Source organism: Cupriavidus phytohabitans (assembly GCF_017815025.1).
GTDB lineage: Bacteria > Pseudomonadota > Gammaproteobacteria > Burkholderiales > Burkholderiaceae > Cupriavidus.
In genome coordinates this window covers 115,025-172,695 of the sequence record NZ_JAGIQB010000008.1, presented here as the reverse complement: position 1 = coordinate 172,695, position 57,671 = coordinate 115,025, and the positions used below count along the sequence as shown (strand labels likewise).

The 57,671-nt window shown below is 66.1% G+C and carries 48 protein-coding genes (2 of these 48 running past the window's edge); 5 read left to right on the top strand and 43 right to left on the bottom strand.

From position 1 onward, the window contains the following. Together J8I34_RS07985 and J8I34_RS07980 are read left to right on the top strand one after the other, a co-directional pair. On the top strand, positions 1 to 477 hold the 3' portion of the coding sequence (locus J8I34_RS07985) for an alpha/beta hydrolase (RefSeq protein ID WP_156914346.1). The gene continues 357 nt to the left of window position 1, outside the view; the window shows 477 of its 834 coding nt (coding positions 358-834); the start codon falls outside the window, past its left edge; its stop codon occupies positions 475 to 477. A gap of 161 nt (positions 478 to 638) precedes the next feature. Continuing rightward, on the top strand, positions 639 to 1,130 hold the full coding sequence (locus J8I34_RS07980) for a glycine zipper family protein (protein WP_029046539.1): 492 nt from the start codon (positions 639 to 641) through the stop codon (positions 1,128 to 1,130). A gap of 57 nt (positions 1,131 to 1,187) precedes the next feature. On the opposite strand, the gene J8I34_RS07975 is transcribed toward J8I34_RS07980, so the two are convergent. The 24 genes from J8I34_RS07975 to J8I34_RS07860 form a co-directional block, all read right to left on the bottom strand. Next, positions 1,188 to 2,303: a YbdK family carboxylate-amine ligase gene (locus tag J8I34_RS07975; RefSeq protein WP_029046538.1), complete on the bottom strand. Its 1,116-nt coding sequence runs from the start codon at positions 2,301 to 2,303 to the stop codon at positions 1,188 to 1,190. Further along, positions 2,303 to 3,526 (bottom strand): cation:proton antiporter, encoded by a 1,224-nt coding sequence (locus J8I34_RS07970; RefSeq protein WP_029046537.1) that lies wholly within the window; start codon positions 3,524 to 3,526, stop codon positions 2,303 to 2,305. The genes J8I34_RS07975 and J8I34_RS07970 overlap by 1 nt, the downstream gene beginning before the upstream one ends. A 160-nt stretch (positions 3,527 to 3,686) precedes the next feature. Beyond that, positions 3,687 to 5,645, bottom strand: a complete 1,959-nt coding sequence (locus J8I34_RS07965; protein WP_209805769.1) for a tetratricopeptide repeat protein — start codon at positions 5,643 to 5,645, stop codon at positions 3,687 to 3,689. A 160-nt stretch (positions 5,646 to 5,805) separates the two neighbouring features. Beyond that, entirely contained in the window at positions 5,806 to 6,957 is a 1,152-nt protein-coding gene (locus tag J8I34_RS07960) for a branched-chain amino acid ABC transporter substrate-binding protein (protein WP_029046535.1), read from the bottom strand. A gap of 180 nt (positions 6,958 to 7,137) precedes the next feature. Next, the gene (gene putA, locus J8I34_RS07955; protein WP_209805768.1) at positions 7,138 to 11,127 is read right to left on the bottom strand and encodes a trifunctional transcriptional regulator/proline dehydrogenase/L-glutamate gamma-semialdehyde dehydrogenase; all 3,990 of its coding nucleotides are present in this window, start codon (positions 11,125 to 11,127) and stop codon (positions 7,138 to 7,140) included. Between the two features lie 194 nt (positions 11,128 to 11,321). Next, positions 11,322 to 13,619, bottom strand: coding sequence for a primosomal protein N' (locus tag J8I34_RS07950; RefSeq protein ID WP_209773752.1), 2,298 nt, complete (start codon positions 13,617 to 13,619; stop codon positions 11,322 to 11,324). 522 nt (positions 13,620 to 14,141) lie between these two features. Continuing rightward, positions 14,142 to 15,233 (bottom strand): uroporphyrinogen decarboxylase, encoded by a 1,092-nt coding sequence (gene hemE, locus J8I34_RS07945; RefSeq protein WP_064737438.1) that lies wholly within the window; start codon positions 15,231 to 15,233, stop codon positions 14,142 to 14,144. A gap of 97 nt (positions 15,234 to 15,330) precedes the next feature. Beyond that, positions 15,331 to 16,281 (bottom strand): alpha/beta hydrolase, encoded by a 951-nt coding sequence (locus J8I34_RS07940; RefSeq protein WP_209773755.1) that lies wholly within the window; start codon positions 16,279 to 16,281, stop codon positions 15,331 to 15,333. Between the two features lie 54 nt (positions 16,282 to 16,335). Beyond that, positions 16,336 to 16,776: a CoA-binding protein gene (locus J8I34_RS07935; protein ID WP_209773758.1), complete on the bottom strand. Its 441-nt coding sequence runs from the start codon at positions 16,774 to 16,776 to the stop codon at positions 16,336 to 16,338. Between the two features lie 759 nt (positions 16,777 to 17,535). Next, on the bottom strand, positions 17,536 to 17,952 hold the full coding sequence (locus J8I34_RS07930; RefSeq protein WP_029046528.1) for a F0F1 ATP synthase subunit epsilon: 417 nt from the start codon (positions 17,950 to 17,952) through the stop codon (positions 17,536 to 17,538). A gap of 96 nt (positions 17,953 to 18,048) precedes the next feature. Next, positions 18,049 to 19,452: a F0F1 ATP synthase subunit beta gene (atpD, locus tag J8I34_RS07925; protein WP_029046527.1), complete on the bottom strand. Its 1,404-nt coding sequence runs from the start codon at positions 19,450 to 19,452 to the stop codon at positions 18,049 to 18,051. 33 nt (positions 19,453 to 19,485) lie between these two features. Further along, positions 19,486 to 20,361 carry a F0F1 ATP synthase subunit gamma gene (gene atpG / locus J8I34_RS07920; protein ID WP_029046526.1) on the bottom strand — a complete coding sequence of 292 codons (876 nt, stop codon included), beginning with the start codon at positions 20,359 to 20,361 and terminating at the stop codon, positions 19,486 to 19,488. A gap of 76 nt (positions 20,362 to 20,437) precedes the next feature. Beyond that, entirely contained in the window at positions 20,438 to 21,979 is a 1,542-nt protein-coding gene (gene atpA, locus J8I34_RS07915; protein WP_029046525.1) for a F0F1 ATP synthase subunit alpha, read from the bottom strand. A 38-nt stretch (positions 21,980 to 22,017) separates the two neighbouring features. Continuing rightward, on the bottom strand, positions 22,018 to 22,563 hold the full coding sequence (locus J8I34_RS07910; RefSeq protein ID WP_029046524.1) for a F0F1 ATP synthase subunit delta: 546 nt from the start codon (positions 22,561 to 22,563) through the stop codon (positions 22,018 to 22,020). 2 nt (positions 22,564 to 22,565) lie between these two features. Continuing rightward, positions 22,566 to 23,036, bottom strand: coding sequence for a F0F1 ATP synthase subunit B (locus J8I34_RS07905; protein WP_029046523.1), 471 nt, complete (start codon positions 23,034 to 23,036; stop codon positions 22,566 to 22,568). A gap of 99 nt (positions 23,037 to 23,135) precedes the next feature. Then, positions 23,136 to 23,402, bottom strand: a complete 267-nt coding sequence (gene atpE, locus J8I34_RS07900) for a F0F1 ATP synthase subunit C (protein WP_011299478.1) — start codon at positions 23,400 to 23,402, stop codon at positions 23,136 to 23,138. Between the two features lie 88 nt (positions 23,403 to 23,490). Continuing rightward, positions 23,491 to 24,357, bottom strand: coding sequence for a F0F1 ATP synthase subunit A (gene atpB, locus J8I34_RS07895; RefSeq protein WP_029046522.1), 867 nt, complete (start codon positions 24,355 to 24,357; stop codon positions 23,491 to 23,493). A 243-nt stretch (positions 24,358 to 24,600) separates the two neighbouring features. Continuing rightward, positions 24,601 to 25,119: an ATP synthase subunit I gene (locus J8I34_RS07890; protein ID WP_209773761.1), complete on the bottom strand. Its 519-nt coding sequence runs from the start codon at positions 25,117 to 25,119 to the stop codon at positions 24,601 to 24,603. Between the two features lie 305 nt (positions 25,120 to 25,424). After that, positions 25,425 to 26,339 carry a ParB/RepB/Spo0J family partition protein gene (locus J8I34_RS07885; RefSeq protein ID WP_029046520.1) on the bottom strand — a complete coding sequence of 305 codons (915 nt, stop codon included), beginning with the start codon at positions 26,337 to 26,339 and terminating at the stop codon, positions 25,425 to 25,427. A gap of 20 nt (positions 26,340 to 26,359) precedes the next feature. Continuing rightward, positions 26,360 to 27,133, bottom strand: a complete 774-nt coding sequence (locus tag J8I34_RS07880; protein WP_209773764.1) for a ParA family protein — start codon at positions 27,131 to 27,133, stop codon at positions 26,360 to 26,362. Positions 27,134 to 27,218: 85 nt separating this feature from the next. Next, entirely contained in the window at positions 27,219 to 27,920 is a 702-nt protein-coding gene (gene rsmG, locus J8I34_RS07875) for a 16S rRNA (guanine(527)-N(7))-methyltransferase RsmG (protein WP_232232361.1), read from the bottom strand. Positions 27,921 to 27,941: 21 nt separating this feature from the next. Beyond that, complete coding sequence (gene mnmG, locus J8I34_RS07870) at positions 27,942 to 29,900, bottom strand: tRNA uridine-5-carboxymethylaminomethyl(34) synthesis enzyme MnmG (RefSeq protein WP_209805767.1); 1,959 nt, start codon at positions 29,898 to 29,900, stop codon at positions 27,942 to 27,944. Between the two features lie 221 nt (positions 29,901 to 30,121). Then, positions 30,122 to 30,991: an N-formylglutamate amidohydrolase gene (locus J8I34_RS07865; protein WP_209805766.1), complete on the bottom strand. Its 870-nt coding sequence runs from the start codon at positions 30,989 to 30,991 to the stop codon at positions 30,122 to 30,124. 3 nt (positions 30,992 to 30,994) lie between these two features. Further along, on the bottom strand, positions 30,995 to 31,987 hold the full coding sequence (locus J8I34_RS07860) for a Bug family tripartite tricarboxylate transporter substrate binding protein (protein ID WP_209773767.1): 993 nt from the start codon (positions 31,985 to 31,987) through the stop codon (positions 30,995 to 30,997). Between the two features lie 176 nt (positions 31,988 to 32,163). On the opposite strand from J8I34_RS07860, the gene J8I34_RS07855 reads away from it, so the two are divergent. Continuing rightward, on the top strand, positions 32,164 to 33,102 hold the full coding sequence (locus tag J8I34_RS07855; protein WP_209805765.1) for a LysR substrate-binding domain-containing protein: 939 nt from the start codon (positions 32,164 to 32,166) through the stop codon (positions 33,100 to 33,102). A gap of 255 nt (positions 33,103 to 33,357) precedes the next feature. Here the strand turns inward: J8I34_RS07855 and J8I34_RS07850 are convergent, their stop codons facing one another. The 13 genes from J8I34_RS07850 to J8I34_RS07790 form a co-directional block, all read right to left on the bottom strand. Beyond that, on the bottom strand, positions 33,358 to 34,101 hold the full coding sequence (locus tag J8I34_RS07850; RefSeq protein ID WP_029046513.1) for an ABC transporter ATP-binding protein: 744 nt from the start codon (positions 34,099 to 34,101) through the stop codon (positions 33,358 to 33,360). Between the two features lie 21 nt (positions 34,102 to 34,122). Next, positions 34,123 to 35,967, bottom strand: a complete 1,845-nt coding sequence (locus J8I34_RS07845; protein WP_051320419.1) for a branched-chain amino acid ABC transporter ATP-binding protein/permease — start codon at positions 35,965 to 35,967, stop codon at positions 34,123 to 34,125. Between the two features lie 3 nt (positions 35,968 to 35,970). Next, complete coding sequence (locus tag J8I34_RS07840; RefSeq protein ID WP_209805764.1) at positions 35,971 to 37,023, bottom strand: branched-chain amino acid ABC transporter permease; 1,053 nt, start codon at positions 37,021 to 37,023, stop codon at positions 35,971 to 35,973. Positions 37,024 to 37,239: 216 nt separating this feature from the next. Continuing rightward, positions 37,240 to 38,388 carry an ABC transporter substrate-binding protein gene (locus tag J8I34_RS07835; RefSeq protein ID WP_209773773.1) on the bottom strand — a complete coding sequence of 383 codons (1,149 nt, stop codon included), beginning with the start codon at positions 38,386 to 38,388 and terminating at the stop codon, positions 37,240 to 37,242. Positions 38,389 to 38,860: 472 nt separating this feature from the next. Then, on the bottom strand, positions 38,861 to 39,619 hold the full coding sequence (locus tag J8I34_RS07830; RefSeq protein WP_209773927.1) for a sulfite exporter TauE/SafE family protein: 759 nt from the start codon (positions 39,617 to 39,619) through the stop codon (positions 38,861 to 38,863). A 57-nt stretch (positions 39,620 to 39,676) separates the two neighbouring features. Continuing rightward, a complete protein-coding gene (locus tag J8I34_RS07825; protein ID WP_245175831.1) occupies positions 39,677 to 40,150 on the bottom strand; it encodes a hypothetical protein in 474 nt (157 codons plus the stop codon). Positions 40,151 to 40,570: 420 nt separating this feature from the next. Further along, on the bottom strand, positions 40,571 to 41,614 hold the full coding sequence (locus J8I34_RS07820; protein WP_029046507.1) for a branched-chain amino acid ABC transporter permease: 1,044 nt from the start codon (positions 41,612 to 41,614) through the stop codon (positions 40,571 to 40,573). After that, complete coding sequence (locus tag J8I34_RS07815; protein ID WP_029046506.1) at positions 41,614 to 42,498, bottom strand: branched-chain amino acid ABC transporter permease; 885 nt, start codon at positions 42,496 to 42,498, stop codon at positions 41,614 to 41,616. Before J8I34_RS07815 ends, J8I34_RS07820 begins: the two co-directional genes overlap by 1 nt. 225 nt (positions 42,499 to 42,723) lie before the next feature. Continuing rightward, positions 42,724 to 43,932, bottom strand: a complete 1,209-nt coding sequence (locus J8I34_RS07810; RefSeq protein ID WP_029046505.1) for an ABC transporter substrate-binding protein — start codon at positions 43,930 to 43,932, stop codon at positions 42,724 to 42,726. A gap of 84 nt (positions 43,933 to 44,016) precedes the next feature. Further along, a complete protein-coding gene (locus J8I34_RS07805) occupies positions 44,017 to 44,736 on the bottom strand; it encodes an ABC transporter ATP-binding protein (RefSeq protein WP_209773775.1) in 720 nt (239 codons plus the stop codon). Positions 44,737 to 44,751: 15 nt separating this feature from the next. Further along, positions 44,752 to 45,528, bottom strand: coding sequence for an ABC transporter ATP-binding protein (locus J8I34_RS07800; protein WP_029046503.1), 777 nt, complete (start codon positions 45,526 to 45,528; stop codon positions 44,752 to 44,754). A 366-nt stretch (positions 45,529 to 45,894) separates the two neighbouring features. Next, positions 45,895 to 47,559: a GMC family oxidoreductase gene (locus tag J8I34_RS07795; protein ID WP_209805779.1), complete on the bottom strand. Its 1,665-nt coding sequence runs from the start codon at positions 47,557 to 47,559 to the stop codon at positions 45,895 to 45,897. Between the two features lie 144 nt (positions 47,560 to 47,703). Continuing rightward, positions 47,704 to 49,275, bottom strand: coding sequence for a CoA-acylating methylmalonate-semialdehyde dehydrogenase (locus J8I34_RS07790; protein WP_245175830.1), 1,572 nt, complete (start codon positions 49,273 to 49,275; stop codon positions 47,704 to 47,706). 177 nt (positions 49,276 to 49,452) lie between these two features. Here J8I34_RS07790 and J8I34_RS07785 point away from each other — a divergent pair, with 177 nt between their 5' ends. Continuing rightward, positions 49,453 to 50,340, top strand: coding sequence for a LysR family transcriptional regulator (locus tag J8I34_RS07785; RefSeq protein WP_209773777.1), 888 nt, complete (start codon positions 49,453 to 49,455; stop codon positions 50,338 to 50,340). Here the strand turns inward: J8I34_RS07785 and J8I34_RS07780 are convergent. The 3 genes from J8I34_RS07780 to J8I34_RS07770 all read right to left on the bottom strand — a co-directional run bounded on the left by J8I34_RS07780 (position 50,337) and on the right by J8I34_RS07770 (position 54,300). Further along, complete coding sequence (locus J8I34_RS07780) at positions 50,337 to 51,308, bottom strand: alpha/beta hydrolase (RefSeq protein WP_209773779.1); 972 nt, start codon at positions 51,306 to 51,308, stop codon at positions 50,337 to 50,339. The two genes, J8I34_RS07785 and J8I34_RS07780, sit on opposite strands and share 4 nt — an antisense overlap. A gap of 65 nt (positions 51,309 to 51,373) precedes the next feature. Further along, positions 51,374 to 51,814, bottom strand: a complete 441-nt coding sequence (gene cueR, locus J8I34_RS07775) for a Cu(I)-responsive transcriptional regulator (protein WP_209773782.1) — start codon at positions 51,812 to 51,814, stop codon at positions 51,374 to 51,376. Then, positions 51,811 to 54,300, bottom strand: a complete 2,490-nt coding sequence (locus J8I34_RS07770; RefSeq protein WP_256441780.1) for a heavy metal translocating P-type ATPase — start codon at positions 54,298 to 54,300, stop codon at positions 51,811 to 51,813. The genes cueR and J8I34_RS07770 overlap by 4 nt, the downstream gene beginning before the upstream one ends. Before the next feature lie 188 nt (positions 54,301 to 54,488). Between J8I34_RS07770 and J8I34_RS07765 the strand changes: the two genes are divergently transcribed. Beyond that, the gene (locus tag J8I34_RS07765; RefSeq protein WP_029046497.1) at positions 54,489 to 54,689 is read left to right on the top strand and encodes a heavy-metal-associated domain-containing protein; all 201 of its coding nucleotides are present in this window, start codon (positions 54,489 to 54,491) and stop codon (positions 54,687 to 54,689) included. A 69-nt stretch (positions 54,690 to 54,758) separates the two neighbouring features. Here J8I34_RS07765 and J8I34_RS07760 read toward each other — a convergent pair whose 3' ends face one another. The 3 genes from J8I34_RS07760 to J8I34_RS07750 all read right to left on the bottom strand — a co-directional run. Further along, positions 54,759 to 55,487 (bottom strand): OmpW/AlkL family protein, encoded by a 729-nt coding sequence (locus J8I34_RS07760; RefSeq protein WP_209773784.1) that lies wholly within the window; start codon positions 55,485 to 55,487, stop codon positions 54,759 to 54,761. A gap of 249 nt (positions 55,488 to 55,736) precedes the next feature. Then, positions 55,737 to 56,690 (bottom strand): delta(1)-pyrroline-2-carboxylate reductase family protein, encoded by a 954-nt coding sequence (locus J8I34_RS07755; RefSeq protein ID WP_209805762.1) that lies wholly within the window; start codon positions 56,688 to 56,690, stop codon positions 55,737 to 55,739. 55 nt (positions 56,691 to 56,745) lie between these two features. Beyond that, positions 56,746 to 57,671, bottom strand: the 3' portion of a protein-coding gene (locus J8I34_RS07750; RefSeq protein ID WP_209805761.1) for an aldo/keto reductase. 91 nt of this gene lie beyond the right edge of the window; only the last 926 of its 1,017 coding nucleotides appear in the window; its start codon lies off the right edge, out of view — the gene reads right to left on this strand; it ends in the stop codon at positions 56,746 to 56,748.

Below are 57,671 nucleotides of genomic sequence, written 5' to 3'. Positions count from 1 at the left end.
GCGCTTGGCGAGCGCAGCTTCGTCGACGATGCCGGCCAGGCGATTGCGCTCGCCCGGCACCAGTTTGGCGGCCCCCTGCTGCTGGTCGGCGAATCGCTCGGCGCCGGTGTTGCCGCGGCCGCCGCAACGCGCCAGCGCGAGCATGTCGATGCCTTGCTGCTGATCACGCCGTGGGACAAGCTTGCCCACGTTGCCGCCCACCACTATGCATGGCTACCAACCGGATGGCTGCTGCGCGACCGTTACGACAGCGTGGCCAACCTGGCCGCCTTTGGCCGCCCGGTCATGGTGGTTGTGGCCGAACGCGACAACATCGTGCCGCCCCGGTTCGGCAAGGCGCTCTATGAAGCGCTGGACGAACCCCGCCGCCTGGCGGTCATCGACCATGCCGGGCACAACGACTGGACCGGGTACGTCGACGAGGCATGGTGGCGCAACGCGCTCGCGTTCCTGCTGTCGCCGCCCGCATCCCGCTGATCCGCGCGTGCTGCCGGGCACCTGCGGGCACGCCTTGGTACCCGCCACGCCCGGCGCTTTGAAAGGATGCATTGACTTAGCCTCGCTGGCTGCAATACTGGCCTTCACACACACGGCCGCTACCGCACACGGCGGCGGCTGCCAACGGCGGGGGATCGATCATGAAACGAAGGCAGAACCGCACGCTGTTCCGCGGCCTGGGCATGCTGGCGGCAGCGCTGGCGCTGGCCCCGGCCCCGGTGCTGGCGCAAGGCAAGCCCGTGGCCTATCCGGCCAAGGGCCAGAGCCAGCAGCAGCAGGCCAGTGACGACGGCGCCTGCTACAGCTGGGCCAAGCAGCAGTCCGGTGTCGACCCCGCGCAGGCTGCCGCGGCACCGCCACCGGCGCAAGCGCAAAGCGGGCAGCGCGTGCGCGGTGCCGCCGGCGGCGCGGCTGCCGGAGCAGTCGTTGGGGCAATCGCGGGCGATGCCGGCAAAGGCGCGGCGGTTGGCGCTGCAACGGGTACGGTGGCAGGCGGCGTGGCACACCGGCAGTCACGGCGCCAGGCCAACGCCGCCAACCAGCAGGCGCAGGCCAACACCAATCAGGCGATGGGGTCGTATTACCAGGCCTGGTCCGCGTGCATGCAAGGGCGCGGCTATAGCGTGAAGTGAGCCGCGTGCATTGAGTGACGTGCAGTGGCGGCGGGTAGCGGCGGGTAGCGGGCGGCGTTACACCGCCCAGCGCTCGCACGCCTTGCGCACGGTCTCGCGCTGGCTGCGCGCGTCGGCATCGGTCTGGCGCAGCCATTCGGCATCGCCGTCGCGGCGCTCGGCCAGCGCGCGGATATTGGCCAGTGCCGACAGCGAACCGAGCGCCTCGGCATGCGGCACCAGCGCATCGCAAATCGACAGGATATGGTCGGCGATCGGCATCCGGGTCAGCTCGTTGGGATGCACGTATTCACCGTCCAGCCCGAAGCGGCACGCCTGGAAGCGGTTGAAGGTGTACACCAGGTAATCGTCTTCCTGCGGCATGAACGGGCGCGACAGCAGCAGGTAGCGCGCCAGCATCTGGATATAGGCGGCGATATCGCAGGCGCGCTGCACCGTCAGCGGCGTGTCCATCACGCGGACCTCGATGGTGCCGAATTCCGGCTTCGGCCGGATATCCCAGTAGAAGTCCTTCATGCTCTCGATCACGCCGGTATTGCGCATTTTCTCGAAGTACGCGGTGAAGGCATCCCAGGTCAGCAGGAAGGGCGCGCGCCCGCTCATCGGGAAGGCCGCGACCGAATTCAGGCGCGCCGAGGCAAAGCCGGTATCGACACCCTGCACGTACGGCGACGACGCCGCCAGCGCAACGAAGTGCGGCACGTAGCGGCCGATGGCGTGCAGCAGGAACAGCGACTCGTCCGCGCTCGGGCAGCCGATATGCACGTGCTGGCCGAACACGGTGAACTGCTTGGCCAGGTAGCCATAGAGCTCGGAGATGTACTGGTAGCGCGGCGAATCCGAGATGGTGCGGTCGGCCCATTGCATGAACGGATGCGTGCCGCCGCCGGAAATACCCAGGTTGAGCGAGCGCGAGGCCGCCACCATCAGGTCGCGCATGGTGGTCAGCTCGTCCAGCGCCTGCTGGTAGCTGTGGCAGATGCCCGTGCTGATCTCGATCATCGACGGGCTGATCTCCGGCTTGATGTCGCCGGCGTGCTCGGCGCCCTTGAGCGCGCGCAGCAGGTCGGGCGCGAACGGCGCCAGGTCGTAGTCGTGGCGGTTGACCAGCTGCAACTCCAGCTCCACGCCGAAGGTCAGCGCCTCGGATTGCTTGAACGATTCGAGCGACATCAGCGCCCTCCTCCGTTGGCCCGGGATTCGCCGGCGAAGCGCAGCGCCCACGCTGCCATCACCGGGCCGAGCAGTTGTTCGATCGCCAGCGCGCACAGGATGATGGCGGCCAGCGGCTGTCCGGTCCCGGGGTAGATGCGCGCGACGTCACTCATCAGCAGGTAGGCCAGCCCCGACATCGGCGCCAGCGCCACCCCCAGGGCCATGCACTGGCGCATGCTCAGGCCCGAAAACGATCCCAGCGACACCACGCCGGCAAGCTTGGCGAGGTGGCGCAGCAGCACCAGCACGACGGCATATGCGCCACCCACGACCCAGTCATGCGCGGTCAGCGGCAGGCCCAGCGACACCACCATCACAATGATCAGCAGGCTGCCGGCGCTGCCGAAGTGCGGCGGCCAGACATGCGGCTGGCTGTCCTGGTGCTTGAACACCACGCCGGCCAGCAGCAATGTCAGCGGCATCGACAATTTTAGTACCCGGGTCAGCGCCAGCGTGAACAGCACCAGGCCCACCAGCACCAGGAAGCTGTAGTGGTCATCGGCCGACATGCGCTCATAGATCACATGGCCGACCTTCCCCACCACCCATGCCAGCAGGCACGAACCCACCAGCAGGTAGAGCGGGTGCAGCAGCGCGGCGCCCAGGTTGCCATATTCGGAATGCAGCCAGCCGGTGGTCAGCTGCACGATCGCGGCGGCATAGATGCTGTTCAGCGCTGCCATCGCCATCAGCCGCTCGGTGACCTGGCCTTCGGCGCGCAGTTCGTTCTTGAGCTGCAGCACGATGGTGGGCGAGGTGCTGACGGCAATGCCGCCGGCCAGGATCGCCACGCCGGGCGAGGCGCCGATCCATTGCAGCACCGCCGCGACCAGGCCCCAGGTCAGCAGGCTCTCGAAGGCGCTGGTCAGCAGCAGCCAGCGGTTGGCGCGCAGCCAGGTCAGCGACAGCCGGTGCCCGAGTTCGAACAGGGCCAGTGCCAGCGCCATATCGATCAGGATACGGGTCTGGTTGATCATGTTCTCGTCGACGATGCCGCGCCCGAGCATGCCGGCGAACAGCCCCACGACGGCGTAGCCCACGATGCGCGGGCAGCGCAGCCAGCGGCGGCTGACTTCCCCCGCGAGGCCCGCGCCTACCAGCGCGAGTCCGACCCAGAACAAGCCGCCTGGGGCGAGGGGGAGTGTTGGAAATAGTTGGCTCAGTCCGTTCATGGTCGACATGGTAATGTAAGCACATGACAATCCATGTCAGTGATTGTCCGACACCGCACCAAACGAGCGACTAACTTCGGTCAACTTCATGTAAAAAACGCCATCTCGCGGATGGCGTTTTTTACATTTTTGCGAGGACCCCGGCGCGGCCGGGTGTCCGTGCGGCGTTTCAGACGCCCCAGACTTTCCAGCGCGGGCGGGTTGACTTCAGCGCCGTCTCCACCTGCGCGTACAAAGTGCGCGTAGCGCCCTGCGCGGCACCGCGGGCGCGGGCCTTGTCGAAGTAGGCCAGCGCCGTCTCGCGCTGCTGCAGCCCGAGCGCCGACTCGACCACGCGCAGGCATACCTCGGCATCCCAGTCATCGCGCACGGCAAAGGCCGCGACGAAGTCTGCCATGGCCGCGTCGTGGCGCCGCGCGGCGTTGTGGACCAGTCCGCGCTGCACCCGTGGCCCGGCCTGGTCCTCGGGATCGCCTTTGGTCAGGGCGACCGCCTGCTCGAACATCGGCAGCGCGCGCTCCGTGTCGCCCAGTTCACGCCACAGCAGGCCGAAGCGGTTGTACAGCCAGGCATCCTCGACCAGCAGCGCGCGGCGCTGCTGGGTCTCGATCTCGGCGAGCGCGTCGGCACGGTCATGCTCGTCCATGCGCGCCATCTGCGCCTGCAGCAGCGCGGCAAAGTGCGCGCGCGCATGCGCCATGGGGTGCGCGGCCTCGCTGCGGGCCTCCACCGGCAGCGCATCCAGGCGCGCGTCCATGTGCGCCATCGCGGCGCGCGCGGCCTCGGCCGGTTCAGCGCCGCCCATGGACTTCCACGCCGCGATCAGGCGGCTGAAGGCCCAGGTGACATCGGCCGGGTTGCGCTCGAGCGGATAGCGGTTCAGCACTTCGCCGGCCAGCTCGACCACCTTGCCGTGCTGGCCCGCGCCGGCATGGCAGTCGAGCAGGTCGATCCAGTGGTCGATGAACTCGCTGGCGGCCATGCCGTGGCGATGCAGCGCGATGCGCTCTTCCAGGTGCGCGGCATCCGCGGGCAGGCTGCGCGCCAGCAGGCGGCACAGCAAGGAGTACACGTGCGGATCGGCATTGCCGCCGTGCCCGGCGGCATCGCCCTGGCCCGTGGCGAAGTACTGGTCGTAGCAGGCTACACCGTGGCGGCAGGCGGCCACTAGCGCGGGGCGCAGCGCCGCCTCGGCGGCGGGGACTTCGTCGATGAACTCGCCCAGCGCCATTGCGGCGCGGTAGTAGGCGGCGCCGTCGTCGGACTTGTCGGTGATGGCGAAGCGCAGCCAGGGCTCACGTTCGGCATCCTGCACGCCGGCCTTGGCCAGCTGATGGCGCCAGGCCAGTTCGCGTACCTGTGCCTGCGGGTCGGGCACCTGGCGCAGGTAGACCGCAAGATCGTCGAGCGCTCCCTGCATGTCGCCCACGCCCCAGCGCAGCGGCGCGCGCAGCCGGCGCGCCTCGGGATGGTCGGGATGGTCGGCCAGCACGCGGGCGGCCTGGTCCGCTGCGAGCGCGTCGCCGGCATCGGCGTCGAGTTGCAGCAGGTGCGGGTTGTCCAGCGCCACGCGCCCCAGGCAGATACGCGTCAGCGGCTCCACCGGCACGCCGGCCGCCTCGGCACGGGCAATGTAGTCGCGCACCAGCGGTGTGATGTCTTCGGCGCCCAGGTCGGGATTCCGGAACATCAGATCGTGCCAGTAGCGTGCCGCGGCCGCCATGTCGTTCATGCGCAGCGCGGCCAGGCCGGCGTGGAAATGCGCCGGCCATTCGCCCGACAGCAGTCCGCCGCGCTGCGCGGCCTCGTGCAGCCACGGGCGCGCCTCGGCGTCGCGGCCCAGGCTCATCAGCATGGCGCCGTAGCGGTGCGCGATCACGCCGCGCGAGGCCCAGCGGTGCGGCGGCTGCAGCGGCAGGCTGTCCAGGCGCGCAAGCGCCTCGTCCAGCACTGCGAGCGCCGCGGCGGCATCGCCCTTGTCGAAGTGCAGCCGCGCGCGCAGCGTGACGAAATCGACCACCTCTGGCCGAGCCTGCGCAAGCTGGTCGGCGATCTGCAGGGCTTCGGCAAAGCGGCCCTGGTTGGCAAGCTCGATGGCGTGGTCGTAGCTGACTTCCGGCACGGACACGTACTGCTCCTTCTGCATTTTGGTAAGCGAGTGCGGGATTATGCGCCATGAGAGCGATCCGCATCCGGACAACCATCGGCACGGCCGCCGCTTTCTTGACTTTTGCCCAATGCAAAACGCCACCCGAGGGTGGCGTCCTGCCTAGGCGGGCAACGATTGCTTACTTGCCGCCGACCGTCTCCAATACGGTCCACTTGCCGCCTACCACCTTGTAGACGGTGATGCCGCCGTCCTTCAGGTCGCCGCGGGCGTCATAGGCCAGCGTCTTGGTGGTCACGCCCTGCATACTGGTCGCGGCCAGCACCGGCAGGTAGCGCGCCGGATCGGCCGAACCGGCCTTGACCATCGCACTCATCATCGCGGTGGCGCCGTCATACGAGTATGGCGAGTAGGTCTGCACCTTGGAGCCGAAGCGCTTCTCGTACTTCTTCTCGTAGGCGGAGCCGCCCGGCATCTGGTCCAGCGGCAGGCCGGCCAGCGACACCACGGTTCCTTCGGCGGCAGGGCCGGCCAGCTTCAGGAAGTTGTCGGTCTTGGACATTTCGCCCGAGACCAGCGGCGCCTTGATCCCCAGTTCCTTGACCTGCTTGGCCATCGGCGCGGACTGGGTCTCGGCGCCGCCGTAGAAGATGATGTCCGGGTTGCTGCGCTTGATGTTAGTCAGCACGGCCTTGAAGTCCACCGCCTTGTCGTTGGTGAACTCGCGGCGCACGACCTTGCCGCCGGCGGCCTTGGCGGCCTTCTCGAACTCGTCGGCCAGGCCCTGGCCGTAGGCGGTGCGGTCATCGACGATGGCGATGTTCTTCGCGCCCAGCTTCTTCACCACGTAGGCGCCGATCACCGAACCCTGCTGGGTGTCGGAGGTCATCATGCGGAAGGTGGTCTTGAAACCCTGCTTGGTGTATTCCGGCGCGGTCGCCATGGCGATCTGCGGAATGCCGGCGCGGTTGTAGACCATCGACGCCGGGATGGTGGTGCCCGAGTTGAAGTGGCCGAGCATGCCCTGGATGCCGTTGTCGACCAGCTTCTGCGCGACCACCGAGCCGGTCTTGGGGTCGGCCTGGTCGTCTTCGGAGACCAGCACGAACTTGACTTCCTTGCCGCCGATCTTCGGCTTGGTGGCGTTCATGTCCTCGATCGCGAGGACGATGCCGTTCTGCATGTCCTTGCCGTACTGGGCCTGGCCGCCGGTCATCGGGCCGGCATAGCCCAGCTTGATTTCCTGCGCTTGCGCGAAGGCTGCGGAGGCGGCGGTCAGGCCGGCCAGGGTCAGGGCAACGGTCATTGCCGTCTTGTGGAAAGTCGAGCTCATCAGATCTCCTTGGGTCCCAATTGGTGCCACTCTGGTGCCGCGGTGGTGCCGGTATGGCGCCCTGAGCGGCGTATTTTTCGAGGCGCGGCCTGGCAATGCCGCGCCCTCCTTGGTATGCGCGCCGGGGCAGGATCGCCGCCACCGGTGCGCGCTTCGACAAGACGCGCGTCCGAGAATGCCTCAGCCGATCGTCATCAAACTTGCGTTGCCGCCCGCGGCCGCGGTGTTGACCGACAGCGAGCGCTCGATCAGCAGGCGGTCGAGCGCGACGTTCGGTTCGCCCTGCGCCAGGCCCTGCACGCCGATGATCGGTCCCGGGCGCGCCGCCACCTGCTCGCACACCGTGCGCAGCTGGTCGGAGTCGCCGTGGTGCAGCACCGCATCGATGGCGATGTCCGCGGCGGTCCAGTCAGCCACCATGCGGACGCGCGATTGTACGCCCTTGGGCAGGCGCGCAAACAGCCCCCGCGCAACAGGGTTCTCCGGCCATACGGCACGCGCGCCGACGGTCAGCACGGCGCCCAGCTGCAGCGCCAGGTCGGCTTCCTGCGCGGCCAGGCACAGCACGTGAGCGCGCGGCAGCAGCGTGTAGGTGTTGCGCTCGCCGGTGGGGCCGGCCAGCGTCACCGCCAGGCCCGACGGCGATGTCTCGGCAAAGCGCGCGCAGGCGTCGGCGACCGCGGGCAGCTCGGTGGCGGCCCAGTTGCGGAAGGCTTCGGCGGCATGCGCTGCTTCATCGTCCGGGCCAACCTTCTCGGCGTGGTTCGTCACGTCGGCGGCGCGCACGCTGCGTGCCACCGCGTCCTGCGGACACACCGACAGCAGCCGGTGCAGATAGAGCGGGCCGCCCGCCTTGGGACCGGTGCCCGACAGCGCCTCGCCACCGAACGGCTGCACGCCCACCACCGCGCCGACGATGTTGCGGTTCACGTACAGGTTGCCCACATGGGCGCGGCTGACGATAAACGAGATGGTCTCGTCGATGCGGGTATGAATGCCCAGCGTCAGGCCGTAGTTGGTGCCGTTGATCTGGCTGACCATGGTGTCGAGCGCGGCGCGCGGGAAGCGCACCACGTGCAGCACCGGGCCGAACACCTCGCGCTTCAGTTCCTCGATGCTGTCCAGCTCGATCAGCGTCGGCGGCACGAAGGTGCCGTGGCGGCAGCTGGCGCCCTGCGCGGCGTCGGGATCGGCCTGGTGGACGCGGCGGCCCTTGGCACGCATGGCGTCGATATGGCGCACGATGTTGGCGCGCGCCTCTTCGTCGATCACCGGCCCGACATCGGTCGACAGGCGGTCCGGGTTGGCCATGGTCAGTTCCTGCATCGCGCCCTTGAGCATCTCCAGCACGCGGTCAGCCACGTCCTCCTGCAGGCACAGCACGCGCAGCGCCGAGCAGCGCTGGCCGGCCGAGTCGAAGGCGGAGTTGACCACGTCGCCGACGACCTGCTCGGCCAGCGCCGAAGAGTCGACGATCATCGCGTTCTGGCCCCCGGTCTCGGCGATCAGCGGGATCGGGCGGCCGGCGGCGTCCAGGCGCCCGGCGACATTGCGTTGCAGGATGCGCGCTACCTCGGTCGAGCCGGTGAACATCACGCCCTTGACGCGCGCATCGCCCACCAGCGCCGCGCCGACGGTTTCGCCGCGGCCCGGCAGCAGCTGCACCGCGCCGGCCGGCACGCCGGCCTCGCGCAGCAGCTTCACCGCGGCGGCGGCGATCAGCGGCGTCTGCTCGGCGGGCTTGGCCAGTACCGGGTTGCCGGCGGCCAGCGCCGCGGCGACCTGGCCGGTGAAGATCGCCAGCGGGAAGTTCCACGGGCTGATGCACACCACCGGGCCCAGCGGGCGATGAGTCTCGTTGTCGAAGCCGCGGCGGATCTCGGCGGCGTAGTAGCGCAGGAAGTCCACGGCCTCGCGCACTTCGGCGATGGCATTGGAGAAGGTCTTGCCGGCCTCGCGCATGATGATGCCCATCAGCGACTGCATCTGGGCTTCCATCAGGTCGGCGGCGCGCTCCAGCGCGGCGGCGCGCACGTCCGGCGGCGTCGCCTGCCAGATCGGCGCGGCGTTCACCGCGGCCTGCAGCGCGGCGTCGACGTCGGCCTGGCTGGCTTCGGTGACCTGGCCGACCACGTCGCGGTGGTCGGCGGGGTTCAGCACGGGCGTGGTGATGGCGTCGGCTGCGCGCGGCAAATCGGCGACCAGCGCGGCCCCCAGCATCGGCTCGGCGACCTGGCGCTCGCTGGTGCCCGCCAGCAAGGCCGACGACAGCGAAGCCAGGCGGTGTTCGTTGGCCAGGTCGATGCCGGCGGAATTGGGACGGCTCTTGCCGTACAGCGTGCGCGGCGACGGGATGCGCGGATGCGGCAGGCCCAGCGTGCCTTCGTCGCGGTGCATGGCTTCGACCACGGCGACCGGGTCGGCCACCAGTTCGTCCAGCGAGATGGTGTCGTCGGCGATGCGGTTCACGAACGAGGTGTTGGCGCCGTTCTCCAGCAGGCGGCGCACCAGGTAGGCCAGCAGCGTTTCATGCGTGCCGACCGGCGCGTAGATGCGGCACGGACGGTTGAACTTGCCGTCGGCGGTCGGGCCCACCACCTGGTCGTACAGCGGCTCGCCCATGCCGTGCAGGCACTGGAACTCGTACTGGCCGGGGTAGTAGCTGTGGCCGGCGATCTGGTAGATCGCGGACAGCGTATGCGCGTTGTGCGTCGCGAACTGTGGATAAATCGCGTCGGGCACCGACAGCAGCTTGCGCGCGCAGGCCACGTACGACACATCGGTGTAGACCTTGCGCGTGTAGACCGGATAGCCCTCCAGGCCTTCCACCTGGCCGCGCTTGATCTCGCTGTCCCAGTAGGCGCCCTTGACCAGGCGGATCATCAGGCGGTGGCGGCTGCGGCGGGCGAGGTCGATCAGGTAGTCGATCACGAAGGGGCAGCGCTTCTGGTAGCCCTGCACCACGAAGCCGATGCCGTTCCAGCCGGCCAGCTCGGGCTCGAAGCAAAGGCGCTCCAGCAGGTCGAGCGAGATTTCCAGCCGGTCGGCTTCCTCGGCGTCGATATTGATACCGATGTCGTACTGGCGCGCCAGCAGCGTCAGCGACTTCAGGCGCTCGTACAGCTCGCCGATCACGCGCTCGTGCTGGGCGCGGCTGTAGCGCGGATGCAGCGCCGACAGCTTGATCGAGATGCCCGGGCCTTCATAGATGCCGCGGCCGCGCGAGGCCTGGCCGATCGCGTGGATGGCCTGCTCGTACGACGCCAGGTAGCGCGCGGCATCGTCCTCGGTCATGGCCGCTTCGCCAAGCATGTCGTAGGAGTAGCGGAAGCCCTGCGCCTCGTACTTGCGCGCGTTGGCGAGCGCCTCGGAAATGGTCTCGCCGGTGACGAACTGCTCGCCCATCAGGCGCATCGCCATGTCCACGCCCTTGCGGATCAGCGGCTCGCCGCCCTTGCCGATGATGCGCGTGAGCGCCTTGGTCAGGCCCGACTCGGTATGGGTGGCGACCAGCTTGCCGGTCAGCAGCAGGCCCCAGGTGGCGGCGTTGACGAACAGCGACGGGCTCTGGCCCAGGTGCGACTGCCAGTTGGCACCGCTGATCTTGTCGCGGATCAGCGCGTCGCGCGTGGCCTTGTCGGGGATGCGCAGCAGCGCCTCGGCCAGGCACATCAGCGCCACGCCTTCCTGCGACGACAGCGAGAATTCCTGGATCAGGCCCTGCACCAGGCCTTCGCGGCCGGTGCCCACCTTCTGCTCACGCAGCCGCGTGGCCAGCGTCTTGGCCATCTTGATGGCGGCCTCGGCCTGCTGCTGCGGCAGGCGCGCCTGTTCCAGCAGCACCGGCACGCAATCAGTTTCAGGGCGGCGGTAGGCGGAGGTGATGGCGGCACGCAGCACCGACTGCGGCTGGATGCTCTGCGCGAATTCCAGGAACGGCTGCGGCGCGCCATCGGCCGTGACCAGGTCGGAAGCGTCGGCACCATCGGGGTCGGCCGAACCGGCTGCGCTGGTCTCATGCGGCAGGTGCCCGCGCTCGACCTGTTCCAGGTAGGTGAAGATGGCCTGCTTGATCAGCCAGTGCGGCGTGCGGTCGATGGATTGGGCGACACGCTTGAGGCGATCGCGCGAGGCGTCGTCGAGCTTGACGCCGAGAGTGGTGGTGGCCATGCGGGCAGTTCTCCGAAAACTGGGGCGCAGCCGGTAAATACCCCGCCGATGCCACAAGGCAACGGACGCACGACCGGCTGGAGCCTGTGAGCTGGCGCGATCTTACTCCCGAAAAAGCAAAAGGTGCAACTTAGTGCAACCCTATCGTTAACCCTGACAAGCGGGTTGCACCTGCGCAGCCAGCCGCTGCCGGCTCAGATCCGGAGCGGATCGATTTCCAGCTGCCAGCGCACCCCTTTCACCTCCGTCCCTACCTCTGCGAAAGTCTGTACCCACTCAGCCATAAACCGTTGCAGCGCCGGCCTTGAAGTCGCCTCGACCAGCATCTGGGCGCGCTCGCGGTTGGCGATGCGCACCATCGACATCGGCACCGGGTCATGCAGTTGCACCTCGGCTGCCAGCTGGCAGGAATCGGCATGCCGCCGCGCTGCCTGCAGGAACTGCAGGGCCCGCTCCAGCTCGCCGTGCTCTGCCGTCACCAGCACCTGGAAGCAGAACGGGGGCAACCCGGCCTGGCGCCGCTCGCGCAACTGGCTGGCCGCGAATCCATCATAGTCATGGCGCGTCAGGGCCTGCAATGCCGGGGTATCCGGGTAGCGGGTCTGGATCAGCACCTCGCCCGGCAGCCCGGCGCGGCCGGCGCGCCCCGCCACCTGCATCAGCGAGGCGAACAGGTGCTCGGCGGCGCGGAAATCGTGGCTGAACATGGCCGCGTCCGGGTGCACGATCCCGACCAGCGTCACGCGCTGGAAGTCATGGCCCTTCGCGACCATCTGGGTGCCCACCAGGATGTCGACTTCGCCGGCATGAACTTCGTCGAACATCGCCTGCGCGCTGCCCTTGCGCCGGGTGGAGTCGGCGTCGATGCGGGCGATACGGGCCTGCGGGAAGCGTGCCGCCAGCGCTTCCTCGATACGTTGGGTGCCGCGGCCGAGCGGCGCGATATCGACATTGCCGCAGTCCGGGCAGTGGTGCGGCACCGGGGCTTCCAGACCGCAGTGGTGGCAGCGCAGGCGCCGCTCGGGCCGGTGCAGCACCAGGTACGCCGAGCAGCGGGGGCAGCCGGACAGCCAGCCGCAGCTGTCGCAGGCAATCACCGGCGCGTAGCCGCGGCGGTTCAGGAACAGCAGGCTCTGCTCGCCGCGCGCCAGCCGGGTGTCGATGGCTTCCAGCAGCGGCACCGACAGCCCTTCGAACAATGGGCGCTGGCGTTGCCGCTCATGGTTCAGGTCGACCAGCCGCACGGTGGGCAGCGCGGCATCGGCCTGGGCCCGCTCGCGCAGCACCAGCTTGCGGTACGTGCCCTGCCCTGCCCGCCACCAGGTTTCCATCGACGGCGTGGCCGAACCCAGCACGACCGCGATGCCACGCTGCTTGGCGCGCCACACCGCCAGGTCGCGCGCCGAATAGCGCAGTCCTTCCTGCTGTTTGTAGGAGGTATCGTGCTCCTCATCGACCACGATAAGTGCCAGCGCAGGCAGCGACGCCATCACCGCCATGCGCGTGCCGAGCACGATGCGGGCTTCGCCGCGGTGCGCGGCCAGCCACTGAAGGCTGCGCTCCTGGTCCGCCAGCCCGCTGTGCAGCACAGCCAGCGGCAGGTGCGGGAAGCGCGCGGCGATGCGCGTCTGCAACTGTGGCGTCAGGTTGATTTCGGGGACCAGCATCAGCACCTGGGAATGCGGGTCGCGCTCCAGCACGGCCTGCATGGCGTGCAGGTAGACCTCGGTCTTGCCGCTGCCGGTGACCCCGTGCAGCAGGAACGGCGCGAAACCCTGCGCTTCGGCGATCGCCTGCACCGCGGCGCGCTGCTCCTCGTGCAAAGCGGGGGCCGCGGACGGCGCTTGCATCGGCGCCGTCCGCAGCAGCGGCCGGGCGGTGCGATCGGCCTCGACCCAGCCGGCAGCCTGCCATTCGGCCAGTCGAGCCGGTGCCGCTGCGCACAGCGCGCGCGCATCGGCCAGCGCCAGTGGCTTGCCGACGGCCGCGCATTCGGCGAGCGCCTGCGCCAGCGCTCGCACGCTCCGCGCGCGCGCTGGCACGGCGGCCAGCAAGTTATCCACATGTGCGGCCAACAGGCGGTATTCGTCGGTGCGGGCACGCTGTGCCAGGCCCGGCCAGCTGTCGGCTTCACGCAACGCCGGGGGCAGCGCCGGCAGCATGACTTCGCCGAGGCGGCGGTGGTAGTAGCCTGCGGCAAACGCCGCCAGCGCGATCCAGTCGGGCGCGAGCGGCGGCATCCAGTCCAGGCGCTGGACCACCGGGCGCAGCCGGCCGTTGGGTACATCGGAAGTGGCGGCGCGCTCTACGGCCACGCCGACAAGGCTGCGGCGGCCAAACGGCACCACCACCAGGTCGCCGGGCGCCACCTCGGGCATCGCCAGATAGTCGAAGCAGTCGTCGGCGGGTGTGTCCAGGGCCACACGGACGATCGGCGGCGCGATGGCCTGGTCGTCACTCAGTTTGGTGGCGGCGCTGCTATCGTCCGCCATCAGATCTGACTTGGTGCATGCCAATTGCGCAATCGCTGTGCATGGGGCGGCAGTACGGCGGGCGCGAGTGTTTTTGTGTGCGGCGCAACATCAACTTAAAGTAAAACTTCAAATATGGCCCTAAGTTGATGATAGATGACTGGTTTTCCACTAATTCCACCGCCCCTGTGGATAACTTTGTTGAAAAGTCGCGCTGGAGGGCTCGGAAGCCCGGCAAATCAAGGGATCCACTGGCATCAGCCCACGCTTTGCAAATCTTCCAAAGCCTTAAAAATCAAGACCTTGCAAACATCCCCCAGATAGGTTAAGGACTAACCCGCTCTTGCACTGCGGCAAACCTATCGGTGTGCATAAGTCAAGCCCCGAGGATCAACTCCGGGCACCTTTTTGGCGAATGGTGGCAAAAAAGTTAACTTGACAGGCGTAACCGGCGCGGCCCCCGCATCACCGGGTGCGTGCCGGCGCGTTTCGCTGCAGCGCGGGGCGCCGCCCGCCCGAGCGCTGCGGCGCATAACCCCCGGGTCACTTCTGCGCGGCGCGCAGCTTGCGGCTGTAGGCGTGCACTTCGTCGACCAGCACCGTGACATGCTCGGGCGGGGTGAACTGCGAGATGCCGTGGCCAAGGTTGAACACGTGCCCGTCGCTGCCACCGCCCGCCGCGAAGCTGTCCAGCACGCCGCGCACCTGCTCGCGGATCGCGGCCTCGGGCGCGAACAGCACGGTGGGGTCGATATTGCCCTGCAGGGCCACGCGCCCGCCGGTGCGGCGGCGCGCCTCGGCCAGGTTGACGGTCCAGTCCAGCCCGATTGCGTCGGCGCCGGTATCGGCCAGCGCCTCGAGCCACAGGCCGCCGCCCTTGGTAAAGACGATCGCCGGCACCTGCTCACCGGCGTGCTCGCGCTTCAGTCCGGCGAGCACGCGGCGCATATAGGCCAGCGAGAACGTCTGGTACATGCCGTCGGCAAGCGCGCCGCCCCAGGTGTCGAAGATCATCACCGCCTGCGCGCCCGCCTCGATCTGGGCGTTCAGGTAGGCCGACACTGCTTCGGCGTTGATTTCCAGGATGCGGTGCATCAGGTCTGGGCGGCCGTACATCATCGCCTTGACCGTACGGAAGTCGTCCGAGCCGCCGCCCTCGACCATGTAGCACGCCAGCGTCCACGGGCTGCCCGAGAAACCGATCAGCGGCACGCGCTGGCGACCGTCCTGCACCAGTGCCCGGCGGATCTCGCTGACGGCGTCGAACACGTACTGCAGCGAGGACATGTCGGGCACGGCCAGCTTCTGCACATCGGCTTCGGTACGCAGCGGACGCGCGAAGCGCGGGCCCTCACCCTGTGCGAACGACAGGCCCAGGCCCATCGCGTCGGGCACGGTCAGGATGTCGGAGAACAGGATGGCCGCATCCAGCGAATAGCGATCCAGTGGCTGCAGGGTCACCTCGGTGGCGTAGGCCGGGTTCTTGGCCAGCCCGAGGAAGCTGCCGGCGCGCGCGCGCGTCGCGTTGTACTCGGGCAGGTAGCGGCCTGCCTGGCGCATCAGCCACAGCGGCGTGTATTCGGTGGGCTGCCGGCGCAGCGCGCGCAGGAAGGTATCGTTCTGCAGTGCGGTCATGGTCATCCTCGTAAGACCGCCATTCTAAGGGATGGGCGGCGCGCGCCGGCGCTTCAGGATGCGCTCCCGATGCGCGTCCGATGCGCCGTGGCCACGCTCAGGCGTCGTCGAGCAGGTCGCGGAAGGCACCGGCGGCACGCCGCATCCATTCGCGCGCACGCTGGGCTTCAGGCTGCAGCCGCGCGAAGCCGTGGGACATGCCGCTGGCCTCGATGGTAATCACCGGTGCGTCGTGGCGCACCAGGAAGTCGGCATAGGCCAGCCCATCGTCGCGCAACACGTCGTGGGCCGCGACCACGATTACCGTCGCCGGCGGCCGAACGGGCGCCGCGGCCATCAGGTGTACGCGCGGGTCGGCGTGCGCCGCGCCTTGTGCGAGGGCCTCGGCGCCAATGAACTGGCGCCAGAACCAGGCCATTTCGTCGCGCGTCAGCCCGGGACCGTCGGCAAAGGCACGGTAGCTTTCCGTGGCCAGCACCGGCGCCGTGACCGGGTAGATCAGCAGTTGGGCGTCGACCCGCGCCGCGTCGCCGCCGTTGAGCTGCTGCGCGGCCTGCGCGGCCAGGTGGCCACCCGCGCTATCCCCGGCCAGCGCCAGGAAGTCCGGTGCCAGGCCCAGCGCCCGCCGCTGGCCCGCCAGCCACGCCACCGCTTCCACGGCGTCGTCACAAGGCGCGGGGAATGGATGCTCGGGCGCCAGCCGGTAGTCGACGCTGACCACCACGCAACCAGTATCCGCGGCGAGCAATGCCGCCACGGCATGGTGGGTCTGCGGCGAGCCGATGACCCAGCCGCCCCCATGGAAGTACACGATCAGCCGCGGCCGGGCTTCGCCCTGCGGCCGGAACAGTCGCGAGCCAAGGGTGCGGCCCGCCAGCGGGATCTGGAGGTCCTGCACGGTGATGCCCTCGGGATCCGGCAGCAGCGAAGCCGCGGCGATCTCGGCGAAGCGGGTGCGGCGCGCGGCGGCGTCGGCAGGCACGGGCATGCCGGCATAGCGCTCGGCCAGGCGGCGATAGTAGGCGGTCAGTTCGGGATCGATGGCCATGGTTGGCGAGCGCGTTGGCTTGTAAGAACGAAAACGGACCGGTGCTGGCGCGGCTCAGCGCGGCGCCAATGCGCGCGTCAGCTCAATCTTGCTGCAGCAGTCCTGAACCGCCAGCAATCCCGCGGCAGCGGCGCGGCGCATGGCTTCGTCATTGACTATGCCGAGCTGCAGCCAGACCCCGCGCGCACCGATGGCGATGGCGTCATCAACCACCCCGGGCGTGTCCTCGGCGCGGCGGAAGATGTCCACCCATTCAATGGTGGCTCCGTTGGCCGCCATCGTCTCGGCGGCTTGCTGCAGGCTGGCATAACAGGTCTCGTCAAGGATACGCTCGCCAGCGTGGCGTGGATTCACCGGCACGATACGGAAGCCGTGGCCTTGCAGGAATTCCGCCACCTCATGGCTGGCGCGCTCCGGCCGGTCTGACAGGCCGACCACGGCCACGGTCTTCATCGCCAGCATGGCATGTATCGCTGGCTGCATCTCTGGGTGCATTGCGGCTCCGGCTGTGAATAACTGCGGGACAAGTCTTGGGATAACGGCTGAACAACTGCAGGATAACCGGGGATAACCTTGCCGCTTACCTCGGCCGGAGGCCGGCCAGTGCGGCAGACGTATCGAATCGTAACTGCGATTCGCCACACGGACATGGTGCGCGAGCGAACACGGAAAACCACCCGGGAATGATACGTTATAGGCACGTGACTGCGGCGAACGTGAGCTCAACGTTCACAGAAGTGCCGCGCACGATGGCTATCGGAGCCTGAGGCTTTCAACTTCTTGCAAAACGATACATTTTGTTACTGCCATGCCGGGGAGTTTCCCCCACAATGCATTGACACACCCGCTGTTCGGGGTGCGGCGCCCCAGCAAAGAATGCTGTGCAGACCTAAAGGGGCGTGGTGAAGAAAGCCTTTTTGTAGCGTTTCTTGCAGTAACCCGTTTTTCCGATCCAGCGAAAAATGCTGCTGGACCGGAACACCAGGCAGACCGTTTTAGCGCGTGGCCTTTGCAGCCTGTAGCGGATATCAGGTATCCGATGCGCCTTGATTGTCACCTGGACCGAACCCGTTCCTTCGAATTGACCCCTCGAAGGGATTTTCCCGTCCGCGCGGAGCCTCCCCGGCCCGCGCGCTTTTTTTTGTCCAGGCAGGACGAAAGCATATCGCTGTGCCCACAAAAAAGGCAGCCTTGCGGCTGCCTTTTTAAATGTCGCATCGAAAAAACAACAACGCGACAGCACTGCCGAGGCAGTTACTTTTTACGACGCAGGCGGGCAATGGCAGCCAGCTGCGCAGCCGCCACGGCGAGCTCGCTCTGGGCACGTGCCAGGTCGAGGTCACTGTTCTGGTTCTGCATCAGCTCTTCGGCCGCACGCTTGGCTTCCTGGGCCTTGGCTTCGTCCAGGTCGCCACCGCGGATAGCGGTGTCGGCCAGCACCGTGACGTGCTTGGGCTGCACTTCGAGAATGCCGCCGGCAACGAACACGAACTCTTCGCTGCCGTCTTCCTTCTCGATGCGCACCGCACCCGGCTGGATGCGCGTGATCAGCGGCGTGTGGCCCGGCAGGATGCCCAGCTCACCCGACTCGCCCGGCAGCGCCACGAACTTCGCCTGGCCGGAGAAGATCGACGCTTCCGCGCTGACGACGTCTACAAGAATGGTTGCCATATCTGATCCTTTCTCCAATCGCTTCGCTTCTGGCAGGTACACCGCTTCGCGCGATGCCCCGCCGCCCCCGCGGGCGCGGGGGCATCGAAACAAGGCTTACTGGAGCTTCTTGGCCTTCTCGAAGGCTTCGTCGATCGAGCCGACCATGTAGAACGCCTGCTCGGGCAGGTGATCGCACTCGCCATCCACCAGCATCTTGAAACCACGGATGGTTTCCTTCAGCGGCACGTACTTGCCCGGCGAACCCGTGAACACTTCAGCCACGTGGAACGGCTGCGACAGGAATCGCTGGATCTTACGCGCGCGGTTCACGGCCATCTTGTCTTCCGGCGACAGTTCGTCCATGCCCAGAATCGCGATGATGTCGCGCAGTTCCTTGTAGCGCTGCAGGGTCTGCTGAACGGCGCGCGCGACGTTGTAGTGCTCCTGGCCCACAACCTGCGGGTCCATCTGGCGCGAGGTCGAGTCGAGCGGGTCCACTGCGGGGTAGATACCGAGAGCGGCAATGTCACGCGACAGCACCAGGGTCGAGTCCAGGTGCAGGAAGGTGGTTGCCGGCGACGGGTCGGTCAAGTCATCCGCGGGCACGTACACGGCCTGGATCGAGGTGATCGAGCCGGTCTTGGTCGAGGTGATGCGTTCCTGCAGCTTGCCCATTTCTTCAGCCAGCGTCGGCTGGTAGCCCACGGCGGAAGGCATACGGCCCAGCAGTGCCGACACTTCGGTACCAGCCAGCGTGTAGCGGTAGATGTTGTCGACGAAGAACAGGATGTCGCGGCCTTCGTCGCGGAACTTCTCGGCCATGGTCAGGCCGGAAAGTGCCACGCGCAGACGGTTGCCCGGCGGCTCGTTCATCTGGCCGAACACCATGGCCACCTTGTCGAGCACGTTGGATTCCTTCATTTCGTGGTAGAAGTCGTTCCCTTCACGGGTACGCTCGCCCACGCCGGCGAACACCGACAGACCGCTGTGCTGCTTGGCGATGTTGTTGATGAGCTCCATCATGTTGACGGTCTTGCCCACGCCAGCACCACCGAACAGGCCCACCTTGCCGCCCTTGGCGAACGGGCAGATCAGGTCGATCACCTTGATGCCGGTTTCGAGCAGGTCGGTCGAAGGCGACAGTTCGTCGAACTTCGGGGCCTTCTGGTGAATCGCGCGCCGTTCGTCGGAAGCGATCGGGCCAGCTTCGTCAATGGGGCGACCCAGCACGTCCATGATGCGGCCCAGCGTGCCCTGACCCACCGGCACCGAGATCGGCGCTTCGGTGTTCTTCACCGGCATGCCGCGGCGCAGGCCGTCCGACGAACCGAGGGCAATGGTACGCACCACGCCGTCGCCCAGCTGCTGCTGGACTTCGAACGTCAGGCCCTTTTCGGCGAACGACGTTTCGCCGCTGTCTTCCAGCACCAGCGCGTCGTACACCTTCGGCATCGCGTCGCGCGGGAACTCGATGTCCACCACGGCGCCGATGCACTGCACAATATTTCCGATACTCATTTCGTATCTCCGATAGCTTGAATTCTTGACGCCTCAGACCGCTGCCGCGCCGCTGACGATCTCCGACAGTTCCTTGGTGATCGCTGCCTGCCGGGTCTTGTTGTAGTCCAGCTGCAGTTCGCCGATCACGTTCTTCGCGTTGTCGGATGCTGCCTTCATCGCCACCATGCGCGCCGACTGCTCGGACGCCATGTTCTCGGCCACGGCCTGGTACACCAGCGCCTCGACGTAGCGGACCAACAGCTCTTCCACCACGGTCTGCGCGTCAGGCTCGTAGATGTAGTCCCACGAGTAGGCGCGCTTCTCTTCTTCCGTCTGCGACAGCTTGTCGGCGGCGAGCGGCAGAAGCTGCTCAACCATCGGTTCCTGCTTCATCGTGTTGATGAACTTGGTGTACGCCAGGTACACCGCGTCGACTTCACCGTTGGTGAATGCGTCGAGCTGGACCTTGATCGCGCCGATCAGCTTTTCCAGGTGCGGAGTGTCGCCGAGCTGCACCACGTTCGAGGCCACCTTGGCGCCGATGCGGTTCAGGAATTGCATGCCCTTGCTGCCGATGGCAGTGGCTTGCACACCCACGCCGCGACCCTGCAGGCTCTTCAGCTCGTTGGTCACCGCACGCAGCACGTTCGTGTTCAGGCCGCCGCACAGCCCCTTGTCGGTCGTGACCACGATCATGCCGACGCGCTTGACTTCGCGCTCCTGCAGGAACGGGTGCTTGAACTCGGGGTTGGCCGAAGCCAGGTGCGCCGCGATGTTGCGCACTTTTTCGGCATACGGGCGGGCATTGCGCATCCGTTCCTGCGCCTTGCGCATCTTGGATGCGGCGACCATTTCCATCGCCTTGGTGATCTTGCGCGTGTTTTGCACGCTCTTGATCTTGGTTCGAATTTCTTTCGTTCCGGCCATATCTTCCTCTCCGTCCGAATCCCTGCCGCGGCTGAATGCTCAGGCACAGCAGGGATATCGTGCAATCACGCGGTGGTTAGAACGCGGCGGACTTCTTGAAATCCTCGACAGCGGCACGCAGGGCGGGTTCATCTTCCTTCGAGAGCTGCTTGGTCTCTTCGATGCGGTTGACGAGGTCAGCGTACTTGGTCTTCAGGTGGTCGTGCAGGCCCTTCTCGAACGACAGGATGTCCTTCACTTCCACGTTGTCGAGGAAGCCGTTGTTGGCGGCGAACAGCGAAGCGGCCAGCTGCCACACTTGCTGCGGCTGGTATTGCGCCTGCTTCAGCAGTTCGGTCACGCGGCGGCCGCGCTCGAGCTGCTTGCGGGTCGCATCGTCCAGGTCCGAGGCAAACTGCGCGAACGCAGCCAGTTCACGGTACTGCGCCAGGTCGGTACGGATACCGCCGGACAGGTTCTTCACCACCTTGGTCTGTGCAGCACCACCCACGCGCGACACCGAGATACCGGCGTTGATGGCGGGACGGATACCGGCGTTGAACAGGTCGGTTTCCAGGAAGATCTGGCCGTCCGTGATCGAGATCACGTTGGTCGGCACGAACGCGGACACGTCGCCGGCCTGCGTTTCGATAATCGGCAGCGCGGTCAGCGAACCGGTCTTGCCCTTGACGGCGCCGTTGGTGAACTTCTCGACATAGTCTTCGTTCACGCGGGCAGCACGCTCCAGCAGGCGCGAGTGCAGGTAGAACACGTCGCCCGGGTAAGCTTCGCGGCCCGGCGGGCGGCGCAGCAGCAGCGACACCTGGCGGTAGGCCCAGGCTTGCTTGGTCAGGTCGTCATAAACGATCAGCGCGTCTTCACCGCGGTCGCGGAAGTATTCGCCCATCGTGCAGCCGGCGTAGGCAGCCAGGTACTGCATGGCGGCCGAGTCCGAAGCGGCGGCAGCCACGACGACGGTGTATTCCATCGCGCCGTGCTCTTCCAGCTTGCGCACCACGTTGGCGATGGTCGAAGCCTTCTGGCCAATGGCGACGTACACGCAGTACATGCCCTTGCCCTTCTGGTTGATGATCGCGTCGACGGCCACGGCGGTCTTGCCGGTCTGGCGGTCGCCGATGATCAGCTCGCGCTGGCCACGGCCGATCGGCACCATCGAGTCGATCGACTTCAGGCCGGTCTGCACCGGCTGGCTCACCGACTGACGCGCGATCACGCCCGGCGCGACCTTCTCGATCACGTCGGTTTCCTTCGCGTTGATCGGGCCCTTGCCGTCGATCGGCTGGCCCAGCGTGTTGACCACGCGGCCCAGCAGTTCCTTGCCAACGGGCACTTCCAGAATGCGGCCGGTGCACTTGACCGTGTCGCCTTCGGAAATGTGCTCGTAGTCGCCCAGCACCACGGCGCCGACCGAGTCGCGCTCGAGGTTCAGCGCGAGGCCGAAGGTGTTGCCGGGGAATTCCAGCATCTCGCCCTGCATCACGCCAGACAGGCCATGCACGCGGCAGATACCATCGGTCACGGAAATCACCGTGCCGGTGTTGCGCACTTCAGCTTCGGCGCCAAGACCCGAGATGCGGGTCTTGATCAGCTCGCTGATTTCTGAGGGGTTCAGTTGCATCACAATGCTCCTAATTCTTCAATCCGTCGGACGGCCGCTCAGGCGGCGGTCAGCGCGGTTTGCATGGCTGCCAGGCGCGCACGCACGGAGGTGTCGAGCACTTCGTCGCCAACCTTGACGCTGACGCCGCCGATCAGGGACGGGTCCACCGCCACCTGCGCGTACAGCTTGCGGCCGAACTTGCGTTCGAGTGCGGCGACCAGGTCGTTCAGCTGACCATCTTCCAGCGGGAATGCGCTGGTGATCTCAACGTCGGACGACCCTTCGCGGGCGTTCTTGAGCGCATGGAACTGTTCGGCGATGTCAGGCATCACCGTCAGGCGGCCGTTCTCCACCAGCAGCTTGACGAAGCGGCGTGCCTCGTCGCTGACCGGGGACTTCAGCACCGACAGGAACAGTTCGGCCAGCTTGTCGCCGGGAACGTTCGGATCGTCGGCGACCGCCTTCATGTCGGCATTGGCGGCAACTTGCCCCATTTCCGACACCAGCTCGGACCATGCACCCAGGTTGCCTGCGCTCGATTCACTGGCGACGCGGAACAGCGCCTCAGCGTAGGGACGGGCAATGGTTGCGGTTTCAGCCATGATTAGAGCTCAGCCTTGAGTTGATTGAGCAGATCGCTGTGGACCTGCGCGTTCACTTCACGCTTGAGGATCTGCTCGGCACCCTTGACGGCCAGCACGGCGACCTGGTCGCGCAGTTCTTCGCGCGCGCGGGTAACCTGCTGTTCGGCGTCGGCCTTGGCCTGGGCAATGATGCGTGCGGCTTCTGCCTGGGCGTTCTGCTTGATCTCGTCGGCAGTCAGCTGAGCGCGCTTCTCGGCGTCAGCGACGCGTTGAGCGCCTTCGGTGCGGGCTTCGGCCATGGCCTGGTCCACACGCTTGTTGGCGAGTTCGAGCTCGGCCTTGCCCTTCTCGGCAGCGGCGAGGCCATCGGCGATCTTCGTTGCGCGTTCGTCGAGCGCCTTCACCAGCGGCGGCCAAATGAATTTGGCAACAACCCACCACAGGATGAAGAACACGACCATCTGCGCAAAAAACGTTGCGTTCAGATTCATGGTGTGTTCCTTTCGGTAATCAAACTACAGATAAATGCACAAAAGGCGGCCAGGCTGGTGGCCCGCGCCGCCCGTCAGCATCATGCAGACCGAAAAGAATTACTGAATGACAGCCAGCAGCGGGTTGGCGAAGGCGAACAGCATTGCCACGCCCACGCCGATCAGGAATGCAGCGTCGATCAGGCCGGCCAGCAGGAACATCTTGGTCTGCAGCGGGTTCATCAGCTCGGGCTGACGTGCGCAGGCTTCGATGTACTTGCCACCCATCAGTGCGATACCCAGGCAGGCGCCGATAGCGCCCAGGCCGATGATGATGCCGATACCGATGGCGGTCAGACCCTGGATGTTGGCGAGAAATGCTTGCATGATGACTCCTTTAATTTAGAGAGACTTAGAACCAAAAAACCAAAAAACTAAAAACCTAGAACCTTGAACCTGCGCTGATCGATGGCGATCAGTGGTGATCGTGAGCCTGGCCGATATACACCAGCGTCAGCATCATGAAAATGAACGCCTGCAGCAGCACGATCAGGATGTGGAAGATCGCCCAGACTGCGCCGGCAACGACGTGGCCGACAAAGCCCAGCGCCGACAGGTCGGCACTGAACGTCCAGATGGAGCCCAGCAGCGCGATCAGCAGGAACACGAGTTCGCCGGCGTACATGTTGCCGAACAACCGCATGCCGAGCGAAACGGCCTTGGCCAGGAATTCGATGATGTTCAGGACCAGGTTGAACGGGGCCAGGTACCACTTGGCGCCGAACGGGGCCGAGAACAGTTCGTGCATGAAGCCGCCCGCGCCCTTGATCTTGAAGCTGTAGTAAATCATCAGCAACAGCACGGCGGAGGACATGCCCAGCGTGCCGTTCAGGTCAGCCGTGGCCACCGCGCGGTGGTGCGGCAGATGGATGTGGAAGATGCCCAGGACATGATTCAGGCCGGTGACCCAGTCCACCGGGATCAAGTCGATCGCGTTCATCATGGTGATCCAGCAGAACACCATCAGTGCCAGCGGAGCGATCCACGAGCGATCGCCGTGGATGATGCCCTTGGCCTGGTCGTCGACCATCTCGACGATCATTTCAACGAAGGCCTGGAAGCGGCCCGGCACGCCCGAGGTGACGCGGCGCGCGGCGGCATACAGGAACAGCACGGCGATGGCGCCGCACAGGACCGACCAGAACACCGTGTCATAGTTGATCACGGAGAAATCGACCACCGACGCCTGCTTGCCGCCGACCGAGTTCAAGTTCTGCAAGTGTTCGGCGATATAGCCGGAGGGTGTCAGCACGTGTTCCGCGCTTTGGGTAGCTTCTGCCATTGTCGAATCGAACGGTATATTGCGAAATCTTCGGGCCGCGCGCCGCTACTCCTGTGCGGCACCCGGTACGCGTCTTGCATTGCCTTCGGCGGATTCGCCGGTCACCGCGATGCAAGCGGGTTTCCAACCTTGACCGTGTCCGGTGTCACCGCTGTGAAATCACGGTGAAACCGCCACGGAAACATCTTGATATTCCGTTTCGGTGCCCCACCTCCGGATGAAGCACCTGTTTTGTGCAGCAGCCTAGCGCATCGCGAGGGCCACCACCCAGTACGTCTTTAGCGCCAGCAGGAACGTGACCAGCATCGGTACCCAACGCAGATCCCGGTACAGCACCACCACCAGCACCAGCATGGCCACGGTGGCGAACACCTTGATCGCCTCGCCGAGGACCAGCCCGCCGACCGATGCACGATCCCGCGCTACCCACAGCCGGAATGCGAAGAATCCGCTCGGCACGAAGCACACCATGCCGCCGAACAACGCTGACCAGCCGTACGGCCCCGCCTCTTCCCCGAACAACGCCCAGCACAATGCCGACAGCAGGGAAACGATCACCTGCGCCAGGACAACCTTGCCCGGGGTCATGCGCGAAGGACGCAGCGCGCGTTCGCCAAACAGCTTCACCGCATCGGCGTGCGATAGCGGATCGACAGCTTCCTCTTCGCGGTCTGCGCCTTCTTTCCAGTCGTCCCAGTCATCTTCCTGACGGGAACCAGCGCTGCGCTGCTGACGTTCTCGAACCACTACCTGCTGCCTCATTCCAGGCCGGAACTTTTCGGCCAGACCAGAATTCAAACCGCACGATTTTAAGGGGAACTACTGATTCGCGTCAATCTGCTTACAGTTAGCTTGCAGTGCGTTGCGCACAACGGTTGCCATCACGAGTGCATGATGGCTTTCCAAAAATTGCGCGGCAATGATGTCTGACGTAATTGGATTGCGCAGCGGACCCCGCGCATGATGGTGGATTACCCGGTACGCCACACGTATACCGATAATCGGACCGGCCACTGCTGCATCGATGCAACAGTTACCCTTGCAATGGCCGGTTATCGCCCGCTATTTCAGGCTGCCTGTTGCCCTTCGCGGGACTCGCGCAGGCGCACGAGCACGCCCTCGAGCGCATCGTTGTTGCTGAAGTGGATGGTGAGCTGGCCCTTGCCGCGCGCTCCCAGCTTGATCTGCACCGATAGTCCCAGCGCATCGGACAACTCTTCTTCCAGCCGCGCCACGTCGCGGATATTGTTGACGCCCTTTTGCTTGAGCGACTTCAGGTCGAACGGCTTGAGGGTGGACGCCACCAGCTTTTCGGTCTCGCGCACCGACAGCCGCTTGTTGACGACCTGGTTCGCCAGCGTGATCTGGTTGGCACCGTCGACGGCGAGCAGCGCGCGCGCGTGACCCATGTCCAGATCGCCCGCCATCAGCATGGTCTGCACCGGCGCCGCGAGGTTCAGCAGGCGCAGCAGGTTGGACACCGCACTGCGCGAGCGGCCCACCGACTCGGCGGCCTGCTCGTGCGTAAATTTGAACTCGCGGATCAGGCGCATGATGCCCTGCGCTTCTTCCAGCGGATTCAGGTCTTCACGCTGAATGTTCTCGATCAGCGCCATCGCGGCCGCGGCTTCGTCGGCCACGTCCTTGACCAGCACCGGCACCTTATCGAGGCCAGCGATCTTCGACGCGCGGTAACGGCGTTCGCCCGCAATGATCTCGTAGCGATCGGGCTCGGCCACGCGCCGCACCAGGATCGGCTGCATCAGGCCCTGCGCGCGGATGCTCGCCGCCAGCTCCTGCAGCGCGCCTTCGTCCATGCGCGTACGCGGCTGGTACTTGCCCGGCTGCAACTGGTCCACGTGCAACACGCTGGGCGCGCCCTCCTGCTTCGCGGTCTCGACGATCTCGGCGGGACCGCCCAGCAACGCTTCCAGGCCACGGCCCAGGCCTTTCTTCTTTGCCGGCGTCTTTGCGGTACTCATGGTCGATGCCTCCTTCAGCTTCAGCCCAGCTGCCTGACGCGCGCGATCATCTCGGCGCCAAAGTCCAGGTACGCCTTGGCGCCCTTGGATGACGGATCGAATGCAACGCCCGGCATGCCATAGGACGGTGCCTCGGCGAGGCGCACGTTGCGCGGAATCATGGTCTTGAACACCTTGTCACCGAAGTGCGATTCGAGCTGCGCCGACACCTGCTGCTGCAGCGTGACGCGCGGGTCGAACATCACGCGCAGCAGCCCGATCACCTTGAGCTCGCGGTTCAGGTTGGCGTGCACCTGCTTGATGGTGTTGACGAGGTCGGACAGTCCTTCGAGCGCGAAGTATTCGCACTGCATCGGCACGATCACCCCGTGCGCCGCGCACAGCCCGTTCAGCGTCAGCAGCGACAGCGACGGCGGGCAATCGATCAGCACAAAGTCGTACTCACCCTCGACTTCATCGATGGCCTGCCTGAGCCTGCGCTCGCGATGCTCGAGCTCGACCAGTTCGACTTCGGCACCGGCCAGCTCGCGGTTGGCCGGCAGTACGTCGTACCTGCCGGTCTCGGATTTCTGGCGCGCCTGCGGGATGCTGGCCAGGCCAACCAGCACCTGGTACACGCTATGTTCCAGCGCCTGCTTGTCGATGCCCGAACCCATCGAGGCATTGCCCTGCGGATCCAGGTCGACCAGCAGCACGCGCTGGTCCTGCGCGGCCAGGCCGGCGGCGAGGTTCACCGTGGTGGTGGTCTTGCCCACCCCGCCCTTCTGGTTTGCAATCACGAATACCTTGGCCATATGCTCCTGAGGCTCCTGCTTCAAATCATCCGGCCAGCCTCGTGGCCGGCAGTTCGCGGCGCTGTTTGCAGCGCCACGGCGTAAATCATGCGTGCGCGCCTGCGCGCCGCGACAGCACCACCAGGTGGCGCTCAGCGTCCAGTCCCGGCACACTAAGGCGCGGCACTTCGTCGACTTGCCACTGGGCCATCAGTCCTGCCGCTTCCAGCCGGTCCAGCTCGGCCTGTGGATAAACGCCCTTCATGGCGATCAGCTTGCCGTGCGGCGCGAGCAGCTGCCCCGACAGGTTCACGAAGTCGGTCAGTTCGGCAAAGGCACGCGACGTAATCACGGCAAAGCCATCCGTGTCTTCCAGCTTTTCCACCGGCCCCCAGTGCGCCGCGGCATTTGCCAGTCCAAGCTGGGCGCGGCACTGGGTCAGGAAGGCGGTCTTCTTCTGCACGATATCGACCATCAGCACCGATACGTCGGGACACGCGATTGCCAGCGGCAGCCCGGGCATGCCGCCGCCCGAGCCAACATCCAACACCCTGCCCCGCGCGGGCGTACCTACCTCTGCAGAACGCGCGGCTGCGGCCAAAGCGGGCACTGCCGCGAGCGAATCCAGCATGTGATGCGTAAGCATCTCATCGGGATGGCGGATCGCGGTCAGGTTATAGACGCCGTTCCACTTGCGCAGCAGTGCGAGGTAGTCGAACAGCTTGTTGATCTGTGCCGGTGCCAGTACCAGCCCGATCTCGGCGAGACCGGCTTCGAGGCGACGACGCTGCGTAGCGTCGTCAGTCACGGTGTGTCGAGCGCCCGCCACTCAGGCCGCCTCTTCCGAGGTGCCGCCGGCGGCAGCCGACTCGGCGCGCGCACGTCCGAGCCCCTTCTTCTTCAGGTGTACCAGCAGCAGCGAGATGGCCGCCGGGGTCACGCCCGAGATGCGGGAAGCCTGGCCCAGCGTTTCCGGACGGTGCTGGTTCAGCTTCTGGCTGACTTCGAAGCCCAACCCGCGTACCTCGGTGTAATCCAGGTTCTCAGGCAGGCGCGTCGATTCATTGGCCTCCAGCTTGTCGACTTCGGCTGCCTGGCGAGCGATATAGCCGTGGTATTTGATGCCGATCTCGATCTGCTCACGGATCTGGTCGGCCAACATCGCATCGGCGTCGAGCGGTGTTTCGGGCGCATGGCGGCCACCCTGCAGCGCCATCAGCGACTCATAGCGGACTTCCGGCCGACGCAGCAAGTCGGCCAGGCTGTACTCACGCTCGATCGGCTTGCCCAGTAGCGGCACGGCGTCTTCCGGGGGCAACATGGCCGGGTTGACCCACGTGCTCTTCAGGCGCTCTGTTTCACGTGAAACAGTGTCGCGCTTGCGGTTGAAGGCATCCCAGCGCGCATCGTCGACGACACCCAGCTCACGGCCAACCTCCGTCAGCCGCATGTCGGCGTTGTCCTCGCGCAGGCTCAGGCGGAATTCCGCCCGGCTAGTGAACATGCGGTACGGCTCGGTCACGCCGCGCGTGATCAGGTCATCGACCAGCACGCCCAGGTAGGCCTGGTCGCGGCGAGGCGTCCAGGCATCGCGTTCCCGCACATAGCAACCAGCGTTGATGCCGGCCAGCAGGCCTTGCGCGGCGGCTTCTTCATAGCCGGTGGTGCCATTGATCTGGCCAGCAAAAAACAGGCCGCGGATCGCCTTGCTCTCGAGGGATGATTTCAGGCCGCGCGGATCGAAGTAGTCGTACTCGATGGCGTAACCGGGGCGCAGGATATGCGCGTTCTCCAGACCGCGGATCGAATGCACCAGCTCCAGCTGCACGTCGAACGGCAGGCTGGTCGAGATCCCGTTCGGGTAGAACTCGTTGGTGGTCAGCCCTTCCGGCTCCAGGAAAATCTGGTGGCTTTCCTTGCTGGCAAAGCGATGGATCTTGTCCTCGATGCTCGGGCAGTAGCGCGGCCCTACCCCTTCGATCACACCGGTGTACATCGGCGAACGGTCGAGACCGCCACGGATGATGTCGTGGGTACGGCTGTTGGTATGGGTGATCCAGCAAGGCAACTGCTGCGGATGCTGCTCCGGATGGCCCAGGAACGAGAATACCGGCACCGGATCCAGGTCGCCTGGCTGTTCTTCCATCACCGAGAAGTCGATGGTACGGCCGTCGATGCGCGGCGGCGTACCGGTCTTCAGGCGGCCCTGCGGCAGCTTCAGTTCCTTCAGGCGCGCCGACAGCGATACCGCCGCCGGATCGCCAGCGCGGCCGCCGGTGTAGTTGTCGAGGCCGACGTGGATCTTGCCGTCCAGAAAGGTGCCCGCAGTCAACACCACCGCCCGCCCACGGAAGGCAATGCCTACCTGCGTCATGGCGCCAACGACGCGATCGCCCTCGACCATCAGGTCATCCACTGCCTGCTGGAACAGCATCAGGTTGGGCTGGTTTTCCAGGCGGGTACGAATCGCCTTACGGTACAGCACCCGATCCGCTTGCGCGCGCGTGGCGCGCACCGCCGGCCCCTTGCTGGAGTTGAGGATGCGGAACTGGATGCCGGCCTCATCCGTGGCGGCCGCCATGGCGCCGCCCATCGCATCCACTTCCTTGACCAGGTGCCCCTTGCCGATACCGCCGATGGACGGATTGCAGCTCATCTGGCCCAGCGTCTCGATGTTGTGGGTCAGCAGCAGCGTCTGGCAGCCCATGCGGGCGGCGGCGAGTGCTGCTTCAGTGCCGGCGTGACCACCACCGACGACAATGACATCGAATTCTTTTGGGTAAAGCATGGGACACCTCCTCCGGGAGGCTGGCGGGAAAATACGGGAATGCGAAATTATAGCGGCATTCGACTGGTGGCTTTTCGGCTGCCAACATGTTTCACGTGAAACATGGCGCGGACGCTACCTGGCCGTGGCCGGCAAGCGACGTCTGAGATGCCGCAATGTTCCACGTGAAACAAAAAGGCCGGGCACAAGGCCCGGCCAATGTTTCACGTGGAACCAACTGCTCAAAGGCTGGCGCGGATATACGCGGCCACCTGCCCCGTCACCTTGCCAAGGTCGCGCTGCAAGGTATCGAACCCGGCATTCCGCTCCCGCGTCGCCTCGTCCATATAGAGCGGCCGGCGGATCTCGATCTGCAGGCTGCTGCGCCGCTCGGTTGGCCGCCCGATCTGGGCGATCAACTGGACGCCCTTGTACGGGTCGTTGCGCGCCACCGTGTAGCCCATGCCGCGCAATTCGCGTTCCACCAAGTCGACCAGTCCCGGCTCGCAGGTGGTACCGTCCCGGTCTCCAAGCACGAAGTCCGCCAGCGGGTGCGCGCTGGCGATCTTCAGGCGCTCGTAAGCGTTGTTCGGCATCGAGTGCAGGTTCAGATGCCAGACCGCTCCAAAGCGTCGGTATGCGCCCTCCACGGCCTCGGCGAGCGCCGCGTGGTACGGATGGTAGTAGCGGTCCAGCCGCCCCTGCACTTCCGCCACCGGCAGGCGCCGATCGTAGATCGGCGTGTTCGCGTCGACTCGGCTCCAGACCAGGCCGAAGCCCAGCCTGGTCTTCGGCCCCGGCGCCAGCGCCGTGGGCCATGGGCCGTCCAGCTGGTCCGGATCGATATCGTCGGCCATCCGGTTCGGGTCGATATAGACCCGTGGAAACGTCGCTGCCAACAGCGTGCCGCCGACGGCCGGCACCGCGGCCCACAGCGCATCGACGTGCGTGTCTTCGCCGCCGCGCAGCCGCGCAGTCGGGATCGCCGCGCCGAAATCCTCCGGGTATTCGGTGCCGCTATGCGGCGAGTCGCAGACCAGCGGCAGCGCCTCCCCTTCCGGCAGCCGCACGATGACCGGCGGCAGCGCGCCCTGGTTATTCGCTTCAGCCATGCTTCAGTCCAGCTTGATCTCGGCGGCCTTGGCCACGCGAGCATAGCGCGCCATCGCTTGCTGGATCTGCGCCTTGAACTGCTCCGGCGTGGTCGGCACCAGCGTGCCGCCGGACTCGTCCACCTTGCGCTTGAACTCGGGGTTCTGCATCGCCTTGTGGATGGCCTGGTTCAGCTTGGCGATGATCGCCGGCGGCGTCCCGGCCGGAGCAACGATGCCGAACCAGCCCCCTTCGCCCATGTCCTTGAAGCCCAGCTCGGCATACGTCGGCACGTTCGGCAGCTGTGCCGAGCGCGACGCGCCCAGCACTGCCAGCGCGCGCAGCTTGCCCGATTTCACGTGGGGCAGCGTCGACGACAGGTTGTCGGTGATGGCATTGACCTGCCCTGCCACGGCGTCATTCAGCGCCAGGCCCGCACCCTTGTACGGCACGTGCAGCAGGTCGATCTTGGCCAGCATCATGAAGTTCTCGATGTTGACGTGGCCGAGCGAGCCGGCACCCGGCGAGGCAAAGCTGTACTTGCCCGGGTTGGCCTTGGCCAGCGCGATGAACTCCTGCATGGTCTTGGCCGGCACGCTCGGGTGCACGGCAAACACGCTGGGAATGGCGACCACATTGGTCACCGGCGCGAAGTCCTTGATCGGGTCGTACTTCAGCCTCGGGTACACAGCCGGGTTGGAGCCGTGCGTGCTGACCGTGGCCATGCCGATGGTGTAGCCGTCCGGCGCCGAGCCGGCCACCTGCTCCATGCCAAGCGAACCGCCGGCGCCGCCCTTGTTCTCGACCACGATGGACTGGCCCAGCTCGCGGCCGGCGAATTCGGCCACCAGGCGCGCCGACAGGTCCGTCGAACCGCCTGCGGCAAAGGGCACGATCAAACGGATCGGGCGGGTCGGATAGTTGGCCTGCGCGAAGGCGCTGCCGGCGAACACCAGCGTGGCGGCTGCGGCGCCCGACAGCATCAGTTGGCGGCGCGTCATCGTGGCTCGGTTCATGAGGCTTTCTCCTGTTGTTTTATGCGAAGGAACCGAGCGAGTGTCGGCCGTTTACCGGTTGCGCACAAACGACTATATTGCACGTTTGCATTACCAAAGATCATCCTGTCCGCGCCCCGTAAAGCAATGGCACGCCGCAGGTTCTGCCCTCCCCTTTTCTACGCTGTACCTGCGCCATGCGGCTGCGTTCCCCGTCGATGTCCGAGTTGCATGCCTTTGCCGCCGCGGCAAAGCTGGGCAGCTTCACCCGTGCCGCGGACACGCTGTGCGTCACCCAGGGTGCGATCAGTCGGGCGATCGCCCGGCTGGAGGAACACTTCGGCCAGCCGCTCCTCCAGCGCAATGCACATCGGCTCGTGTTGACCGATGCCGGCCGGAAATTGCTCGATGCCGTGGCCGAACCGCTGGCCGCGATCGAGAACGCCAGCGCGGCCCTGCTCGCTGGCGACCGCCGCCACCGCCTGACACTGTCGGTCGTGCCGACGCTGGCCAGCGTATGGCTGGTGCCGCGCCTGCCGGACTTTCATCGGCGCCATCCGGAAATCCATCTCGACTTCGTTCCCTACCAGCGCGACGAGGATCTCTCGGGCGCCACACCTGACGCCGCCATCCTGGCAGGCGAAGCAGACAAGTGGCCGGGCCTGCAGGCCGACTACGTGATCGGGCGTGAAATGGTGCCGGTCTGCCATCCGGACCGCGCCCGCGCTCGCCGCGAGGCCGGCCGCTGGCAGACGCCGGCGGAGTTGTTGCAGGAGCCCCTGCTCTATCACACGTCAGCGCCGGCCAACTGGCAAAACTGGCTGCGAGCTGCCGGCGTACCCACCGCTGCGCCGATGTTATCCACAGCGTTCGACCAGGTGTCGATCCTGATCCAGGCTGTTCGCGCCGACATGGGGGTCGCGGTGTTGCAGCGATGCCTCGTCAGAGACGAAATTGCTGCGGGACGTGTTTTTGCGCCGTTTGATTTGCCGATTTCGTTGCAACGGGGCTATTTCTTGTGCGCACCGCGTGAGCGCCGTGACCATCCGGCGTTAAACCGATTTCGCGATTGGCTGTTGGAGACCGCGCAGCAAGAAGCTATCCAAGACACTCAAAAACATTCCCACGAAAACTAAACGGCGCTGAAATTATAAAAATAAATTCACCTACCGAATAATTAGGCCGAGACAATCGAAGAAATAGATAGCTTGAGTGACATTCACGGGAGATTAATTCGTCAAGCGAATCAAAGTGTACCCAACCCTGCGCTATGCCCCTGGAAGTCAAAAAACAGGCCTCCAAAACCACTTATCCCCAAAGTTATTCACACGAGAAATGAAAAAGGGCTCGCCTAGGCGAGCCCTCATTCGTCTGGCTATCATCCTTATGGATTAAGCGGCCTTTTTCGCCAATCCAAGATACGTTTCGATCACCTTGGGGTTGGCCGCCAGATCGCCTGCCGGCCCCTCCATCGACATATCCCCGGTCTCGATCACATAGCCGTAGTCCGCCACCTGCAGCGCCGCCCGCGCGTTCTGCTCGATCAGCAGCGTGGCCACGCCGGTCTGACGCAGGTTGCTGATGATGTGGAAGATCTCCCTGACGATCAACGGCGCCAGCCCGAGGCTGGGCTCGTCCAGCATCAGCAGTTGCGGCTTGGCCATCAATGCCCGGCCCACCGCCAGCATCTGGCGCTCGCCGCCTGACAGCGTCCCGGCATCCTGGCGCGCACGCTCGCGCAGGCGCGGGAACAAGTCGTAGACCACATCCATCTGGTCCAGGTAGTTCTTCTCGCCGGCACGCTTGCGGCGGAACGCGCCGAGCAACAGGTTGTCCTCCACCGTCATCGATGCGAACAGCTCGCGCTTCTCCGGCACCAGGCACATGCCGCGCGCGACGCGGCCCTCCACCGGGATGCCCGCCATGTCGTGGCCAAGATAGCTGACCGCGCCGCTCGCCGAGCCATTGACCGGCAGCGCCCCCATGATCGCATTGAGCATCGTGGACTTGCCGGCGCCATTCGGGCCGATCACCGTCACGATCTTGCCGGCTTCCACCTTCAGGTTGGCGCCGTGTACCGCTTCCACCTTGCCGTAGCGGACGTGGAGGTCCTTCACTTCCAGAATCAGGCTCATGTCGCTTTCTCTGTCGCTCCGTTACTCCACGCCACCGAGGTAGGCTTCCAGCACCGCCGGGTTCTTCTGCACTTCCTCGGGCACGCCCTCGGCGATGCGCGTGCCGAACTCCATCACCACCAGCCGGTCGGTCAGGTTCATCACGAAGTCCATGTCGTGCTCGACCAGCAGCACGCTCATGCCTTCGCCCTTGAGCTTGCGCAGCAGGTCCGCCAGCGCCTGCTTCTCCTTGTAGCGCAGCCCGGCCGCCGGCTCGTCGAGCAGCAGCAGCGCGGGGTCGCAGCACAGGGCGCGCGCGATCTCCAGGATGCGCTGCTGGCCCAGCGCCAGGCTGCCCGCTTCCATGTACATGCAGTCGGCCAGGCCTACGCGTTCGAGTTGCCGCTTCGCTTCGAACAGCAGCTTCTCTTCCTCGGCCTTGTTCATGCGCAGGATCGCCGCCGAGACACCGCCTTGCGCACGGAAGTCGCCGCGCAGGTGCGCGCCGATGGCAACGTTCTCCAGCACCGTCATGGTCGGCAGCAGGTGCACATGCTGGAAGGTGCGGCCAATGCCGCGCTTGACGATCTCGCGCGACGGCAGGCCGGAGATTACCTCGCCCCGATAGCGCACCTCGCCACGCGTGACCGGCAGCACGCCCGTCACCAGGTTGAAGGTGGTGGACTTGCCGGCACCATTGGGGCCGATCAGGCCGATGATCTCGCCCGCACGCACCTGGAAGCTGACATCGTTGACCGCGACCAGCCCGCCGAACTCCTTGCGCGCGGCGCGCACGTCGAGGATCAGCTCGCCCGCCTCGGGCTTGCGTCGCACGGCCAGCGCTTCGGCCTGCGCCGGCGCTAGCACCGCGGGGCCTGACGGGAACAGCCGGCGCAGGAATGGCCAGATGCCATCGCGCGCATACTGCAGCAACAGTACCAGCAGCACGCCGAAAACGATGATCTCGAAGTTGCCATTGGCGCCGAGCAGCTTCGGCAGCACGCCCTGCAGCACGTCCTTCAGGATGGTCAGGATGCCGGCACCCAATACCGCGCCCCACACGTGGCCAACGCCGCCGACCACTGCCATGAAGAGATACTCGATGCCGTAGTTCAGGCCGAACGGCGTCGGGTTCACCGCGCGCTGCAGGTGCGCGTAGAGGAAACCCGACACGCACGCCAGGATTGCCGCCACGACGAAGATCACCACTTTCATCCACGCGGTATTGACGCCCATCGCCTCGGCCATCACGCCGCCGCCCTTGAGCGCGCGGATGGCGCGGCCCGGGCGCGAATTCAGCAGGTTCTGCATCGCCAGCACGGCCAGCAGCACCACTGCCCAGATCAGGTAGAACATCGAGCGGCCCGACTGCAGTTCGATGCCGAAGAACGACAGCACCGGGATGCCGTTGATGCCGTCGTACTTGCCCAGGAACTCCAGGTTGCCGAACAGGAAGAACAGCGACAGGCCCCACGCGATGGTCGCCAGCGGCAGGTAGTGGCCGGACATGCGCATGGTGATCAGCCCGATCACATAGGCCGAGGCTACCGTGATCACCAGCCCCACCAGCAGCCCGAACCACGGCGACAGCCCGAACTGCGTGGTCAGGTACGCGGTGCTGTACGCGCCCAGCCCCACGAACGCGGCCTGTCCGAACGATGTCATGCCGCCCACGCCGGTCAGCAGCACCAGCCCGATCGCGACGATGCTGTACAGGCCGATGTAGTTGCCCAGCGTGATCCAGAATTCCGGTGTCGGCAGCACCGGCAGCAACGCCAGCACGACGATGAAGGCGAGCACCAGCAGCCGGTTGCGGTTCAGCCGCGCGCGGCTGCCGGCCTCGGCGCCGGTCACGGCCGCCGCTTGCTTGTCGGTCAGCATGGTCATGGCTTATTCCTCCTCCTCGACATGCTTGCTCGTCAGCGAGCGCCACAGCAGCACCGGAATGATCAGTGTGAAGACGATGACCTCCTTGAACGCACTGGCCCAGAAGGACGAATAGGATTCGAGCAGGCCCACCAGCAGCGCACCCAATGCTGCGACCGGATAGCTCACCAGCCCGCCGACGATGGCGCCGACAAAGCCCTTCAGGCCCACCAGGAAGCCCGACTCGTAATACACCGTGGTCAGCGGCGCGATCAGGACGCCGCACAGCGCGCCCAGTGCCGCAGCCAGCGTGAACGACAGCCGCCCCGCCTGCGTGGTGCCGATCCCGACCAGGCGCGCGCCCAGCCGGTTCACCGCGGTCGCGCGCAGCGCCTTGCCCTGCAGCGTGCGCTCGAAGTAGAAGTACAGCGCGCCGATCAGCAGCGCCGACACGCCCACCACCCAAAGGCTTTGGCCCGAGACGCTGAGCGCGCCCACTTCGAAGCGCGTATCCGAGAACGCCGTGGTGCGCGAGCCCTCGGCGCCGAACATCACCAGCCCCAGTCCCACCAGCGCAAAATGCACCCCGACCGATACGATCAGCAGCACCAGCGTGCTGGCCTCGGCCAGCGGCTGGTAAGCGAGGCGGTACAGCATCGGCCCGAGCGGGATGATGACCAGCAGCGTCAGCGCGATCTGTGCCAGCATCGGCAGCGGCTGCGCGCCGTATTGCTGGACCACCCAATGCACCGCCAGCGGGAACACCAGGTACTTGCCGGCCAGCACCGCCAGCCGCTGGCCCAGCGTGCGCCGCAGCTCGGCGCTGCGCAGCACGGTCACGGTTTCATAGACGAACGTCAGCGCGCCCATGGCCAGCAGCAGCCAGGTGGTCTGCGGCGCATGCCCGGCCTGCATCGCGGCCAGCGTCAGCGCGCCGTAGGCAACGAACTCCCCTTGCGGGATGAAGATGACGCGCGTCACCGAGAACACCAGCACCAGGGCCAGTGCCAGCAGCGCGTAGATCGCGCCCGAGGTGATGCCGTCCTGCGCCAGGATGGCGGCGATAGATAGGTCCATTGTCTCCCCGTATCGTTGAAATACCTGCCTGCTTCGAAGGGGGCCGACAGGGTGCTGCGCGCGGTGGGATTTACGAAATGGTAAACGGGTTGCCCATTGCGGAAATACTCGGCAACCCTAGGTATGGCGGTGAGGCAGAAAAAAAGCGCATGGCATCACCCATGCGCCCTGCTTCACCCCAGCTTCACTGTCACTCGGGAAAGTGAGTGCGGCGGCTTATTTCAGCAGCTTCCACTTGCCGTCGACGATCTGCACCATCACGCGTGCGCGCTGGTCAAAGCCGAGGTGGTCGGTGGTGCTCATGTTCATGATGCCGTGCGACACCGGCAGGTTCCTGGTCTGCTCCATGGCGTCGCGCAGCGCCTTGCGGAATTCCTTGGTGCCGGGCTGCCCCTTCTTGAGCGCCTCGGGGATGGCGTGCTGCAGGATCAGGCCCGCATCCCAGGCATGGCCGCCGAAGGTCGAAACCTGGCCGCCGAAGGCCTTCTCGTAGGCGGTCTTGTAGGCCATGGCCGGCTTCTTCACCGGGTTGCTGTCGGGCAGTTGTTCCGCCACCAGCAGCGGGCCGGCCGGCAGGAACGTGCCTTCGCAATCCTTGCCGCACACACGCAGGAAGTCGGCGTTGGCAACGCCGTGAGTCTGGTAGACCTTGCCCTTGTACCCACGCTCCTTCAGCGTCTTGGCGGGCAGCGCCGCGGGCGTACCCGAGCCTGCGACCAGCACGGCGTCGGCGTTGGCGCTCATCATCTTCAGCACCTGGCCGGTCACCGAGGTGTCGGTGCGGGCAAAGCGCTCGTTGGCGACCACCTTGATCTTGCGCATCTCCGCCACCTTGGCGAATTCCTGCGCCCAGCTGTCGCCATAGGCGTCCGCGAAGCCGATGAAGGCCACCGTCTTCACGTTGTTGTTGCCCATGTGCTCGGCAATCGCGGTGGCCATGTGCGAGTCATTCTGCGGCGTCTTGAAGATCCAGGCGCGCTTGGCATCCATCGGCTCGATGATGCGGGCCGAGGCGGCCATGGTGATCATCGGCGTATCGTTCTCGGCGACCACGTCGACCATGGCCAGCGAATTCGGCGTCACGGTGGAACCGACCACCACGTCGACCTTGTCTTCGCTGATCAGCTTGCGGGTGTTCTTGACCGCGGTGGTGGTGTCGGAAGCGTCGTCCAGGACGATGTACTCGATCTTCTTGCCCGCGACTTCCTTCGGCATCAGCGTGAAGGTGTTCTTCTCCGGAATACCCAGCGAAGCCGCCGGCCCGGTTGCCGACACCGTGACCCCGACCTTGACCTGTGCCTGGGCGGCGCCGGCAGCCAGGCAGGCCGCCGCGATTGCCAGCAGGCTGGCGCGCTTGAAATCCATCTTGTCTCCTTCGGTTCCTGAAACGAAAAGGCATCCGTCCGGCGTCCACCGGCGGATGCCCGGGTTCACTGAACCGGATGAATCGCGCCCGAGGGGCTGCGCAGCAAGGTCGTAGGCTAGGCGCAAAGCGCAGCAATAGCAAAGCTATTGCGAGCATTTGCAACGACGCATACGGCCTTGAGGCGCAGCCCCGCGGGTGCGTATCTCATCCGGTTCAGTGGACCTGTGCCGACCCCTCGGGTCTGCGCAGGCACATCGCCGGCACCTGCGCTACTGCCAGGAACGATGACACACCGTTCCCCATTTCCCGTCCACGCCGAGAACCGCTCGCCGCTGGCGAACCGGCCCATTTCCCCCGGAATTGGCGCTTCTGTCATTCGCCGACCGTGCGGTCGGGAATGCGAATCGAGTCTATCACAGCGACTTGACGCGAAAAGCAGGATTAACCCGCATCAAGACTGTGCTCAGTTGCTCAGCGCGCAAAGGCATCCCATGCCGTCTTCAGGATCAGCGCGCTTACCACCACGATAAACACCTTGCGCACGAACGCGCTGCCATGGCGCAGCGCCAGCCGGCTGCCGACCTGGCTGCCGGCGACATTGGCCACTGCCATCACCAGCCCCAGCTGCCACCAGATATGGCCCTTGCTGGCGAGCAGCAGCAACGCCGCCAGGTTGGTGGCAAGGTTGACCAGCTTGGTCGACGCCGCGGCATGCAGGAAATCGTAGCCGAACACGCGCACGAATACGATCATCAGGAAGCTGCCGGTGCCGGGACCAAACACGCCGTCGTAGAAGCCGAGCACCGCGCCGGCAAGCAACGCCGCGAACCGTTCCCGGCCGCCTTTCAGCGTCGGCGCATGCTCCGCACCCAGGTCCTTCTTGGCCAGCGTATACACCAGCAGCGTCACCAGGATGAACGGCAGCGCCTTGCGCATCGGCTCGGCCGGGATCATGGTCAGCGCCCACGCGCCGGCCATCGAGAAGACAAAGGCCGCCACCACCGCTGGCGCGGTCGCGCCCCAGTAGATGCGCACGCTGCGGCCGTAGCGCAGCGCGGCGTTGGCGGTGCCGGCGATCGAGCCTACCTTGTTGGTCCCCAGCAGCGTTGCCGGCGCCATGCCGGGATAGGCGGAGAACAGTGCCGGGATCTGGACCAGGCCGCCGCCGCCGGCGACCGCGTCGATCGTGCCGGCGAGAAAGGCGGCAACCGCCAGGAATGCGAACTCCATCATTGCAGGAACGGGGAAAGGAAAGCGGAGGAAAAAGACGGGTGAGCTAGCGCCGGCTCAGCCGAGCACCTTGGCCGCCGGCACAAGATTGCGCAGCCACATGCCGCCGGCATGCAGGGCAAAGCCGGGCGGCGCGCCGCCTTGCGAGCCGGCCAGCGCCGGGGCGAGCAGCGCATGGCGGATGCCATGGGCGCGCCCCCACTCGGCCAGCGTCTCGCAGCTGGCGTCCAGGCAGGCGCGTGCCATGCCTGCATCAAGGCCGGGGCGTACCCACCATTCCGTGGCCAGGGCGGCGAGACCGGCCAGTTCCAGGCTTGGCACCAGTGCCACCGGCAGGCAGGCCAGCACATCGTCCGGCGCGGCGCCATGGGCCAGCAGGCAGATCCCGCGTCCGGACTGCGCCAGCAGCTCGTCCAGCATCAGCCGCCGCGCCCTGGCCGCTGGCACAGGCAACGGCTGCACGCCTGCCAGCCACGCCTCCAGCATGGCGCCATCGGCACTTTGGCCCGCGCGTACCCACAACTGCGGCATGGGCCGCCGCGGTGCGGCGTCAGGACAAGCCGGGTCGTCCGGAAGCGGCGGGTCTTGGGAATCAGGGGGATAAGCAGGCATGGCGGGCAACGGAAAGCGCCTGCATTGTCGCATGTGGCGGGGACCGGGGTGATGCCGATCCGGCATGGATGCCCCGAAATGAGGCGAATACGGCATAGACGAGGCATTGAGACTCGCTGCCGAGAGGCGAAGCACCAATGAAAAAAGCGTTGCCGAGGATCACCCGGCAACGCCCTTTATTTTATAACGCTGCTACCCGACACCGGGTGCGCGCCTGTCGTCTCCTCGCTTCCGCCTCCATTTAACCTGCGAAAACCGTATATGGAATGTAACGAAGCGGTGCACCGAGGACAAGCTAGAAAAAACCCTAGCCCCAGAATCGGGCATGTCGTCCCACGATCACTCGTGTTTGCGGCTGAACAGGGCCTGCAGTTCGCCCATGATGCCACGGCGGAAGGTCAGCACGCAGATCACGAAGATCACGCCGGTCACCATCGTTACCGACTCGCCCAGCGTGTTGAACCATTGCAGGCCGGTGGCCGAGGCCAGGAAGCTGCCGATGTCGCCCAGCTTGTTTTCCAGCGCCACGATGACGAAGGCGCCGACGATCGGGCCCGACAAGGTGCCCAGGCCGCCCACCAGCGTCATCAGGATCACCGAGCCGGACATCGACCAGTGCACGTCGGTCAGCGTCTCGAAGCCCAGCACCAGCGCCTTGATCGAGCCGGCCAGCCCCGACAGCGCCGCCGACAGCACGAAGGCGGTCAGCTTGAAGCGGTCGACATCGTAGCCCAGCGAGATCGCCCGCGGCTCGTTCTCCTTGATTGCCTTCAGGATCTGGCCGAACGGCGAATGCACCGTGCGCACGATCAGCGCAAAGGCCGCGACGATGATCACCAGCGCCACGTAGTACAGCGTCAGGTCGTCGGACAGCGGCAGCACGCCGAACAGCTTGCCGCGCGGGATACCCTGCAGCCCGTCCTCGCCGCCGGTGAACGGCGCCTGCAGGCAGATAAAGAACAGCATCTGCGCCAGCGCCAGCGTGATCATCGAGAAGTAGATGCCCTGGCGGCGGATCGCCAGCGAGCCGACCACATAGCCGATCAGCGCGCCGGTGGCCGTGCCCAGCAGCAGCCCGATCTCTGGCGTCACACCCCAGGCCTTCATGGCATGGCCGGCCGCGTAGCCGGCACCGCCGAAGAAGGCGGCATGGCCGAACGACAGCAGCCCGGTATAGCCGATCAGCAGGTTGAACGCGCACGCAAACAGCGCGAAGCACAGCACCTTGAGCACGAATACCGGATAGGCACCCGCCAGCGGCGCGGCGATCAGCGCCAGCAGCAGCAATCCGTACAACAGTTTCTTCTGCACGCCCTGTCCCTTTCCTGCCTGGCCCGCGTTGGCAGCCACCGGCTGCGTCGATGATGTGGTTGGTGCGCTCATCACTTCTCCTTCCCGAACAGCCCGGCCGGGCGCAGCAGCAGCACGATCACCATGATGAAGAACACCACGGTCGACGATGCTTCAGGATAGAACACCTTGGTCAGGCCCTCGACCACGCCCAGCCCCAGGCCGGTGAGAATCGAACCCATGATCGAACCCATGCCGCCGATCACCACCACCGCGAACACGATGATGATCAGGTTCTGGCCCATCAGCGGCGAGATCTGGATCACCGGCGCGGCCAGCACCCCGGCAAACGCGGCCAGTGCTACGCCGAAGCCGTAGGTCAGCGTCACCATCAGCGGCACGTTGACGCCGAAGGCCTCGACCATCTTGGGATTTTCGGTGCCGGCGCGCAGGTAGGCGCCCAGCTTGGTCTTCTCGATCACGTACCAGGTGGCAAAGCACACCACCAGCGACGCCACCACGACCCAGGCGCGATAGTTCGGCAAGATCATGAAGCCGAGGTCGGTCGCCCCCTGCAGCGCGTCGGGCGTCTGGTACGGCAGGCCCGAAACGCCGTAGACCGAGCGGAAGATGCCCTCGATCACCAGCGTGATGCCCAGCGTCAGCAGCAGGCCGTAGATGTGGTCGAGCTTGTAGATCCAGCGCAGCATGGTCTTCTCGATCACCACCCCGATGGCGGCGACGACCAGCGGCGACAGCAGCAGCATGATCCAATAGTTGAGCCCGGCGTACTCCATGCCCATCCAGGCCAGCACCGCACCCAGCATGAAGAGCGCGCCGTGCGCGAAATTGATGACGTTGAGCAGGCCGAAGATGACCGCCAGGCCCAGGCTCAGCATCGCATAGAAGGCGCCATTCACCAGCCCCAGCAACAGCTGGGAAAGCATGGCAGGCAGGGGAATTCCGAAGATGTCCATGGGCATCCGTTGCTGGTTGTGTCTCCCCTCTCCCGCGTGGGGGAGAGGGGTTGGGAGAGAGGGCCACCGCGCAAGAGGCTGCCGACTTCAAAACCGGCGCATGCGGGCCTCAGGACCGCTGCCGGAAGTTTGGTTGTGCCACGCGCCTGCTAGCGCCGGCCCTCTCCCCCTGCCCCTCTCCCGCAAGCGGGAGAGGGGAGCAAACCGTCGCAGTGTCGACGGATCTTACTTCTTCAACATCGCGCACTTCGACTCGGCCACCGTCGTAAATGCCTGGTCGCCCGGGATGGTTGCCACCACCTTCAGGTAATCCCACGGCTTCTTCGACTCGGCCGCGGTCTTCACCTGCATCAGGTACATGTCGTGGATGCCACGGCCGTCCTGGCGGATATAGCCCTTGGTATAGAAGTCGTTGATCTTCATCTTCTTCAGCTCGGCCATGACCTTGTCCGGATCGTCGGTCTTGGCTGCTTCCACCGCCTTCAGGTAGGTGCTGGCCGCCGAATAATCCGCCGCCTGCAGGCTGCTCGGCATCTTCTTCATCTTGCCGAAGAAGCGGTTGGCGAACTTGCGGGTGTCGTCGTTCATGTCCCAGTACCAGCTGTCGGTCATCAGCAGGCCTTCGGTGTTCTTCAGACCCAGGCTGTGGATGTCGTTGATGAACATCAGCAGGCCGGCGATCTTCATCGTCTTGGTGATGCCGAATTCCTTGGCCGCCTTGATCGCGTTGATGGTGTCGCCGCCGGCGTTGGCCAGGCCCAGGATCTGCGCCTTGGAGGACTGCGCCTGCAGCAGGAACGACGAGAAGTCCGACGCAGACAGCGGATGGCGCACCTGCCCCGCCACCGTGCCGCCACTGGCCTTCACCACCGCGGCGGTGTCGCTTTCCAGCGAGTGGCCAAAGGCGTAGTCGGCGGTCAGGAAGAACCACGACTTGCCGCCCTGCTTGACCACCGCGCTGCCGGTGCCCTTCGCCAGCGCCACCGTGTCATAGGCGTAGTGCACCGTGTACGGCGAGCACTCTTCGTTGGTCAGGCGCGCGGTGCCGGCGCCGATGTTGATATAGACGCGCTTCTTCTCCGACGCGACCTTGTTCATCGCCAGCGCGGTGCCCGAGTTGGTGCCGCCCAGCAGCATGTCCAGGCCCTGCTGGTCCATCCATTCGCGCGCCTTGGAGGCGGCGATGTCGGCCTTGTTCTGGTGGTCGGCGGAAACGATCTCGATGGGCTTGCCCAGCACCTTGCCGCCGCGGTCCTCGATCGCCATCTTGATGGCTTCCAGGCCGCCGGGGCCGTCGATGTCGGCATACAGGCCCGACATGTCGGTGATATAGCCGATCTTCACGGTGTCGCCGGATACCTGCGCGGCAGCGCCGAACGAAACCGCACCCATGGCAATAGCCGCCATCGCGGCCGCGAGCCGAGTCTTTTTCATCTCTATGTCTCCTGATTTGCGGCGGCGATGCGCCACCCGTTCCTGCCAAACATCAACGATCCGGGTATCGGTCAGATCCCGGAATCAGACCCCGAGCAATTCATGCAGCACCGGCATCTTTGCCTGCAGTTCGCTGGCATCGAAGCGTTCGACGATGCTGCCGTGCTCCATCACGTAGAAGCGGTCGGCCAGCGGCGCGGCGAAGCGGAAGTTCTGCTCCACCATCACCACCGTGTACCCCTTCTGCTTGAGCATCCGGATCATGCGCGCCAGCGCCTGCACGATCACCGGCGCCAGCCCTTCCGAGATCTCGTCGAGCAGCAGCAGGTTGGCGCCGGTGCGCAGGATGCGCGCCACCGCCAGCATCTGCTGCTCGCCGCCCGACAGGCGCGTGCCCTGGCTCTGGCGGCGCTCCTTCAGGTTGGGAAACATGTCATAGATCTCGGCCTCGCTCATGCCCGAGTCCGTACCCTTGAGCTGCGGCGGCAGCAGCAGGTTCTCCTCGCATGACAGGCTGGAGAAGATCGCGCGCTCTTCGGGGCAATAGCCGATGCCGTAGTGCGCGATCTTGTGCGTCGGCAGGCCGATGGTCTCGTTGCCGTTGACCTTGATCGAGCCCTTGCGCGCGCCGGTCAGGCCCATGATGGCGCGCAGCGTGGTGGTGCGGCCGGCGCCGTTGCGGCCCAGCAGCGTCACCACTTCGCCGCGGTTCACGGTGAGGTCGACGCCGTGCAGGATGTGCGATTCGCCGTACCAGGCCTGCAGGCCCTTGATTTCGAGTGCGGGAGTGTTGTTCGTGCTCATCGTATCGTCCCCGCTTCAGTGCGCGCCCTGCAGCTCGGCATCGGCCGTGCCCATGTAGGCCTCCATCACGCGCGGGTCCTTCGACACCTCGGCGTAAGGCCCCTCGGCCAGGATCGCGCCCCGCTGCAGCACGGTGATCTTGTCGGCGATCGACGAGACCACGCTCATGTTGTGCTCGACCATCAGGATGGTGCGGCCGGCGGAGACCTTCTTGATCAGCTGCGTGACGCGGTCGACGTCCTCATGGCCCATGCCCTGGGTGGGCTCGTCGAGCAGCATCAGCTCGGGCTCCATCGCCAGCGTGGTGGCAATCTCCAGCGCGCGCTTGCGACCGTACGGCAGGTTCACCGTCAGCGTCTGCGCGAACTCGGTCAGCCCCACCTGCTCGAGCAGCTCCATGGCGCGGTCGTTGAGCACATCGAGCGAGCGCTCGCTGCGCCAGAACTGGTAAGCGGTGCCGAGCTGGCGCTGCAGCCCGATGCGCACGTTCTCCATCACCGTCAGGTGCGGGAACACCGCCGAGATCTGGAACGAGCGAATCACGCCGCGGCGCGCGATCTGCGCGGGCTTTTCGCGGGTGATGTCGATGCCGTTGAATACGATGGTGCCGGTGGTCGGCTCCAGGAACTTGGTGAGCAGGTTGAAGCAAGTGGTCTTGCCTGCGCCGTTGGGGCCGATCAATGCATGGATCGAGCCGCGACGCACCCGGAGGTTGACGTCGCTCACCGCGGTGAACCCCTTGAACTCCTTGGTGAGGTTCCGCGTTTCCAGGATGGTTTCCTGCTGGTTCATGTCTCCTGCCCGCCCTTCGTTGTACGCCGGGTGATGCCCGGCACTGACTGATGGTCCGAACCGGCCTGTAGGCCCTGTGCCGCGTCCGTCAGGCACGTCCGTGGTCGCGGCGTGCTGCGGTGTCTTTGTTATGGCTGTGCGGGGCGGCTCCCGCCGGAGAACGAGACCAGCACAATGTGCTGCCCCCCACCCTCCGAGGCGTCTATTGTGTGCGCCTGTTGCATCGCAAAACATCGGGGTTTGCACTATGAAACATGAACCAAGTGTCAGTTTTTTTGCAGGCGCACATGGTCAGCAAACGCCACCCGGCGCCTGCGCGCTTTCGCGCCCCGATTTCCCATGCTGCGCACCCTGCGCCTGCCACCTTCAGGCGCTTTCCGCCGCGGCGAGTGGCGCCGGCGCCATCGCTCCCGCCGCCCCCGCGCCGCGCCGGCGGTCTTCGCGGATCATGTCGCTGGCACGTTCGGCAATCATGATGGTGGGGGAATTGGTATTGCCCGAGGTGATCAGCGGCATCACCGAGGCATCGACCACGCGCAGTCCCTCTATGCCGAACACCCGCAGCCGGTTGTCGACCACCGCCATGCCGTCGTCGCTGCGACCCATCTTGCAGGTGCCGACGGGATGGAAGATGGTGGTGCCGATGCTGCCGGCGGCTTCGGCCAGTTCTTCGTCGGTCTGGAATGCGGCACCCGGCAGGTATTCCTCGGGCTGGTACGGCGCCAGCGCCGGCGATGCCACGATGCGGCGCGTCAGGCGCAGCGAATCGGCGGCGACACGCCGGTCTTCGTCGGTCGACAGGTAGTTGGGCGCGATCACTGGCGCATCGTGGTAATCGGCGCTGCGCGCATGCACGCTGCCACGCGACGTCGGCCGCAGGTTGCAGGCACTGGCGGTGAAGGCATTGAACGCGTGCAGCGGGTCGCCGAACTTGTCCAGCGACAGCGGCTGCACGTGGTACTCCACGTTCGGCCGTGCCTGCGACGGATCCGAGCGCGCGAATGCCCCCAGCTGCGACGGCGCCATGCTCATCGGCCCGCTCTGGTTGAAGGCGTACTCGACACCGATGCACAGCTTGCCCCACAGGCTGGAGGCGCGCGTGTTGAGCGTACGCACGCCGTTGACCTTGACCACGGTGCGCAGCTGCAGGTGGTCCTGCAGGTTTTCGCCCACGCCGGCCAAGGCGTGGCGTACGTCGATGCCCAGTGCGCGCAGCCGTTCCGGCTGGCCGATGCCGGACAGCTCCAGCAACTGCGGCGTATTGACCGCGCCGGCAGAGAGGATGACTTCATGCCGCGCAGCCGCGGCATGCGGCTGCCCGCCGCCGATATATTGCACGCCAGTGCAGCGGCGCCCGTCGAAGGTGAGCGCGCTGACTTGCGCGCCGGTGACGATGGTCAGGTTCGGGCGCTCCGACGCGCGGCGCAGGAAGGCCTTGGCGGTGTTCCAGCGGATGCCGCGGCGCTGGTTGACTTCGAAATAGCCGACGCCAAAGTTATCGCCCCGGTTGAAGTCGTCGGTACGCGGGATGCCGGCTTGTTCTGCTGCATCGGCAAAGCGCTCGAGGATGTCCCAGCGCAGCCGCTGCGCTTCGACGCGCCACTCGCCGTGGGCGCCATGGAATTCGCTTGGGCCGCGGTGGTGGTCTTCGCAGCGTTTGAACAGCGGAAGCACGTTGTCCCATTTCCAGCCGTCGTCGCCGGACAGGCGGGCCCATTCGTCGTAGTCTTCACGCTGGCCGCGCATGTAGATCATGCCGTTGATTGACGAGCATCCGCCCAGCACGCGGCCGCGGGGGTAGCCCAGCGAGCGGCCGTTCAGGCCGGCTTCGGCTTCGGTGCGGTAGAGCCAGTCCGTGCGGGGGTTGCCGATGCAATACAGGTAGCCTACCGGGATGTGGATCCAGTGGTAGTCGTCTTTGCCGCCTGCTTCCAGTAGAAGGACGTTGATGTCAGGGTCCTGGGTCAGGCGGTTGGCCAGGACACAGCCGGCTGAGCCGGCGCCCACGATGATGTAGTCGAATGTCTCCATGGCGGGTTTGGTTTGCATTTTGGTCTTCTGTGCTGACGGCCAGGCATCTGGCGGATATTTGATGCGCCCGATTCCGCCCTGAAGGGCGGAACCGGGCATAGAAACAACCACCAGATTCCCAGCCGCAGCCCTACACAAAAAACATCACTTAGCCACCGGCATCGTAAATTCCGCCCCCTTGGCAATGGAATCCGGCCACCGCTGCATCACACTCTTATAACGCGTATAGAACCGCACCCCCTCCTCCCCATACGCATGGTGGTCCCCAAACAACGACCGCTTCCATCCACCAAACGAATGCCATGCCATCGGCACAGGGATGGGAACATTAATCCCAACCATACCTATCTGGATCTGCCGCGCAAACGCCCGCGCAATCCCACCGTCGCTGGTATAGCAGGACACCCCATTGCCGAACTCATGCGCATTGATCAGCGCCACCGCCTCGGCAAAGTCATGCACCCGCACCACCGACAGCACCGGCCCGAAGATCTCTTCCTTGTAGATGGTCATGTCGGGCGTGACGTGATCGAACAGCGTGCCGCCGACATAGAACCCGTTCTCATGCCCGTCGACCTTGTGCCCCCGCCCATCGGCCACCAGCGTCGCCCCTTCTTCCACACCCCTGGCGATATACCCCTCGACCTTGGCCTTGTGCGCCCCCGTCACCAGCGGACCCATTTCGGCGTCCGACTCCATGCCGTTGCGGATCTTCAGCGCACGCGCCCGCTCCGCCAGCCGCGGCACCAGCTTGTCGGCAACGTCACCCACGGCCACGGCCACAGAGATCGCCATGCAGCGCTCGCCCGCCGAGCCATAGGCCGCACCAATCAGCGCATCGACTGCCTGGTCCAGATCCGCATCCGGCATCACCACCAGGTGGTTCTTGGCCCCGCCCAACGCCTGCACCCGCTTGCCATGCCTGGTCCCTTCCGTATAGATGTACTCGGCAATCGGCGTCGACCCGACAAACGACAACGCCTGCACATCCGGATGCGCCAGCAGCGCATCGACCGCTTCCTTGTCGCCCTGCACGACATTGAACACGCCATCGGGCAAGCCGGCCTGGCGCAGCAGATCCGCAATCAGCAAGCTCGGCGACGGATCCCGCTCCGACGGCTTCAGCACGAACGTATTGCCGCAGGCCAGCGCCACCGGGAACATCCACATCGGCACCATCACCGGGAAATTGAACGGCGTGATCCCCGCCACCACGCCCAGCGGCTGGCGCAGGTTCCAGTTGTCGATGCCGCCGCCGACGTTGTCGGTGAAATCCGTCTTGAGCAGGTTGGGAATGCCGCAGGCAAACTCCACCACCTCGATGCCGCGCGTGACTTCGCCCTTGGCATCGGAGAACACCTTGCCGTGCTCGCGCGTGATCAGCGCGGCCAGGTCGTCATGGTGCTGGTCGAGCAGTTCCTTGAACTTGAACAGGATGCGCGCCCGGCGCAGCGGCGGGGTCTCGGACCATGCGGGAAACGCGGCCTTGGCGGCGGCCACGGCGTCGGCAACGTCCTGCGCGGTGGCAAGCGCCACGCGCGCGGCAACTTCGCCGATCGCCGGGTTGAAGATATCGGCCAGGCGCTGCGACGCACCACGCGTCTGCCGGCCTCCGATGAAATGTCCAACGGTAGTTTGCACAGCGCTGGCTTCTGCAAGGATGTCTTCCACTTCCACTCCTGCTTGAAACGGGATATCGAGGATCGGCCGCTTCATTGCGCGCGGTAATAACATCGCCGCAACGTCGTCTGCCGCACCTGGCGCAGCGGGCCGTGTTGAGCGCAAGCTTGGTGCAGTTGCACCGCCTCGTCCAATGATTTATCGTCAAACGCAATATAAGCTGTGCTAAATATTGCGCCGCACCACTCGCGCAATCGAACCGCCCCCATTGCCTTGGACCTCCACCACCTGCGCGCATTCGTCGCCATCGCCCGCGAAGGCAACCTCACCCGCGCCGCGCAGCGGCTGCACCTGACCCAGCCCGCGGTCAGCCTCCAGCTCAAGGCGCTGCAGTCGGCGTGGCGCATCAAGCTGTTCGAACGCACCGCCGCCGGCCTGACGCTGACCGCGGACGGCGCTGCGCTGCTGCCGCTGGCCGAACGCATCCTCGACGGCGTCGGCGACCTGCAGCACACCGTCAATGCCATGCATCACACGGTGCGCGGGCGCCTGGCGATCGGCACCATCCTCGACCCGGAATTCACGCGGCTGGGACCAATGCTGCGCACACTGGTCGAGCGCCATCCGCAGATCAGTACCGAGCTGCGCCACGGCATGTCGGGCTGGGTGCTGCAACAGGTACGCAGCGGCGCGCTCGACGTCGGCTTCTACCTGGGCCAGCCGTCCGATGCGAGCTTCCATGCGCTCACGCTGACGCCCTTTTCGTATTACGTGGTCGCGCCCAAGGGCTGGAAGGAGCGCACCGCGCTGCGCTCATGGGCGCAGCTGGCAACACTGCCGTGGATCTGGACGCCGCCCGAGTCGGCGCATAACCGCCTGCTGTGCGAGCGCTTCGCGCAGGCGGGTGTCGACCCGGCCGGCGTACCCAAGGTGGCGCACGTGGACCAGGAAGCGTCGATGCTGGACCTGGTCCGTTCCGGCGTGGGACTTTCGCTGGTACGCGATTCGATTGCGCTGCGCGAGTCGCATGCGCATGGACTGGCGATCGTCGAGGGCATGTCTGTGCGGACCGAGCTGACCCTGGTATGCCTGGCGACGCGCCGCGACGACCCGGTGGTGGCCGCGGTGTTCGGTGTGGCGGAGTCGGTGTTCCGGACTTAGGCCGGTGGCGGCTTGGCGGTCGCGGAAGGTTGCAGGTGCCGCTGCAGCCAGTCGCTCAGCGCCGCGAACACTTCGCTACGCAATGGCTGCGCTTCATTGAAGATCTCGTGGTAGCCGTGCGGATACCAGACCTCGTCACGCAGGTCGGGCGGCGCATTGTCGAAGAAGCTGCGGCTGCCCGCCGGATCGACCACGCGGTCGGCGCCGCCGACCAGCATCAGCATCGGTGCCTCCAGCCGCGCGGCATCGGCCTGTGCCTGCGCCATGCCGCCGATAAAGCTCTCCAGCACGCTGGCGGTGATGGTGGTCTGCACCAGCGGGTCGGCGCGGTAGGCCGCCACCACGGCCGGGTCGTGCGAGAGGTGCCGCGCGTCGATCGGGTTGGGCACGCGCAGCCGCGGCGCCAGCGCCAGCAGCACGCGGTGCAGCGCCAGCATCGGCCGCGACAGCCGCAGCGCCAGCGCGGGCGATGACAGCACCAGCGCGCGCACCGGGCGCACGCGCGCCGTAGCAAAGCGCGCAGCGATCAGCCCGCCCATGCTGTGGCCGAGCAGGATTGGCAGCTCGTTCCAGCCATGCAGCGCGGCGTCGTAGACCTCGGCCAGGTCCTCGAGATAGATGTCGGGATGATCGGCCACCATGCGCGCGCCGCCGCTGGCGCCGTGGCCGCGCAGGTCGAACGCGCGCACGCGCAATCCCAATCCGCACAGCAGGTCGGCGACGTGCTGGTAGCGGCCGGCGTGTTCAGCGAGCCCGTGCACCAGCAGCACCGAGCCAAGCGGTTCGACAAAGCGGCCGGGATCGGGCAGCCAGGTGCGCAGCAGCAGTTCGGTGCCATCGCGCATGCGCTGGCGGCTTTGCACGGGTGCGTGCGCAATGGCGGGGCCAGCGGCTGTGGTGGTGCCTGCGGCCTCGGCAGCGCCCGTAGAACCAGCGGAAGCGTGATCGTCCGTCATCGGTTGTGCCATGCGCTACGGTCTCCTCTGCGGCCAGGCCTGCGTGTGCGCCGGCATTGCTGCAGGCCAAAAGACAATCAGTGACAGCCGTGTCCTTCCCGCTCCGCGTGGCGCGTGCCGCCGATGTCAGGCACGTCCGCGATATCGGCCAGGATCGGGCAATCCGGCCGCTCGTCCCCGCTGCAATGCTGCGCCAGTTGCCGCAATGTATCGCGCATCGCGGCCAGTTCGGCGATGCGCTGCTCCAGATCGGCCACGTGCTTCAGCGTCAGCGCCTTGACATCGGCGCTGGCGCGGCCGCGGTCGCGCCACAGCGACAGCAGGTTGCGGATTTCGTCCAGCGAGAAGCCCAGATTACGGGCGCGCCGCACGAAGCGCAAGGTATGCACCGCGCGTTCGTCATAGCGCCGATAGCCGCCCTCGGTGCGCGGCGGTGCCTCCACCAGCCCGATCGATTCGTAGTGCCGGATCATCTTGGCCGACACGCCCGACGCCTGCGCCGCTTCGCCGATATTCATCGCTCGCCTCCCGGTGCCGTGGCCGTGGCGCCGGATTGAGGATGCCAGCGCCGCAGCAGCAAGGCGTTGCTGACCACACTGACGCTGGAGAACGCCATTGCCGCGCCCGCCACCACCGGGTTCAGCAGCCCCGCCGCCGCCAGCGGAATGCCTACCACGTTGTAGAAGAATGCCCAGAACAGGTTCTGCCGGATCTTGCGCACGGTGCGGTGCGAAACCGCCAGCGCATCGGCCACCAGCGCCGGGTCGCCGCGCATCAGCGTAATGCCGGCGGCGTGCATGGCCACGTCGGTGCCGGTGGACATGGCGATGCCGACATCGGCCGCCGCCAGCGCCGGCGCGTCATTGATGCCGTCGCCCACCATCGCCACCACCGCGCCGCCCTGCCCCAGTGCCTGCACGCGCGCGGCCTTGTCCTCGGGCAATACCTCGGCCTGCACGTCGTCGAGACCAAGCTCGCGCGCCACCCGCGCCGCCGCGCCGGCGTTATCGCCGGTCAGCATCACGGTGCGCACGCCCGCCGCGCGCAGCCGGGCAATCGCCTCGGGTGCGCCCGGCTTGATCGCATCGCCGAACGCGACCAGCCCGACGACGCGCGGCGGCGTGGTCTCGACCAGCCACGACACGGTGCGGCCTTCGTCGCGCAGCCGCTGCGCCACCGGCGCCAGCGTACCCGCTTCCGCGCCCAGCGATTCACGCAACCGTTCGCTGCCGAGCTGCAGCGGCTTGCCGTCGACCACGCCGGCAATGCCGCGGCCCGGCAGCGCCTGGACGTCCTCGGCCCTGGGCACGGCGATGCCGCGCGCCCGCGCCGCAGCCAGCACCGCGCGGGCCAGCGGGTGTTCGCTGCCGGCCTGCAGCGCGGCCAGACGCGCCAGCAGCACGCCGCCGTCGGCATCGGCAGGACTGGCGGCATGCAGCGCCACCACTTCGGGCTTGCCGACCGTCAGCGTGCCAGTCTTGTCGAACGCCACCACGCTGACGCGATGCGCCACTTCCAGCGCCTCGGCGTCCTTGATCAGGATGCCGGCACGCGCCCCGGCGCCGGTGCCAGCCATGATCGCCGTCGGCGTGGCCAGTCCCAACGCGCACGGGCAGGCGATCACCAGCACCGCCACCGCGTTTAGCAGCGCCGCTTCCCAGTCTCCGCCCAGCAGGCCCCAGCCCAGCACCGTCACCAGCGCGATGACCAGCACCACCGGCACGAACACCGCGCTGACCTGGTCCACCATGCGCTGGATCGGCGCCTTGGCCGCCTGCGCATGCTCGACCATGCGGATGATGCGCGCCAGCACCGTCTCGGCGCCGACGGCAACGGTGCGCGCCACCAGCAGCCCTTCGAAGTTGATCGCGCCGCCGGTCAGCCGGTCGCCCGGCTTCTTGGGCACCGGCACGCTCTCGCCGGTCAGCATCGACTCGTCCGCGTGGCTGCTGCCTTCGATCACCTCGGCGTCGACCGGGATGCGCTCGCCCGGGCGCACCACCACCTCGTCGCCGACGCGCACCGACGCCAGTGGCACGCTGGCTTCCTGGCCACCGCGGCGCACGCGCGCGGTATCGGGGCGCAGAGCCGCCAGCGCGCGGATGGCCTCGGCGGTCTGGTGCTTGGCGCGCGTCTCCAGCCACTTGCCGAGCCGCACCAGCGTGATCACTACCGCCGCGCTTTCGAAGTACAGGTGCGGCATGGCATCGGCGGGCGTGCGCCACATCAGCCACAGCGACAGGCCGTAGGCCGCGGTCGTGCCCAGCGCCACCAGCAGGTCCATATTCCCGGCGCCCGCGCGCACCGCCTTCCAGCCAGCCTTGTAGAAGCGCCAGCCGAACACGAACTGCACCGGTGTCGCCAGCAGCCACTGCACCCAGGCTGGCAGCATCCAGTGCACGCCGAACCATTGCAGCACCATCGGCGCGACCAGCGGCAGCGACAGCGCGGCAGAGATCGCCACCGGCCAGGGGCCGTCCCAGAACGCAGGCGAGCGTGTGGCTTGCGCCGAAGCCACTGCACTGGCCTCGGCTCCGGCCGCCGGCGTCGCGCCATAGCCCGCGCGGGCCACGGCGGCCACCAGAGCGGCGGCGTCGGCGGTGCCGCGCAGCAACGTGACCGTGGCGCGTTCGGTGGCCAGGTTGACCTGCGCCTCCACCACGCCCGGCACGGCTCGCAGAGCCTTTTCCACGCGCGCCACGCACGACGCGCAGGTCATGTCGGTGACTTGCAGTTCGATGGTGTCCTGCGGCACCGCATAGCCGGCATCGGCCACAGCGCGCGCGGCGGCCGGCAGCACCGCGGCGGATTCGCCATGCAGCGTGGCGGCCTCGGTGGCAAGGTTGACGGCCACGTCGCGTACGCCCGGTACGCGCGCCAGCGCGTTCTCCACGCGGCGCACGCACGAGGCGCAGGTCATGCCCTCGATCGGCAGGCGCCATTCGGGCGCGTCGTCAAAGGTCCTGTCGGGTTGCGGAGCGAGCACAGCGCTGGAACTGGTCATGGTCCTGGATCATCCACAGTGTCGATGTCAGCATCATGGACCTTACCATCATGGGAAGGTCAAGGGTATACCCGTGATTCTTTAGCGACACTTCTGAAAATCGTCTTGCGCTTCCCTCCATGGCAAGGTTCACACTACGTCTGTCGCGGCGCCGTGCCGCTAGTCATCCCCTCCAGGAGGTTTCCAGCATGATCCAGTTCCAGGTCGAAGGCATGTCCTGCAACCATTGCGTCGGCGCCATCACGCGTGCCGTGCAGGCTGTCGACCCGGCCGCCAAGGTCAGCGCCGACGTACCGACCCAGGCCGTGCGCGTGGACAGCGGCGCCGACACCCAGGTGCTGCGGCACGCAATCGAAGACGCCGGCTATCCGGTCACGTCGGTGTCGTAAGCGGCAGGCTTGCAGCAAAAAGGGACGCCCCCGGGCGTCCCTTTTTTTACATTGGCCGTGGCGCTGCGCTCAGAAGCGGTAGCCCACGCTCAGGAATGTCACCACCGGGTCGATCTTGATCTTGGTGTGCGAAATGATCGTCACCGGCCCGGCCTGCGTAGTCAGCGTGGCGGTGGTCGACAGCGGCAGGTACGACACCGACAGGCCGACGAACCAGTTGTCGTTGATCGCATAGTTGGCGCCGATGTTAAACACCGGGTTCCACGACGGCTTGGCGCTGGCGGTCATCCTGGCGCCGGGGAGGCCGAACGCACCATCGACGAACTGTTGGTTGGTGATGGTTTCATCGGTAAACCACGTGTAGTTCACACCGATGCCAACATACGGGCGAAACCTGGTCTTGGCGTCAAAGAAGTGGTACTTGACCAGCAGCGCCGGACTCCATTGCTTGACCGAGCCGAGCTTGCCGTACTTGGCATACTCGCCGGTGCCCGTGACGTCATGCTTGGGCGGGATGCCTGCAACCAACTCGCCCGAGATGTTGTCCGTGAAGAAGTGCGTGAACGCCAGGCCAAGGGTGTCGGCGGTCTCGATATCGGCGCCGGTGTTGGCACGGGTCATGTTGACCGGCCGGCCATTGATGCTGTCGACTGTCATCGGGTCGGCGGAGCTGTTCGGCATCACGCGGAACCAGCCCAGGCTGACGATATTGCTGCCGGCCGACTGTGCTTGTGCGGCTCCTGCCAACGCCATGACAGCGCCGGCCGCCAGCATCTTCTTCTTGTAGGTCGATTTCATAGTCCTCTTACTCCACATTCATTTACCGCCACATGCATTATCCGGCTGTGGAGGCGGGACTGTTTCACCGACGATACAGATTCGTAGAGGACGCCCCCTAAAGCAAGGGTTAACCACTAAAAAAACCCGACTGCAAGCGTGCCGAGGCCGGGTAAACGCTGCGTCGGCGCAACGCTTTATGCCGCGCGCCGGAAAAAACCCTGAATGGTGCGAGGGTCTGGTGCTGGCTGTGCAACAGCGCCCACCCAGTCAGGCGCGGCTGGCCAGCACACACGCCGCCAGGTCCCACAGCGCATAGCCCACGCTCTTGAACACCAACGGGCTGCCGCCGCGTGCGCGGATGGCATCCGCCTGCAGGATCGCTGTCTCGAACGGCTGCACGGCGGTCCAGTCGATACCCGCCTGCAGCAGGTCGCCCGCCTCGTCCTCGATGCCGAACAGCGTATCGGCCAGCAGGCGCCGATGGTCCGCGGCGGCATGGCACAGCTGCGGCGGCAGTTCGCACATGTCGGGGCGGAAGGCTCCGACCGCGGCGATGAAGTGGTCATCGCGCCAGAGGCCGCTGTCCAGGTCCGGCAGCACCGGGCTGCGGCTGGACGTGACCGTGACCACCATCGACACGCGCGGCAGCACCGCGGCGACGGTGTCGGCCACTTCGGCCTCGACCCCAAGCGCACGCGCCTGCGCTGCCAGCGCCTCGGCCTTGTCGCGCGTGCGGGACTGCAGCCAGACTTTGCGCACGCCCAGCCCGGCGACGAAGGCCTCCAGGTGCGTCTGCGCCTGCACGCCGGCGCCGACGATCAGCAGTTCGCCGTCGGTGCGCGCGGCGAAGCATTGCGCCGCCAGCAGCGACACCGCCGCGGTGCGCCGGCCGGTCACCGTGGGTCCGTCGAGCATGGCAAGACGCGCGCCGGTATGCGCGTCGGCCACCACCACTTCGCCAAGGATACTGGGCAGCCCCCGCCCCGGATTGCCGGGGTGCACGGTGATGTTCTTGGTCATCACCAGGTTGCCGTTGCGCGCCGGCATCACCAGCAACGTACCCTCGCCGTGTTCCGCATCGCCCACCGGCAGCGCGATGCGCGGCGGCGCCATGGCCGTGCCGTCGCGCAGCTCGGCCAGCATGTCGGCGATGGCGCGCGCCAGTTCGGGATATGGCAGGCGGGCCGCCGTGCTGGCGGCATCGAGGGGAAGCAGTGACATGCGGGCACTCCGGCAAGCAATTCAGGATCCGCCATTATGCGGCGGCCGGTGCCCCTCAGCGCGCGAGCATCGGCATCACATGCTCGGCGTAGCGCGTACCCGACGCTGCACCAGCCGGGAAGATGGCATCGATTTCCGCGAGTTCTGCTGCGTCGAGCCGCACCTCCAGCGCGCCAAGGTTTTCGTCGAGGTTCCCAATGCGGCGGGTCCCGGGAATCGGCACCACCTGCGGGCCGCGCGCCAGCACCCACGCCAGCGCAAGCTGTGCCGGCGTGCAGCCCCTGGCGGCGGCGGCCAGTGCGCGCACCGTGTCGACCAGCGCCAGATTGCGCGCGAAGTTTTCGCCCATGAAACGCGGGTTGGTGCGGCGGAAATCGTCCGCCTCAAAATCCTCCGGGCTGCGGATAGCACCAGTCAGAAAACCGCGCCCCAGCGGGCTGTACGGAACCAGGCCGATACCCAGCCGCTCGCACGTGGCAAGGATGCCGTCGGTATCCACGTCGCGCGTCCACAGCGAGTATTCGCTCTGCAGCGCCGAGACCGGATGCACCTTGTGCGCGCGTTCGATGGTCTGCGCACCGGCCTCCGACAGGCCGATCCAGCGCACCTTGCCAGCCTTCACCAGATCGGCCATGGCGCCGACCGTTTCTTCGACAGGCACCTGCGGATCGATGCGGTGCTGGTAGTACAGGTCGATATGGTCGACGCCCAGCCGCGTCAGGCTGGCCTCGCAGCTCGCGCGCACGTACTCGGGCCGGCCGTTGACGCCACGCGCCGCCGGCTGCGACAGGTCGCGCACGATGCCGAACTTGGTCGCCAGCACGACCTGGTCGCGCCGCCCTGCAATGGCACGGCCCACCAGTTCCTCATTGGTGTGCGGCCCATAGATGTCAGCCGTATCGAGCAGCGTAATGCCTCGGTCGAGCGCATGGTGGATGGTCCGGATCGATTCGGCATCGTCGTGCGCGCCGTAGAAATCGC

Excerpts from the sequence above, each read along its gene's own strand:
- hemE (WP_064737438.1), bottom strand. The coding sequence starts at position 15,233 with ATGACCGCACTGCAGAACGATACCTTCCTGCGCGCGCTGCGCCGGCAG.
- atpE (WP_011299478.1), bottom strand. The coding sequence starts at position 23,402 with ATGCAAGCATTTCTCGCCAACATCCAGGGTCTGACCGCCATCGGTATC.
- cueR (WP_209773782.1), bottom strand. The coding sequence starts at position 51,814 with ATGAATATCGGCGAAGCGGCGCAGGCGTCGGGCGTGTCGGCCAAGATG.
- J8I34_RS07810 (WP_029046505.1), bottom strand. The coding sequence starts at position 43,932 with ATGAAAAAGACTCGGCTCGCGGCCGCGATGGCGGCTATTGCCATGGGT.
- J8I34_RS07835 (WP_209773773.1), bottom strand. The coding sequence starts at position 38,388 with ATGGATTTCAAGCGCGCCAGCCTGCTGGCAATCGCGGCGGCCTGCCTG.
- J8I34_RS07770 (WP_256441780.1), bottom strand. The coding sequence starts at position 54,300 with ATGACCAGTTCCAGCGCTGTGCTCGCTCCGCAACCCGACAGGACCTTT.
- J8I34_RS07855 (WP_209805765.1), top strand. The coding sequence starts at position 32,164 with ATGCGGCTGCGTTCCCCGTCGATGTCCGAGTTGCATGCCTTTGCCGCC.
- J8I34_RS07755 (WP_209805762.1), bottom strand. The coding sequence starts at position 56,690 with ATGTCACTGCTTCCCCTCGATGCCGCCAGCACGGCGGCCCGCCTGCCA.
- J8I34_RS07935 (WP_209773758.1), bottom strand. The coding sequence starts at position 16,776 with ATGCACCCAGAGATGCAGCCAGCGATACATGCCATGCTGGCGATGAAG.
- J8I34_RS07800 (WP_029046503.1), bottom strand. The coding sequence starts at position 45,528 with ATGAACCAGCAGGAAACCATCCTGGAAACGCGGAACCTCACCAAGGAG.
- J8I34_RS07805 (WP_209773775.1), bottom strand. The coding sequence starts at position 44,736 with ATGAGCACGAACAACACTCCCGCACTCGAAATCAAGGGCCTGCAGGCC.
- J8I34_RS07790 (WP_245175830.1), bottom strand. The coding sequence starts at position 49,275 with ATGAAGCGGCCGATCCTCGATATCCCGTTTCAAGCAGGAGTGGAAGTG.
- J8I34_RS07830 (WP_209773927.1), bottom strand. The coding sequence starts at position 39,619 with ATGGAGTTCGCATTCCTGGCGGTTGCCGCCTTTCTCGCCGGCACGATC.
- putA (WP_209805768.1), bottom strand. The coding sequence starts at position 11,127 with ATGGCCACCACCACTCTCGGCGTCAAGCTCGACGACGCCTCGCGCGAT.
- atpD (WP_029046527.1), bottom strand. The coding sequence starts at position 19,452 with ATGAGTATCGGAAATATTGTGCAGTGCATCGGCGCCGTGGTGGACATC.
- J8I34_RS07825 (WP_245175831.1), bottom strand. The coding sequence starts at position 40,150 with ATGCCGCAGTTGTGGGTACGCGCGGGCCAAAGTGCCGATGGCGCCATG.
- J8I34_RS07885 (WP_029046520.1), bottom strand. The coding sequence starts at position 26,339 with ATGAGTACCGCAAAGACGCCGGCAAAGAAGAAAGGCCTGGGCCGTGGC.
- J8I34_RS07840 (WP_209805764.1), bottom strand. The coding sequence starts at position 37,023 with ATGGACCTATCTATCGCCGCCATCCTGGCGCAGGACGGCATCACCTCG.
- J8I34_RS07970 (WP_029046537.1), bottom strand. The coding sequence starts at position 3,526 with ATGTCGACCATGAACGGACTGAGCCAACTATTTCCAACACTCCCCCTC.
- atpA (WP_029046525.1), bottom strand. The coding sequence starts at position 21,979 with ATGCAACTGAACCCCTCAGAAATCAGCGAGCTGATCAAGACCCGCATC.
- J8I34_RS07960 (WP_029046535.1), bottom strand. The coding sequence starts at position 6,957 with ATGAGCTCGACTTTCCACAAGACGGCAATGACCGTTGCCCTGACCCTG.
- J8I34_RS07850 (WP_029046513.1), bottom strand. The coding sequence starts at position 34,101 with ATGAGCCTGATTCTGGAAGTGAAGGACCTCCACGTCCGCTACGGCAAG.
- J8I34_RS07890 (WP_209773761.1), bottom strand. The coding sequence starts at position 25,119 with ATGAGGCAGCAGGTAGTGGTTCGAGAACGTCAGCAGCGCAGCGCTGGT.
- mnmG (WP_209805767.1), bottom strand. The coding sequence starts at position 29,900 with ATGCTTTACCCAAAAGAATTCGATGTCATTGTCGTCGGTGGTGGTCAC.
- J8I34_RS07815 (WP_029046506.1), bottom strand. The coding sequence starts at position 42,498 with ATGGACATCTTCGGAATTCCCCTGCCTGCCATGCTTTCCCAGCTGTTG.
- J8I34_RS07905 (WP_029046523.1), bottom strand. The coding sequence starts at position 23,036 with ATGAATCTGAACGCAACGTTTTTTGCGCAGATGGTCGTGTTCTTCATC.
- J8I34_RS07765 (WP_029046497.1), top strand. The coding sequence starts at position 54,489 with ATGATCCAGTTCCAGGTCGAAGGCATGTCCTGCAACCATTGCGTCGGC.
- J8I34_RS07910 (WP_029046524.1), bottom strand. The coding sequence starts at position 22,563 with ATGGCTGAAACCGCAACCATTGCCCGTCCCTACGCTGAGGCGCTGTTC.
- J8I34_RS07795 (WP_209805779.1), bottom strand. The coding sequence starts at position 47,559 with ATGGAGACATTCGACTACATCATCGTGGGCGCCGGCTCAGCCGGCTGT.
- J8I34_RS07760 (WP_209773784.1), bottom strand. The coding sequence starts at position 55,487 with ATGAAATCGACCTACAAGAAGAAGATGCTGGCGGCCGGCGCTGTCATG.
- J8I34_RS07820 (WP_029046507.1), bottom strand. The coding sequence starts at position 41,614 with ATGAGCGCACCAACCACATCATCGACGCAGCCGGTGGCTGCCAACGCG.
- J8I34_RS07880 (WP_209773764.1), bottom strand. The coding sequence starts at position 27,133 with ATGGCCAAGGTATTCGTGATTGCAAACCAGAAGGGCGGGGTGGGCAAG.
- atpB (WP_029046522.1), bottom strand. The coding sequence starts at position 24,357 with ATGGCAGAAGCTACCCAAAGCGCGGAACACGTGCTGACACCCTCCGGC.
- J8I34_RS07860 (WP_209773767.1), bottom strand. The coding sequence starts at position 31,987 with ATGAACCGAGCCACGATGACGCGCCGCCAACTGATGCTGTCGGGCGCC.
- J8I34_RS07780 (WP_209773779.1), bottom strand. The coding sequence starts at position 51,308 with ATGGCACAACCGATGACGGACGATCACGCTTCCGCTGGTTCTACGGGC.
- J8I34_RS07980 (WP_029046539.1), top strand. The coding sequence starts at position 639 with ATGAAACGAAGGCAGAACCGCACGCTGTTCCGCGGCCTGGGCATGCTG.
- J8I34_RS07845 (WP_051320419.1), bottom strand. The coding sequence starts at position 35,967 with ATGACCATGCTGACCGACAAGCAAGCGGCGGCCGTGACCGGCGCCGAG.
- J8I34_RS07940 (WP_209773755.1), bottom strand. The coding sequence starts at position 16,281 with ATGGCCATCGATCCCGAACTGACCGCCTACTATCGCCGCCTGGCCGAG.
- J8I34_RS07950 (WP_209773752.1), bottom strand. The coding sequence starts at position 13,619 with ATGGCGGACGATAGCAGCGCCGCCACCAAACTGAGTGACGACCAGGCC.
- atpG (WP_029046526.1), bottom strand. The coding sequence starts at position 20,361 with ATGGCCGGAACGAAAGAAATTCGAACCAAGATCAAGAGCGTGCAAAAC.
- J8I34_RS07865 (WP_209805766.1), bottom strand. The coding sequence starts at position 30,991 with ATGGCTGAAGCGAATAACCAGGGCGCGCTGCCGCCGGTCATCGTGCGG.
- J8I34_RS07930 (WP_029046528.1), bottom strand. The coding sequence starts at position 17,952 with ATGGCAACCATTCTTGTAGACGTCGTCAGCGCGGAAGCGTCGATCTTC.
- J8I34_RS07975 (WP_029046538.1), bottom strand. The coding sequence starts at position 2,303 with ATGTCGCTCGAATCGTTCAAGCAATCCGAGGCGCTGACCTTCGGCGTG.